General features: G+C 66.3%; 49 protein-coding genes and 1 tRNA gene (2 of these 50 running past the window's edge). 22 read left to right on the top strand and 28 right to left on the bottom strand.

From position 1 onward, the window contains the following. From lnt to hisS, 5 genes are all read right to left on the bottom strand, one after another. Positions 1–878: the 5' portion of an apolipoprotein N-acyltransferase gene (lnt, locus tag GTZ99_RS10925; RefSeq protein WP_161718787.1), read on the bottom strand. The gene continues 820 nt to the left of window position 1, outside the view; only the first 878 of its 1,698 coding nucleotides appear in the window; it begins with the start codon at positions 876–878; its stop codon lies beyond the left edge, outside the window. A gap of 114 nt (positions 879–992) precedes the next feature. Then, a complete protein-coding gene (locus GTZ99_RS10920) occupies positions 993–1,868 on the bottom strand; it encodes a DUF4167 domain-containing protein (protein WP_161718785.1) in 876 nt (291 codons plus the stop codon). Positions 1,869–2,180: 312 nt separating this feature from the next. Continuing rightward, positions 2,181–3,029, bottom strand: a complete 849-nt coding sequence (gene prmC / locus GTZ99_RS10915; RefSeq protein ID WP_161718783.1) for a peptide chain release factor N(5)-glutamine methyltransferase — start codon at positions 3,027–3,029, stop codon at positions 2,181–2,183. Then, complete coding sequence (prfA, locus tag GTZ99_RS10910) at positions 3,022–4,086, bottom strand: peptide chain release factor 1 (RefSeq protein WP_161718781.1); 1,065 nt, start codon at positions 4,084–4,086, stop codon at positions 3,022–3,024. Before prfA ends, prmC begins: the two co-directional genes overlap by 8 nt. After that, complete coding sequence (gene hisS / locus GTZ99_RS10905; RefSeq protein WP_161718779.1) at positions 4,083–5,339, bottom strand: histidine--tRNA ligase; 1,257 nt, start codon at positions 5,337–5,339, stop codon at positions 4,083–4,085. Before hisS ends, prfA begins: the two co-directional genes overlap by 4 nt. A 116-nt stretch (positions 5,340–5,455) precedes the next feature. Between hisS and GTZ99_RS10900 the strand changes: the two genes are divergently transcribed. After that, entirely contained in the window at positions 5,456–7,495 is a 2,040-nt protein-coding gene (locus GTZ99_RS10900; RefSeq protein ID WP_227711269.1) for a M61 family metallopeptidase, read from the top strand. Between the two features lie 145 nt (positions 7,496–7,640). Further along, positions 7,641–8,174, top strand: coding sequence for an inorganic diphosphatase (gene ppa, locus GTZ99_RS10895; RefSeq protein WP_161718777.1), 534 nt, complete (start codon positions 7,641–7,643; stop codon positions 8,172–8,174). Positions 8,175–8,274: 100 nt separating this feature from the next. On the opposite strand, the gene GTZ99_RS10890 is transcribed toward ppa, so the two are convergent. Together GTZ99_RS10890 and GTZ99_RS10885 are read right to left on the bottom strand one after the other, a co-directional pair. Beyond that, positions 8,275–9,621, bottom strand: a complete 1,347-nt coding sequence (locus GTZ99_RS10890; protein ID WP_161718775.1) for a TldD/PmbA family protein — start codon at positions 9,619–9,621, stop codon at positions 8,275–8,277. A 128-nt stretch (positions 9,622–9,749) separates the two neighbouring features. Then, on the bottom strand, positions 9,750–10,178 hold the full coding sequence (locus GTZ99_RS10885; RefSeq protein ID WP_227711268.1) for a hypothetical protein: 429 nt from the start codon (positions 10,176–10,178) through the stop codon (positions 9,750–9,752). A 197-nt stretch (positions 10,179–10,375) separates the two neighbouring features. On the opposite strand from GTZ99_RS10885, the gene lptB reads away from it, so the two are divergent. Together lptB and rpoN are read left to right on the top strand one after the other, a co-directional pair. Next, the gene (gene lptB, locus GTZ99_RS10880) at positions 10,376–11,188 is read left to right on the top strand and encodes an LPS export ABC transporter ATP-binding protein (protein ID WP_161718774.1); all 813 of its coding nucleotides are present in this window, start codon (positions 10,376–10,378) and stop codon (positions 11,186–11,188) included. Positions 11,189–11,212: 24 nt separating this feature from the next. Further along, positions 11,213–12,745, top strand: a complete 1,533-nt coding sequence (gene rpoN / locus GTZ99_RS10875; protein ID WP_161718773.1) for an RNA polymerase factor sigma-54 — start codon at positions 11,213–11,215, stop codon at positions 12,743–12,745. 21 nt (positions 12,746–12,766) lie between these two features. Here the strand turns inward: rpoN and GTZ99_RS10870 are convergent, their stop codons facing one another. Further along, positions 12,767–13,417: an MOSC domain-containing protein gene (locus GTZ99_RS10870; protein WP_161718771.1), complete on the bottom strand. Its 651-nt coding sequence runs from the start codon at positions 13,415–13,417 to the stop codon at positions 12,767–12,769. A gap of 161 nt (positions 13,418–13,578) precedes the next feature. Here GTZ99_RS10870 and GTZ99_RS10865 point away from each other — a divergent pair, with 161 nt between their 5' ends. Then, on the top strand, positions 13,579–14,229 hold the full coding sequence (locus GTZ99_RS10865; RefSeq protein ID WP_161718769.1) for an energy transducer TonB: 651 nt from the start codon (positions 13,579–13,581) through the stop codon (positions 14,227–14,229). A 37-nt stretch (positions 14,230–14,266) separates the two neighbouring features. On the opposite strand, the gene GTZ99_RS10860 is transcribed toward GTZ99_RS10865, so the two are convergent. Beyond that, entirely contained in the window at positions 14,267–14,875 is a 609-nt protein-coding gene (locus tag GTZ99_RS10860; RefSeq protein ID WP_161718767.1) for an HNH endonuclease, read from the bottom strand. A 128-nt stretch (positions 14,876–15,003) separates the two neighbouring features. On the opposite strand from GTZ99_RS10860, the gene gluQRS reads away from it, so the two are divergent. Genes gluQRS through GTZ99_RS10845 form a run of 3 tightly spaced genes read left to right on the top strand, consistent with a single transcriptional unit; the run spans position 15,004 to position 16,782 of the window. Beyond that, positions 15,004–15,867 carry a tRNA glutamyl-Q(34) synthetase GluQRS gene (gluQRS, locus tag GTZ99_RS10855; protein ID WP_161718765.1) on the top strand — a complete coding sequence of 288 codons (864 nt, stop codon included), beginning with the start codon at positions 15,004–15,006 and terminating at the stop codon, positions 15,865–15,867. Between the two features lie 35 nt (positions 15,868–15,902). Beyond that, a complete protein-coding gene (locus tag GTZ99_RS10850; protein WP_161718763.1) occupies positions 15,903–16,148 on the top strand; it encodes an HIG1 domain-containing protein in 246 nt (81 codons plus the stop codon). A 37-nt stretch (positions 16,149–16,185) separates the two neighbouring features. Then, on the top strand, positions 16,186–16,782 hold the full coding sequence (locus GTZ99_RS10845) for a cob(I)yrinic acid a,c-diamide adenosyltransferase (protein WP_161718761.1): 597 nt from the start codon (positions 16,186–16,188) through the stop codon (positions 16,780–16,782). On the opposite strand, the gene GTZ99_RS10840 is transcribed toward GTZ99_RS10845, so the two are convergent. Next, positions 16,779–16,973, bottom strand: coding sequence for a hypothetical protein (locus tag GTZ99_RS10840; RefSeq protein WP_161718759.1), 195 nt, complete (start codon positions 16,971–16,973; stop codon positions 16,779–16,781). The genes GTZ99_RS10845 and GTZ99_RS10840 overlap by 4 nt on opposite strands. Before the next feature lie 32 nt (positions 16,974–17,005). Continuing rightward, positions 17,006–19,645 carry a DNA mismatch repair protein MutS gene (gene mutS / locus GTZ99_RS10835; RefSeq protein ID WP_455233737.1) on the bottom strand — a complete coding sequence of 880 codons (2,640 nt, stop codon included), beginning with the start codon at positions 19,643–19,645 and terminating at the stop codon, positions 17,006–17,008. A 112-nt stretch (positions 19,646–19,757) separates the two neighbouring features. Between mutS and GTZ99_RS10830 the strand changes: the two genes are divergently transcribed. Both GTZ99_RS10830 and GTZ99_RS10825 read left to right on the top strand, forming a co-directional pair. Further along, positions 19,758–22,022 carry an NADP-dependent malic enzyme gene (locus tag GTZ99_RS10830; RefSeq protein WP_161718757.1) on the top strand — a complete coding sequence of 755 codons (2,265 nt, stop codon included), beginning with the start codon at positions 19,758–19,760 and terminating at the stop codon, positions 22,020–22,022. A gap of 26 nt (positions 22,023–22,048) precedes the next feature. Next, positions 22,049–22,969 carry a M48 family metalloprotease gene (locus GTZ99_RS10825; protein ID WP_227711267.1) on the top strand — a complete coding sequence of 307 codons (921 nt, stop codon included), beginning with the start codon at positions 22,049–22,051 and terminating at the stop codon, positions 22,967–22,969. Between the two features lie 18 nt (positions 22,970–22,987). Here the strand turns inward: GTZ99_RS10825 and GTZ99_RS10820 are convergent, their stop codons facing one another. Both GTZ99_RS10820 and trmB read right to left on the bottom strand, forming a co-directional pair. After that, a complete protein-coding gene (locus GTZ99_RS10820) occupies positions 22,988–23,752 on the bottom strand; it encodes a sulfite exporter TauE/SafE family protein (protein ID WP_161718753.1) in 765 nt (254 codons plus the stop codon). A 145-nt stretch (positions 23,753–23,897) separates the two neighbouring features. Further along, positions 23,898–24,617 carry a tRNA (guanine(46)-N(7))-methyltransferase TrmB gene (gene trmB, locus GTZ99_RS10815; protein WP_161718751.1) on the bottom strand — a complete coding sequence of 240 codons (720 nt, stop codon included), beginning with the start codon at positions 24,615–24,617 and terminating at the stop codon, positions 23,898–23,900. Between the two features lie 64 nt (positions 24,618–24,681). Here trmB and GTZ99_RS10810 point away from each other — a divergent pair, with 64 nt between their 5' ends. Together GTZ99_RS10810 and GTZ99_RS10805 are read left to right on the top strand one after the other, a co-directional pair. Then, positions 24,682–24,921, top strand: coding sequence for a ribbon-helix-helix domain-containing protein (locus GTZ99_RS10810; protein ID WP_201742490.1), 240 nt, complete (start codon positions 24,682–24,684; stop codon positions 24,919–24,921). 105 nt (positions 24,922–25,026) lie between these two features. Further along, entirely contained in the window at positions 25,027–25,329 is a 303-nt protein-coding gene (locus GTZ99_RS10805) for a hypothetical protein (protein ID WP_161718749.1), read from the top strand. A 40-nt stretch (positions 25,330–25,369) separates the two neighbouring features. On the opposite strand, the gene murA is transcribed toward GTZ99_RS10805, so the two are convergent. Next, on the bottom strand, positions 25,370–26,653 hold the full coding sequence (gene murA, locus GTZ99_RS10800; RefSeq protein ID WP_161718747.1) for a UDP-N-acetylglucosamine 1-carboxyvinyltransferase: 1,284 nt from the start codon (positions 26,651–26,653) through the stop codon (positions 25,370–25,372). A gap of 148 nt (positions 26,654–26,801) precedes the next feature. Here murA and galU point away from each other — a divergent pair, with 148 nt between their 5' ends. After that, on the top strand, positions 26,802–27,695 hold the full coding sequence (gene galU, locus GTZ99_RS10795) for a UTP--glucose-1-phosphate uridylyltransferase GalU (protein WP_161718745.1): 894 nt from the start codon (positions 26,802–26,804) through the stop codon (positions 27,693–27,695). 292 nt (positions 27,696–27,987) lie between these two features. Here galU and GTZ99_RS10790 read toward each other — a convergent pair whose 3' ends face one another. From GTZ99_RS10790 to GTZ99_RS10775, 4 genes are all read right to left on the bottom strand, one after another. Further along, positions 27,988–28,689: a M23 family metallopeptidase gene (locus GTZ99_RS10790; protein ID WP_320076672.1), complete on the bottom strand. Its 702-nt coding sequence runs from the start codon at positions 28,687–28,689 to the stop codon at positions 27,988–27,990. Between the two features lie 143 nt (positions 28,690–28,832). After that, positions 28,833–29,660 (bottom strand): ferritin-like domain-containing protein, encoded by an 828-nt coding sequence (locus GTZ99_RS10785; RefSeq protein WP_161718744.1) that lies wholly within the window; start codon positions 29,658–29,660, stop codon positions 28,833–28,835. Positions 29,661–29,704: 44 nt separating this feature from the next. Next, entirely contained in the window at positions 29,705–30,178 is a 474-nt protein-coding gene (locus GTZ99_RS10780; protein ID WP_161718743.1) for a peroxiredoxin, read from the bottom strand. Continuing rightward, positions 30,175–32,904 carry a bifunctional [glutamine synthetase] adenylyltransferase/[glutamine synthetase]-adenylyl-L-tyrosine phosphorylase gene (locus GTZ99_RS10775; protein WP_161718742.1) on the bottom strand — a complete coding sequence of 910 codons (2,730 nt, stop codon included), beginning with the start codon at positions 32,902–32,904 and terminating at the stop codon, positions 30,175–30,177. The genes GTZ99_RS10780 and GTZ99_RS10775 overlap by 4 nt, the downstream gene beginning before the upstream one ends. Before the next feature lie 82 nt (positions 32,905–32,986). Here GTZ99_RS10775 and GTZ99_RS10770 point away from each other — a divergent pair, with 82 nt between their 5' ends. Next, positions 32,987–33,982 (top strand): agmatine deiminase family protein, encoded by a 996-nt coding sequence (locus tag GTZ99_RS10770; RefSeq protein ID WP_161718741.1) that lies wholly within the window; start codon positions 32,987–32,989, stop codon positions 33,980–33,982. A 187-nt stretch (positions 33,983–34,169) separates the two neighbouring features. Here GTZ99_RS10770 and GTZ99_RS10765 read toward each other — a convergent pair whose 3' ends face one another. Together GTZ99_RS10765 and thrS are read right to left on the bottom strand one after the other, a co-directional pair. After that, entirely contained in the window at positions 34,170–34,853 is a 684-nt protein-coding gene (locus GTZ99_RS10765) for a spermidine synthase (RefSeq protein ID WP_161718740.1), read from the bottom strand. Then, entirely contained in the window at positions 34,850–36,856 is a 2,007-nt protein-coding gene (gene thrS / locus GTZ99_RS10760; protein ID WP_161718739.1) for a threonine--tRNA ligase, read from the bottom strand. Before thrS ends, GTZ99_RS10765 begins: the two co-directional genes overlap by 4 nt. 110 nt (positions 36,857–36,966) lie before the next feature. Here thrS and GTZ99_RS10755 point away from each other — a divergent pair, with 110 nt between their 5' ends. From GTZ99_RS10755 to GTZ99_RS10740, 4 genes are all read left to right on the top strand, one after another. Continuing rightward, complete coding sequence (locus tag GTZ99_RS10755; protein WP_161718737.1) at positions 36,967–37,743, top strand: alpha/beta hydrolase; 777 nt, start codon at positions 36,967–36,969, stop codon at positions 37,741–37,743. 16 nt (positions 37,744–37,759) lie between these two features. Beyond that, on the top strand, positions 37,760–38,674 hold the full coding sequence (locus GTZ99_RS10750; protein WP_161718735.1) for a tetratricopeptide repeat protein: 915 nt from the start codon (positions 37,760–37,762) through the stop codon (positions 38,672–38,674). Between the two features lie 113 nt (positions 38,675–38,787). Next, a complete protein-coding gene (locus GTZ99_RS10745) occupies positions 38,788–43,638 on the top strand; it encodes an NAD-glutamate dehydrogenase domain-containing protein (protein WP_406818592.1) in 4,851 nt (1,616 codons plus the stop codon). A 143-nt stretch (positions 43,639–43,781) separates the two neighbouring features. Then, positions 43,782–45,005 carry an NAD(P)/FAD-dependent oxidoreductase gene (locus GTZ99_RS10740; RefSeq protein ID WP_161718733.1) on the top strand — a complete coding sequence of 408 codons (1,224 nt, stop codon included), beginning with the start codon at positions 43,782–43,784 and terminating at the stop codon, positions 45,003–45,005. 45 nt (positions 45,006–45,050) lie between these two features. Here the strand turns inward: GTZ99_RS10740 and GTZ99_RS10735 are convergent, their stop codons facing one another. Beyond that, the gene (locus GTZ99_RS10735; protein ID WP_161718731.1) at positions 45,051–46,211 is read right to left on the bottom strand and encodes an iron-containing alcohol dehydrogenase; all 1,161 of its coding nucleotides are present in this window, start codon (positions 46,209–46,211) and stop codon (positions 45,051–45,053) included. Positions 46,212–46,280: 69 nt separating this feature from the next. Beyond that, complete coding sequence (gene queG / locus GTZ99_RS10730) at positions 46,281–47,354, bottom strand: tRNA epoxyqueuosine(34) reductase QueG (protein ID WP_161718730.1); 1,074 nt, start codon at positions 47,352–47,354, stop codon at positions 46,281–46,283. A 73-nt stretch (positions 47,355–47,427) separates the two neighbouring features. Between queG and GTZ99_RS10725 the strand changes: the two genes are divergently transcribed. Both GTZ99_RS10725 and GTZ99_RS10720 read left to right on the top strand, forming a co-directional pair. Next, positions 47,428–48,396 carry an ABC transporter ATP-binding protein gene (locus GTZ99_RS10725; RefSeq protein ID WP_161718728.1) on the top strand — a complete coding sequence of 323 codons (969 nt, stop codon included), beginning with the start codon at positions 47,428–47,430 and terminating at the stop codon, positions 48,394–48,396. Further along, on the top strand, positions 48,393–49,661 hold the full coding sequence (locus GTZ99_RS10720; protein ID WP_161718726.1) for an ABC transporter permease: 1,269 nt from the start codon (positions 48,393–48,395) through the stop codon (positions 49,659–49,661). Before GTZ99_RS10725 ends, GTZ99_RS10720 begins: the two co-directional genes overlap by 4 nt. Position 49,662: 1 nt before the next feature. On the opposite strand, the gene GTZ99_RS10715 is transcribed toward GTZ99_RS10720, so the two are convergent. From GTZ99_RS10715 to GTZ99_RS10690, 6 genes are all read right to left on the bottom strand, one after another. Then, positions 49,663–51,534, bottom strand: coding sequence for a hypothetical protein (locus tag GTZ99_RS10715; RefSeq protein WP_227711265.1), 1,872 nt, complete (start codon positions 51,532–51,534; stop codon positions 49,663–49,665). 5 nt (positions 51,535–51,539) lie between these two features. Beyond that, complete coding sequence (locus GTZ99_RS10710) at positions 51,540–51,944, bottom strand: GtrA family protein (RefSeq protein ID WP_161718722.1); 405 nt, start codon at positions 51,942–51,944, stop codon at positions 51,540–51,542. 20 nt (positions 51,945–51,964) lie between these two features. After that, the gene (locus GTZ99_RS10705) at positions 51,965–53,596 is read right to left on the bottom strand and encodes an NAD(P)/FAD-dependent oxidoreductase (protein ID WP_227711264.1); all 1,632 of its coding nucleotides are present in this window, start codon (positions 53,594–53,596) and stop codon (positions 51,965–51,967) included. Between the two features lie 243 nt (positions 53,597–53,839). Continuing rightward, positions 53,840–53,924 (bottom strand) — tRNA-Leu (locus tag GTZ99_RS10700). 346 nt (positions 53,925–54,270) lie between these two features. Further along, positions 54,271–54,549, bottom strand: coding sequence for an integration host factor subunit beta (locus GTZ99_RS10695; RefSeq protein WP_161718720.1), 279 nt, complete (start codon positions 54,547–54,549; stop codon positions 54,271–54,273). Positions 54,550–54,692: 143 nt separating this feature from the next. Beyond that, complete coding sequence (locus GTZ99_RS10690; RefSeq protein ID WP_161718718.1) at positions 54,693–55,049, bottom strand: GntR family transcriptional regulator; 357 nt, start codon at positions 55,047–55,049, stop codon at positions 54,693–54,695. A gap of 142 nt (positions 55,050–55,191) precedes the next feature. Between GTZ99_RS10690 and GTZ99_RS10685 the strand changes: the two genes are divergently transcribed. Continuing rightward, positions 55,192–56,970 carry a peptide MFS transporter gene (locus GTZ99_RS10685; protein WP_227711263.1) on the top strand — a complete coding sequence of 593 codons (1,779 nt, stop codon included), beginning with the start codon at positions 55,192–55,194 and terminating at the stop codon, positions 56,968–56,970. A 3-nt stretch (positions 56,971–56,973) separates the two neighbouring features. Continuing rightward, positions 56,974–57,077, top strand: partial view of an NnrU family protein gene (locus GTZ99_RS10680; RefSeq protein WP_161718714.1) — the beginning only. Its footprint extends 571 nt past the window's final position; 104 of the gene's 675 nt are visible here — the first part of the coding sequence; it begins with the start codon at positions 56,974–56,976; the stop codon falls past the right edge of the window.

Raw genomic sequence — 57,077 nt, 5'->3', positions numbered from 1 at the left:
GACAGCGCGGCCGATTGGCGGAACTGGGCGTCAAAATGGGCCGGATCGTCCAGATCCTCCTGACTGACGTTGGGCTGGATCAGCGTATAGGCCACGCGCCCCACGCGTTCGGCAGGCGTGGGCCAGACCATCCCCGCCCCCACCAGCACCAGTGGCCCGGCCACCAAAGCCCCCGCCACACGCAACGCCCGGCGCGGATCGGCGCCATCATCATTGGCGGGGCGCAGCGCCAGCGCGGCGCGGATGTCCCGCCACAGCCGCACGCCTTCGCCCAAACAGCCCGCCAACAGCACCACCAGCCCCGACAGGCCATAGGTCCCCAGCCAAGGCGCCAGCCCCGCCAGCCCCGGATGCGCAAACCCGCCCAGCAACACCGCGCCCAGCGGGTTCCAGGCAAAGCCGGTGATCACCCACGCCCGCCCCAGCTCGGCCAGGATCCACGCCCCGGCAAAGCCGGTGACGCGCGCCACCGGCCGGTCGCGGAAATACCACGCGAGCAGCGCCGCCAGCCCCGGCCACACCGCCAGATACAGCGACAAGCCCACCACCGCCGCCCCACCCAGCGCGGCGGGCATTTTCGATTGATAGGTAAAGGCGGTGGCAATCCAGTTGTTGCCCGCGCTGAAATGCCCAACGCCCCACAGCCAGCCGCAGAAAAACGCCCAGCCCGGCCCCGCCACGCGCGACACCAGCCAGCCCAGCCCCGCGATCGAGAGCAGCGTCAGCGGCCACAGGTGCCACGGTTCAAACCCCGTCGCGCCCCCCGCGCCCAGCGCGATCACCGCGCCTGCGGGCCAGATACGGTTCCACCACTTGCGCCCCCACAGGCGCAGTTTCAACTTCAGCTGTGCCCGCTGGGCGTCGGTCAATTTGGCCATGGCGACAAGCGGCTTAGCCGCCCCCGGCCCCTACGCCAAGCGGTTAGCCACCCGACCAACGCAAAAGGGGCCAGCCTTGCGGCCAGCCCCTTTGTTCTGTGCGATCCCGGCCGCTTATTCGGCGGCGGGCGTGGCGTCGGCGGCCGGCTTGCGGCGCACACGGCGCTTGGGCGCGGGGGCCTCGGCGGCCTCGTCCACCACAGGGGCGGCCTCGACCTCGGCCTCGCGGCGGGGGATCGAAATGGCGGGCGGCAAAGCGCTCTCCAGACCGGCACCCTCGGCCGGGGTATCGGCGTTCACCTCATCCTCACGCGGGGCGCGGTCATCGCGGCGGGGACGGCGGTCCTCACGGCGCGGACGCAGCCCACGGCTGCTGCGGTTCTCGCGCAGGAAAGGGTTCTCGGCCGGCTCATAGATGTTGCGCTGATCGGCCGCGTCATCCGCCTCGGCGGCTTCGGCCACAGGGGCCTCGTCACGCAAGGGGGCGTCCTCGCGGCGGGGGCGGCGCTCCTCGCGCGGCTCACGCTCGGCGCGGGGTTCACGCGGTTCGCGATGCTCGCGCTCAGCCCGAGGCTCGCGCTGTTCGCGCGGCTCACGGTCCTCACGCTCACGGCGCGTGTACACCGGGGGCTGGTCAAACGCGGGGAAATCGGCATCCATCGAAAAATCGGTGCCGTCGTTCTCTTCCTCGCGGAACGCCTCGCCATTCTCCTGCCAGCGGTCCTCGCGGCGGGCGCGGGCTTCCTCCTGACGCAGGCGCGTGTCGGCGATGACGCGGAAATAATGGTCGGCAAACTGCAGGTAATATTCCGCCTGCACGCGATCACCGTTCAAATGGGCGTCATGCGCCAGCTTGCGATACTTCTCCAGCAACTGCGGCGCATTGCCACGCGCCCGGCTGTCGATGCGGTTGGTTTGCTGGCCACCACCCTGCGGGCGGTTGTTATTGCCACGCCCGCGCCGACGGTTATTCCCACGATTGTTATTCAAGGGTGAGGCTTCCTTACCTTTGCGAAGCACCGCCGGACCCTGTGCCAGCGGGCGTTACGCCCATCCTTCAGCTTGCGACCCTTTACCGGGACCGTCGACCCAAACATGATCGCGGGCCAGCCCTTGGGGCCAGATCCGCTGTCGCTCATGTTGAAGCTGGATTGCCGTAAGGGGAATATTGCGTCCCTATGGCGTCCGTTTCATCGATTACGGCTGTTACCCGAAAAAGCCAAGCAGAAAGTTAAAAATCGCCATGTTGTTCGCAGCGCGGCATTTCGACGGGCGGTTTCAATGCCATAGATGCCGCGCACCCTAACGCGGACGCAGCATCACCGCCCGCGCCCGCCCGGCCAGATCGGCATGCACGCTGGGGGCAAAGCCTGATTCGGCGCCGATCGCGGCCACCGCCTCGCCCTGCTGGTGGCCGATTTCCACAATGGCCACCCCACCAGGCGCCAACAATCCGGGCAATTGCGGGATCAGCACGCGGTAATCGTCCAGCCCGTCGGCTCCGGCAAACAGCGCGCTGGCCGGTTCGTGGTCGCGCACCGAGCGCGCCAGATCGGCCCCCGTTTCGACATAGGGCGGATTGGACAGGATCAGGTCAAATTGCCCCAACCCATCGGCCCAGCCATCCTGTGTCCAGTCGCCATCGCGGATATCGGCCCGCGCCGCCAAATCCAGCGCGCCCGCATTGCCCTGTGCCACGCCCCGCGCCGGGGCCGAGCGTTCGATCCCCACCCCCCGCGCGTCAGGCCACAGATGCAGCATCGTCAGCAACAGACAGCCCGTTCCCGTGCCCAGATCCAGCACGCGGCCCGCGCCAGCGGCAAACACCTGTTGCGCCAGATCGATCAGCGTTTCGCTGTCCCCGCGCGGGATCAGCGTGTCAGGCGTGACGCGAAAAGGCAGGCCGTAAAAGTCCTGCTCACCGGTGATATGCGCCACGGGCGTATGGGCGGCACGGCGCTGTACCATATCGGCAAAACATGCGGGAGCGGCATCACCCATCCGGCGCAGCAACAGGTCAGACCGGCCACAGCCCAGCGCATGGGCCATCAACACCTCTGCGTCCAGCCGGGCGGTATCGCTGGTCAGCGCCAACAGGCCAGCCGCGCGGGCAATGGCCTGCGCCACCGTCTGGGGGGCCCCCTCATTCACCCAGCGCCGCCAACCGCTTGGCCTGATCCTCGGCGATCAGCGCGTCGATCAGTTCGGCCAAGCCCGGCCCTTCCAGAATTTCGGCCAGCCGGTGCAGCGTCAGGTTGATGCGGTGATCGGTCACGCGCCCCTGCGGGAAATTATAGGTGCGGATGCGTTCCGACCGGTCGCCGCTGCCCACCATGGCGCGGCGGGCCTCGGCCTCCTCGCCTTGCGCTGCCTCGCGCTGCACTTCGAACAAGCGGGCGCGCAAGACCTGCATCGCCTTTTCCTTGTTCTTGTGCTGGCTGCGCCCGTCCTGACAGGTCACCACGGTGCCGGTGGGCAGATGGGTGATGCGCACCGCCGAATCGGTGGTGTTGACGTGCTGCCCGCCCGCACCGCTGGCGCGATAGACGTCGATCTTCAGATCCTTGTCCTCGATCGCCACATCCACCTCGTCGGGCTCGGGCAGGATGGCAACGGTGGCGGCGCTGGTGTGGATGCGGCCCCCGCTTTCGGTCACGGGCACGCGCTGCACGCGGTGAACGCCCGATTCAAACTTCAGCTTGGCAAAAACGCCCTGCCCGCTGACATGGGCGACCACTTCCTTGAAGCCCCCGATCTCGCTGGCGTTGGCGCTGACCATCTCCACCCGCCAGCCCTGTTCGGCGGCATAGCGTTCGTACATGCGGAACAGGTCGGCAGCGAACAGCGCGGCCTCGTCCCCGCCGGTGCCGGCGCGGATTTCCAGCATGGCCGGGCGCATGTCGGCGGCATCGCGCGGCAACATGGCGATGGACAGCGCGCGCTCGGCGGTAGGCAGGTCGGCGCGGATGCGGGCGATCTCCTCCTCGGCCAGTTCGCGCATGTCGGGATCGTCCAGCGCGTTCAGCGCCGCCAGTTCGCCGCGCATCGCGGCCACATCGGCGGCGGCGCGCGCCACCGGCTCCAGCTCGGCATAGTCGCGCGAGGCGGTGATGAAGTCCTTGCCCTCCAGCGTACCGGACGCCAGACGCGCCTCCATCTCGGCAAAACGCGCCGAAATCTGGGCCAGACGGGCGTCGGAAATGCTCATGCCTTCAGCGGGTCAAGCAGCGCCTGTACCGCCGCCACATCGGCCCCGCGATAGTTGAACGTCACCACGCCATCACGCAGCGACATGCCCAACAACACGCTGGCCGGGATCTTGGCCGCCTTGTCAAAGCGTTTGCGAGGGGAACCGCTGGCCACCATATCGGCCGACAGACCGGCGCGGCGCAGCGTGGCGCTGGCCTTGATCGCCAGATTGATCAGCGTGTCGTCCTCCACCGCGATCACCACATCCAGCGGCGCCTCGGCCACGCCGCCGCCATCGGCCACCAGCATCGCCAGACGTTCCACGCCCGCCGCCCAGCCGACCGCCGGCGTGGGCGCGCCGCCCAGCGACTCCATCAACCCGTCATAGCGCCCGCCGCCCAGCACCGTGCCCTGCGCGCCCAGACGATCGGTCACGAATTCAAACGCGGTGTGGCGATAGTAATCCAGTCCGCGCACCAGCGCCGCATTGCGCTGCCAAGCCACCCCCGCCGCGTCCAGCCCGCTGGTGACGGCGGCGAAAAAGTCCTGCGCCTGCGCCGAGAGGAAATCGTCGATCATCGGCGCGTCGGCCACGAAGACCTTGTCGCGCGGATCTTTGGAATCCAGAATGCGCAGCGGGTTCTTTTCCAGCCGCTCCTGCGAATCCTCGGACAATTCGGCGCGAACGGCGCGGAAATATTCGATCAGCGCCGCGCGCCACGCCTCACGGCTTTCCCCATCGCCCAGCGTGTTCAGCGTCAGCGTCACGCCATCGGCAATGCCCAGCTCCTTCAGCAACTGATCGGCCATGCACAGCAATTCGACATCCACCGTGGGCTCTGCCGCGCCGATGATCTCGGCGTCGATCTGGTGGAACTGACGGTAGCGCCCCTTTTGCGGGCGTTCATAGCGGAACAGGGGGCCGTGGGTCGCCAGTTTCACCGGCGCATATTGCTGCCAGCCGTTGGTGATATAGGCCCGCGCCAGCCCCGCCGTGAATTCCGGCCGCAGAGTCAGCGATTCGCCGCCCCGGTCCTCGAACGAATACATCTCCTTGGACACCACATCGGTCGTCTCGCCCAGGCTGCGGCTGAACACCGTGGTTTTTTCAAACACCGGCATTTCCACCCGGCGGAAACGGTACAATTTGCGCACCCGTTCAAAGGTTTCGACCACACGCACAAAGGCTTCTGCGGGGGCGCCGAAAATGTCCTGCGTGCCGCGAATGGCCTGCGGCGTCTCGATACGGGCGGGTTTGCTGTCCTTGCTCATGTGCGCCCCCTACATTCGCGCGCGCCTTTGGTGAAGCCCCCCGCGCCGCGCACCCTGCCCCATATTCGCCCAAAGTGCCGATTGCGCCCGCAAAAACCCCGCGCCATGATGGAGCGATGAACAGAACACGTCTGGCGCTTGCCGTTTCCGCCCTGGGGTTGGTCGCCCTGTCCGCTGTTGCCGCCGATGCCGCCCGGCCGCCCGTGGTGATGGGCCCCGCGCCCGCCGCCGCGCCGCCGCCGCCCGCGACCGCGCCGGACAAGACCGCGCCCAAGGCGGTGCCGATCGTGCCGGGCGTGCCAGACGCTGTCGATGTGCCCTATCCGGGCGGGGTGATCGACCTGTCGATTGATGCCAGTGACATCACACGCGGGCTGTATCGCGTGACGCAAACCGTGCCGGTGGCGCCGGGCACGCGCCAGATCATCCTGCAATTGCCGCAATGGCTGCCGGGCAATCATGCCGCGCGCGGCACGGCCGATCAATTGGTCGATCTGCGCTTCATGGTCGATGGTCAGCCGGTGCGCTGGTGGCGCGATCCGGTCGAGGTGTTCGCCTTCCATGTCGAGCTGCCCGAGGGCGCCAAGGCGGTGGAGGCGCGCTTCATCCATACCTCGCCGCTGCAATCGTCCGAGGGGCGGGTAACGATGACGCCCGACATGCTGAACCTGCAATGGGACCGCATGACGCTATATCCGGCGGGCCATTACGTCCGCCAGATCCGCTTTGCCCCCAGCGTGCGTTTCCCCGAAGGCTGGCAGGTGGCGACCGCTCTGGACGGGCGCAAGGTGGATGGCGCGCGGGTGTCCTGGGCGACGGTGGATTACGAAACGCTGATCGATTCGCCGATTTTCGCCGGGCGCCACTATCGCCGCTATGATCTGGGGCATGGAGTGGCGCTGAATGTCTTTGCCGACAAGCCCGAACAGGCAGCGCTCAAGGACGAGCATCTGGCCACCTATCGCGCCTTGGCCGAGGAAGGGCTGATCGCCTTTGGCGGGCGGCATTTTGACCATTACGACTTCCTGCTGGCGCTCTCGGACAAGCTGGGCGACATCGGGCTGGAGCATCAGCGTTCCAGCGAAAACGCGATGGAGCCAACCACCTTCCAGAACTGGGCCGAGATGGGCTGGGACCGCAATGTGGTGCCCCATGAATTCGCCCATAGCTGGGACGGCAAATACCGCCGCCCGGCCAAATTGTGGACGCCCGACTACCGCCAACCCATGCAAAACAATCTGTTGTGGGTGTACGAAGGCCAGACGCAGTTCTGGGGCTATGTGCTGGCGGCCCGATCGGGCGTGCAGACCAAGGACATGGTGCTGGGCATGATGGCGACCAATGCCGGCATGTTCACCCAATGGCCGGGGCGCGAATGGCGCAGTGTCGAGGACACGACGCATGACCCCATCACCTCGGCCCGACGCCCCAAGCCCTTTGCCAGTCTGGCCCGCAACGAGGACTATTACACCGAGGGCATGCTGGTGTGGCTGGAGGCCGACCAGATCATCCGCGAAGGCACCAAGGGCGCGCGCGGCATTGATGATTTCGCGGCGGCCTTTTTCGGGGTGCGCAATGGCGATTGGGGCCAATTGCCCTATGGCTTTGACGATGTGGTGGCGGCGCTGAACGGGGTCTATGTCTATGATTGGGCGGCATTTTTGAACACCCGCCTGCAAACGCCGGGACAGCCCGCGCCGCTGGCGGGAATCGAACGCGCCGGATACCGGCTGGTGTGGAAGGACACGCCCAACCCCTTTGACAAGGGACGGATGGGGCACAGCAAGTCGCTGAGTCTGCTGCATTCCTTGGGCGTGACGCTGGATTCGGGCGGGCGCGTCACCAGCACCCGCTGGGACAGCGCGGCGTTCAATGCCGGGCTGGTGACGGGATCAAAGGTTCTGGCGGTGAACGGGGCAGTGTATGAGGCCGCCGCGATGAAGGACGCCATCACCGCCGCCAAGGGCAAGGACGGCAAGCCCGGCCCCGCCATCAGCCTGATCGTGCAGCGCGGAGACAAGGTGCAAGCCCTTGAAATCGCGTACCATGACGGGCTGCGCTACCCCTGGCTGGAACCGATGGGCAGCGGCCCGCAGCGGCTGGACGCGCTGTTGGCACCGCGCCGCTTGGGCGCTTCTACCGGGCGCAGGCATTAATCCCTATCAGTCGTAAGACCCCCTGCCTGTTGCAATGCAATAGGCGGCGGGCTACGGGCAACACCACAATGCCCTGCGGGAACGGCCTCGGGGCAATGGGGGGCAGGCATGGTGTTTGCCCACCGAACACGCAAAAGACGGTGCCATGGACATCAGCAAAATTTCTGTCGGCAATAATCCGCCCGAAAATCTGAACGTTATCATCGAAGTCCCGACCGGGGGCGAGCCGGTGAAGTACGAATTCGACAAGGATTCGGGCGCGCTGTTCGTGGATCGAATCCTGCACACGCCGATGCGCTATCCGGCCAACTATGGCTTTGTTCCGCACACGCTGTCGCCTGATGGCGATCCGCTGGACGCGCTGGTTGTGGCGCGCTCGCCGTTTATCGCGGGCTGCGTGGTGCGCGTGCGCCCCATCGCCGTGCTCAACCTCGAGGACGAACATGGCGGCGATGAAAAGCTGCTCTGCGTCCCCGACGACAAGACTTTCCCTTATTATTCTGACGTTCACGAGAAGGAAGACCTGCCCGACATCGTCGCGCAGCAGGTTGAGCACTTCTTCACCCACTACAAGGATCTAGAAGCCGAGAAGTGGGTGCGCGTCGGGACCTGGGGCAATGCGGCTGATGCCCGCCGCATCGTGCTGGAAGCGATCGAACGCTATCAGGCCGCCAAGTAAGCAGCCGCGATAACGCAAACGCGAAGGGCGGGGGAAACCCCGCCCTTTTTGTTGTCAGTGATAGCATTATGGAGGCGTTTAAACCCGCCTTATCCCGCGCTTAGTCCCCCGCGATGCTCATCCCGTCGACGCGGATGGTGGGGACATTGATCGTGCGGTGCCACTCCATGTCATTGGCCGGCGTCAGCGCGCGATACATGTCGATCAGATTGCCCGCGATGGTGAACTCGGCCACGGCCTCGGTCACTTCGCCATTGACGATGCGAAAGCCTGACGCGCCCCGGCTGTAATCGCCCGTCACGCCATTCACCCCATGGCCAATCAGCTCGGTGACGAACACGCCTTCGGTGATGTCGGCGATCAGTTCGGCGACGCTCAGGCTGCCGGGGGCCAGATGCAGGTTGCTGGGCGAAACGCCGGGCGCGCCACTGTGGCCGCGCGCGGCATGGCCGGTTGGTTCCAGCCCCAATTGCCGCGCCGCCGCGCTGTCCATCAGCCAGCCCGTCAGCCGCCCGCCCTGCACCAGATTGGAGGCCGCGCAGGGTAGGCCTTCGCCATCGAACGGACGCGAACGCAGGCCCCGCAGGCGGTGCGGATCATCGGTGATGGTGATCGCGCTGTCGAACAATTGTTCCTCCAACCGGTCCAGCAGGAAACTGGAGCGGCGGGCAATCGCGCTGCCCGACATCGCGCCGACCAGATGGCCGATCAGTGATCCACCCACACGTGGATCGAACACCACCGGCATCGCCCCGCTTTTCATCCGGCCGGGGTTCAGCCGGGCAACGGCCCGTTCGCCCGCCATGGTGCCGATCTCGGCCGCGCTGGGCAGATCGGCCATGTGGCGGGCGGTGCGCCAGCCGTAATCGCGCTGCATCGCGCCGCCTTCGCCCGCGACCACACTGGCCGAAATCGACCGGTTGGTGCCCGCATAGCCCCCGGCAAAGCCATGGCTGGTGGCCAGCGCAACCACGCCCGCCCCGGCGCTGGCGCCCGCGCCTTCGGAATTGGTGACGCCGGGGATGGCGCGGGCGGCGTCCTCGGCCGCGTCGGCCAGCGCGCGCAGGTCCTGCGGGCCAGGCTCGGTGGTTTCGGCCATGTCCAGTTCGGGCAAGGGCCCGCGCAACAGGCGATCCTCTGGCGCCAGCCCGGCATAGGGATCCTCTGGCGCGGCGGCGGCCATGGCAATCGCCCGCTCGGCCAGTTCCTGCAACGCGCCATCCGACAGGTCGCTGGACCCGATGCTGGCCGAACGCCGCCCGACAAACACCCGCAGCCCGATATGCTCGCTTTCGGACCGTTCGACATCTTCCAGCCGGCCCAGACGGACCGACACACTTTCCGACGAATCGGCGATGAACACCGCGTCGGCGGCATCCGCACCGGCCCGGCGGGCGCGTTCAACCAGCGCGACCGCGCGTTCCTGGGCCTGATTGGGCGTAAGCATGGGTGAAGGATATGTCCCTGATTAGGCAATGCGCAAAAGCCCCGGCACGCCAGTAACGCGCCGGGATTGGACACGCGCTATAGCCGCCAAGGGCAGGGCGCGAAAGCCCCGCCCCGATCAAAGCGGCATCAGCCAAACAACAGGTTCAGCAGGGCGAACAGGCCGGTGATGACAAAGGGCAGGCCAATCGCCATCGCCCACAGCATCAGGCAATCGCGGCGGAACCGGGTGGCCAGCGTGGCATGCGCCTGCGCATCATCCTGCGCCTGCCCCATATCCTGCCAGCGCCGTTCAAACCCGCGACAGGCCGGGATGATCCCCGCCACCAGAATGACCAGCGCCAGATAGGGCAGCAGCGAAGGCCCCTCTGCCCGCAAGGCCCCGATCGTCACGAAAATCTGCAAGCCGGTATAGACCAGCAGCGCATAAGCGATGTGATCGCTCATCCTGTGGCGCCAATCGATCACAGGGGCGTCCTCTGCCGCCTGCGCCTGATGGCGGGCGACGGGGTCACTGTGGAAACCGGCGCTGAAGGGATGCTCCCATACCTTGGCCATCCTGCTCTCCGCTTTTGTATTTATTTGTCGCAGTAGAACACCAACGCCTGCCCCTGACAAGTGCCATTTCGCGCGCGTCCAGCCACGGCACAGGGCGTAATGAAGGCGCAACGGCTTGCCCCACCATGCATGAAACCTGCCAATTGGCCCGATCTTGCCTTGCGGGGGGGCGATTGCGGCCTTAAAACAGGGTCGACATGACTGACACCATTGCCCCCACCGGCCCCGCCCATGGCGCCGCCTCCGCCGTTTCGCCGGCGCTCTCGCCGCTGCATCTGGACGGTTCGTTCAGCGGGTTGCAGGTGATCTCCATCGCCAAAAGCTATGCCAAGCGGGCGGTGCTGACCGACATCTCGCTGGAGGTGGCCAAGGGTGAGGTGCTGGGCCTGCTGGGGCCCAATGGCGCGGGCAAGACAACGTGCTTTTATTCGATCATGGGTCTGGCCAAGCCGGATTCGGGCCGCATCCTGCTGGACGGCATCGATATCACCCAATTGCCGATGTACCGCCGCGCCATTCTGGGGCTGGGCTATCTGCCGCAGGAAACCTCGATTTTCCGGGGCCTGACGGTGGAGCAGAACATCGCCAGCGTGCTGGAGCTGGTCGAGCCGGACCCGCTGGTGCGCGCGGCGGAACTGGAAACGCTGCTGGAGGAATTCGGCCTGACGCGGCTGCGGAGCAGCGCGGCGATGGCGCTGTCGGGGGGTGAGCGGCGGCGGTGCGAAATCGCCCGCGCGCTGGCGGCCAAACCCTCGATCATCCTGCTGGACGAACCCTTTGCCGGCATCGACCCGCTGTCCATCGCCGACATCCGCCATCTGGTCCACGACCTCAAGGAACGCGGGATCGGCGTGCTGATCACCGATCACAACGTGCGCGAAACGCTGGAAATCTGCGACCGGGCCTGCATCATCTATGGCGGGCAGGTGCTGTTTGCCGGCAGCCCCGAGGCATTGGTGGCCGACGAAAACGTGCGCCGCCTCTATCTGGGTGAAGGCTTCACGCTTTGACCATGCAGCGGGCGGGATAGGGCGATGGCGCTGGGGCCACGGCTGGATCTGCGCCAGAGCCAGTCTCTGGTGATGACGCCGCAGCTACAGCAGGCGATCAAGCTGCTGGCGCTGTCCAATCTGGAGATCGAAACGTTCATTGGCGAGGCGTTGGAGGCCAACCCCTTGCTGGAGATCGGCGCGCCCGCCGCGCCCGATGCGCCTGACGCGCCCGAAGACCTGCGCCGTACCCATCTGGAAAGCAGCCCCGTCGATCAGTTGATCGGTGAGGGGCGCGGGGGTGAGGACCGCCCGCTGGACATTGACCCCACCGCGCTGGACACGGACCGTGATACGGGCGACAGCGGCGGGGCGGGCGCGACAGATTATGCCCCCGATCTGGCCTACGACGCCGATCAGCGCCCATCGGGCAGTGGCGAGGCCGCCCCGATCGAGGAACGCGCCGCCGATGGCGAAACCTTGGCCGAGCATTTGCACGCCCAGATCGGCGCCGTCACCCGCGACCCGCGCGCCGAATTCATCGCCCGCTTCCTGATCGACCTGCTGGACGAGGCGGGATATCTGCCCACGCCCTTGCGCGAAGTGGCCGAGATGCTGGACATCCCTCTGGCCGAGGCGGAGGCCGCGCTGGCGCTGATCCAGACGCTGGAGCCGACCGGGGTGGGCGCGCGCACGCTGGCCGAATGTATCGCGTTGCAGGCGCGCGAGGCCGACCGGTATGACCCGGCCATGGCCCGGCTGATCGACAATCTGGAGCTGGTGGCGCGGGGCGAATTCCCCCGCCTGCGCCGGATGTGCGGCGTGGATGAGGAAGATCTGGCCGACATGCTGGCCGAACTACGCGGCTATGATCCCAAGCCCGGCCTGCGCTATGGCGGCGGCGGGGCGGCGCCGGTGGTGCCCGACATTCTGGTGACGGCACGGCCGCCAAAGGACGGCGATCAGGGCGGCTGGCACATCGCGCTCAATCAGGCGACGCTGCCCCGGCTGGTGATCAACCGGGGCTATTACGTCGAAATGCGGCGCGGCTGCGATGACAAGGCGGGCAAGGGCTGGTTGTCGGAAAAGCTGGCCGATGCCAACTGGTTGCTAAAGGCGCTGGACCAGCGGCAAAAGACCATCCTGAAGGTGGCGGCCGAGATCGTGCGGGCGCAGGACGGGTTTTTCCGCCACGGCGTCAGTCAGCTCAAACCGCTGACCCTGCGCACCGTGGCCGAGGCGGTGGGATTGCACGAATCGACCATCAGCCGCGTCACCAGCAACAAATATCTGCACTGTGACCGCGGCACCTATGAGCTGAAATATTTCTTCACCAGCGGCGTGGCGTCCTCCGATGGCGAAGGCGCGGTGTCCGCCGAAGCGGTCAAGGCCGCCATCAAGCAATTGATCGACGCCGAAGACCCCAAGAAGATCCTGTCCGATGACACGCTGGTCGATCTGTTAAAGGCGCGCGGGTTTGATCTGGCCCGCCGCACCGTGGCCAAATATCGCGAGGCGATCGGGCTGGGCAGCTCGGTCCAGCGCCGCCGGCAAAAGGCGTTGGCCGGCAAGCGCTGACGCGCCGGGAGCCGGCAAACGCTAACCCGCCAGTTGCGCCGCCCGGTCGCGCCACGCCTGCGCCAGCACCGGCAGATCGGCCAATTCGCGCAAGGCATCGCCCGCGCGTTTGTGCCCGCCGCCGATCACCACATGGAACAAGCGGTCGATCGGCCAAGCCGCCAGCCCGCGCACATCGCGGATCAGGGCGTCACCTGGGGCCACCTCGCCCTCCTCGATCACGCGATAGTACCAGCCGCAGCGGCCATTGCGCACAATCCGCGCCGCCATGTCGGTCACGCCAAAGCGGTGGCCCAGTTTCCAGCACGGCTGGCGGCCATGGCTGACCTCGATCAGGGCCGATCCCAAACGGAAACGGTCGCCCAGCCAGACATCGCCCTCAGTCAGGCCGGTGGTGGCGATGTTTTCGCCAAAGGCGCCGGGGGAGGCCAACAGGCCATGCCCGCCCAGTTCCGCGTCCCACACCGGGTAATGGTCGGCGGCGTAATGGTGCAATGCCTTGTCCGGGCCGCCGTGGTGTTTGGCATCGGCCTGTTCATCTCCCGCCAGCCCCAGAAAGGTCACGCGCACCGCGCCATCGACCGGCACCTTGGCAATGGCGGACTGTTCGTCAGCGGCGCGAAAACGCACGGCGCGGCCGGTCAGGATGGCGGAAATGGAATAGCTGCTCATGCGCCATTGTGCCGCCCCCACCCCCGTCTGGCAAGACCACTTGCGGCTTTGGTCGAGGGGGTATGGACGCGGGGTAAAAATGTGATACGTTGTATCATACCAACAGGGCGACGGACCAACCGGACACAGGCTGGCCCCGCCCATATATGGGAGAGTGAGCGATGACCTATGCAGCCTCCAGAGACATCCGCGCCCAGATCCGCTCCGCCGGTGTGGTCACCATCATCCATGTGGCCGTGGCCGCCGTTTTGGTGACGGGATTGGCCTATACCGGGGTGATCCGCGACCATGCCCGCACCGGCACATTTGACATCCCGCTGCCCCCGCCCCCAGTGCCGCAACCACCCGTGCCCCAGCCCACGGCCAAGCCGGTGGAGCGCACCGCCGATCCCATCCCCCAGACCGACACGATTGATCTGGGCATGCCTGATATCGGGCCGATCACGCGCATTGATCCGGTGCCCACGCCCCGCCCCGATCCCTTGCCCCTGCCCACCGCCACCCATGCCAGCGTCCCGGCAAAACCCGCAGCCCCGCGGGGCCGCCCCGGCGATTGGGCAACGGCGGATGACTACCCTTCGATGGACCTGCGCCAGAATCACGAGGGCGTGACGCGCTTTAGCCTGTCGATTGGCACAGATGGGCGGGTGACATCCTGCACCGTCACCGGCTCCAGCGGGTTTGCCGGGCTGGATGCGGCGACGTGCAATCTGGTGATGCGCCGCGCCCGCTTTACCCCCGCCATGAACGAGGACGGCCAGCCCACCATCGGCACCTACAGCAATGCGGTGCGCTGGGTGATCCCGCAGTAACCGCGCGCGCGCCCGCTGCCACGGTTGCGGGCGCGTATCACGCCTCCAGCTCGACGTCCCAATACAGCCAGTCGCGCCATGTTTCGTGCAAATGGTTGGGCGGAAAGGCGCGGCCCCGCTCCTGCAATTGCCAGCTGGTCGGGCGGATCGGCGGCACCAGCAGCGGCATATGCGCCTGTTTGGGGGTACGCCCGCCCTTTTTCAGATTGCACGGGCTGCACGCGGCCACGATGTTTTCCCAGCAGGTCGTGCCGCCCAGCCGCCGGGGCAGCACATGGTCAAACGTCAACTGATGCGGGCTGCCGCAATATTGGCAGGAGAACCGGTCGCGCAGGAACACGTTGAACCGCGTAAAGGCCGGGAATTCGGACACCCGCACATATTGCCGCAGCGCGATGACGCTGGGCAGGCGCATCCGGGCGCTTTGCGAATGGACCTCTCGGTCATAGCTGGCGATGATGTCGACGCGTTCCAGAAACACCGCCTTGATCGCGGTTTGCCACGGCCACACCGACAATGGGTAATAGGACAGCGGCGTGAAATCCGCGTTCAGCACCAATGCGGGACAATCGCTCAGATGGCGGGAGGGATCCTCCCCGGCGCTGCGGAAACGGGCCGCGCGCTCAATCAGGTCAGCCCGAAGCATGACCCCCTGTAACAGCCAGACATGACGGAATGGCGACGTTTCATGGCGCGCAGTCAACACCCCCGCCCGCCCGCCGTCAAGCGCCAAGGGGGGTTGCGCATCGGCACAATCCACAGGAAGACACCGCCATGGCCGCCGATCCTGTCCGCACCCGTTTTGCCCCCAGCCCCAATGGGCCGCTGCATCTGGGCCATGCGTGGGCGGCGATTGTCGCGCATGACCGGGCGCGCCGCGATTGCGGCCAGTTCCTGTTGCGGATCGAGGATATCGACGGCGCCCGCAGCCGGGCCGAACTGATCGAGCAGACGCTGGACAATCTGGCGTGGCTGGGGCTGACGTGGGACGGGCCGGTGGTGTTGCAGTCGGCGCGGGTGGGCGGCCATGTCGCGGCGGCAGAGCGGCTGAAGGCGATGGGGCTGCTCTATCCCTGCCAATGCACCCGCAGCGAAATTGCGGCGGCGGCCACGCGGCATGGGCCGGACGGGCTGGTCTATCCCGGCACCTGCCGAGGCCGCGCGGTGGATCCGGCGGGGGCGGCGTGGCGGCTGGACATGGGCGCGGCGATGGCGCTGGCCGGGGTTTTGACCTGGCACGACGAGATCGCCGGAGAGCAGACCGCCCGCCCCGATCTGTTTGGCGATGTGGTGCTGTTGAGGAAGGACGCGCCCTCATCCTACCATCTGTCGGCCACGCTGGACGATGCGGCGGATGGGATCACGGTTGTCACGCGCGGCGCCGACCTGTTTGCCGCCACCCATGTGCACCGCCTGTTGCAGGCGCTGCTGGGCCTGCCGGTGCCGGTCTGGCATCACCATGCCCTGTTGGTAGAGGCCGCCCCCGATGGCGGCCCGCCCCGCAAGCTGGCCAAGCGGCGCGGATCGCCCGCCCTGTCCGATCGCCGCGCTGCGCATGAGGACGGACGCGCTTTGGCCGATGCCCTAAGGGCCGGGCGCTTTCCCGATGGCGTTTGGGCGGGAACCGGCGTAACCTGATCAAAATACAAACCAGAACAGGCGGGAGAGCCGATATGTCCAAATTTGTGCTGGTGCCCATTGTCGTCATCCTGATGGGCTTTGTCGTGGTCAGCCTGGTCAAGGGTGTGGCCGCGTTCCTGCAATCCACCCGCCACGATCTGGAACAGGGCGATGGCGCCGATGGCGGGCCATCGGCCATGCAATTGCGTCAGAACGAGATGATGTTCGCCCGTATAAAGTATCAGGCGCTGGCGGTGATCGTGGTGGCTATCCTGCTGGCGGCGGGGCGTTCGGGCTGATAGAGGCGCCTGCCAAGCGCATGAAAGGGCAGGCACAATGGTCAAGCTGAACCGGATTTACACCCGCACGGGCGATAATGGCACGACCGGATTGGTCGACGGTTCGCGGGTGGCCAAACATGCCCCCCGCATGGCCGCCATCGGCGCTGTCGACGAGGCGAATTGCGCCATCGGCCTGACGGTGGTGGCCCTGCGCGCTGAAGCGGGCGGCGAGGGCGATGCCGCGATCCTGACCCGCATCCAGAACGATCTGTTCGATCTGGGCGCCGATCTGGCGACGCCCGGCGATGATTTTACGCCCGGCCCGATGGCGCTGCGCATCCTGCCCGATCAGGCGGTCTGGCTGGAGGGCTGCATCGATGCGGCAAACGCCCATGTCCCGCCGCTGACCAGCTTTGTCCTGCCCGGCGGGACCGAGGCCGCCGCCCGCGCCCATATCGCCCGCGCCGCCACCCGCCATGCCGAACGCGCCATGGTGGCCATGGCCGCCACCGATCCGGTGAACCCGGCGGCGCTGGCCTATATCAACCGGCTGTCCGATTACCTGTTTGTGCTGTCACGCGCGATCAATGCGCGGGCAGCGAAAAACGGGCTGGGTGGTGACGTGCTGTGGGTGCCCGGCGCCAATCGTTAGTGGCTGGCGGGTTCCACGCCCCAGGGTGAGGCCTGCGCCGTGCTGGCGGCCGATGCGGCGTCCTGCGCCTCGGATTTGTCCTTGGCCCCCTGCGCCGTGCAATAGGCGGTCAGCAACACCGTGCTGGCCCAGAACGCGGCCTTCCAGCGGCTGGCGAAAACGGTGGTCAGGCGGGGGCCGGGGATGAACATGGCCCCAGCCTATCGCCCCGCCGGTTAAGGAATCATCCAGAGGCCTCCGCCGTCCGCTTCAGCTCATACAACAGGTCCAGCGCCTGACGCGGGGTCAGCGCGTCGACATCCACGCCCGCCAATGCCTCACGCAGGGGATCGGCGGCGGGGGCAGGCTCGGGCGCGGCGTCAAACCCGGCGAACAGCGGCAGATCGCCCAGACCCGCCGCCAGCCCCCCGGTTTCGGCCCGCCCCTTTTCCAGCCGCGCCAGCACCGATTTGGCCCGCGCCACCACCGGCTGCGGCACACCCGCCAGCCGCGCGACGGCCAGACCAAAACTGCTTTCGGCAGGGCCTTGGGTCACCTCGTGCAGCAGCACCAGATCGCCCTTCCACTCCCGCGCGCGGACGTGGTGCAGGGTCAAGGCCTCGCAACTGTCGGCCAGACGGGCCAATTCATGGTAATGGGTGGCAAACAGACAGCGGCAGCGGTTCACCCCATGCACGCTTTCGGCCACGGCCCATGCCAGCGCCAGCCCGTCATAGGTGCTGGTGCCGCGCCCGACCTCGTCCAGAATGACAAAGCTGCGTTCGGTTGCCTGTTGCAGGATGGCGGCAGTCTCGACCATCTCGACCATGAAGGTCGAACGGCCGCGCGCCAGATTGTCCGACGCGCCCACGCGCGAAAACAGCCGGTCCACCAGCCCCACCGTGGCCGATTGCGCCGGGACATAGCCGCCCGCCTGCGCCAACAGCACGATCAGCGCGTTTTGCCGCAGGAAGGTGGACTTACCACCCATGTTCGGCCCGCCCAGCAGCCACAGCCGGTCAAACGGCGTCAACTGACAGTCGTTCGCCACAAACCGGTCGCCCCCACCCTTGCGCGCGGCTTCCTCCAGCGCGGCCTCGACCACCGGGTGGCGACCGCCAACGATGTGCAATTCGGCGCGCGGGGTGATCGTCGGGCGGCACCAGCCTCCCTCTGCGGCCCGCGTTGCCTGACCGGCTGCCACGTCAAACCGGGCCAGCGCGGCGGCGGTATCGGCAATCGCGTTGCGCGCACCAATGGCGGCGGCGATCAGCGTTTCGAAATGGGCTTCCTCGGCGGCCAGCGCGCGGCCACCGGCCTCGGCAATGCGCGAGGCTTCCTCGTGCAGGGCCAGCGCGTTAAACCGCATGGCGCCGGCCATCGTCTGACGGTGGGTAAAGCCGCTGTCGGGGGCCAGCAAGGCATCCGCCCGCCCGGCCGGCACCTCGATGAAATAGCCCAGCACGCCATTATGCTTGATCTTGAGCGCGGGGATGCCGGTCGTCTCGCGATATTGCGCCTCCAGCGCGGCGATGGCCACGCGCGCGTCCTTGGCGATGGCGCGCAGGTGGTCAAGGTCCGCGTCATAGCCCGGCGCGATAAACCCGCCCTGCCCGCGCTCGGTCGGGGGCGTTGCGACCAATGCGCGGGCGTAGAGGTCAATCAAGCCGTCATGGCCCACAAGCGATGGCACCAGATCGCGCGCCAGCCCCGGCGCGTCATCGCGGGCATAGAGCAGATCGGCCAGCCGCGCCGCGCCCGCCAGACCATCGCGGATCTGGCCCAGATCGCGCGGGGACCCACGCCCCGCCACCACCCGGCCCAGCGCGCGGCCGATATCGGGCATCGCCTTGAGCAGGGCGCGCATATCCTCACGCAACAGCGCGTCATCATGCAGCCAGCCGACCAGCGCCAGTCGCGCCTCGATTCGCCCGGCGTCCAGCAAGGGCGCCGACAGATCATCCGCCAACAGGCGCGCGCCCGCCCCGGTGACACAACGGTCCACCGCCTCGATCAGGCTGCCCTTGCGCCCGCCGCCACTGGCGTTCAGGATCTCCAGACTTTGGCGCGTGGCCTCGTCCATGGCCAGATGGGCGTCCCCGGCCCGCGCCACCGGGGGTAGCAGCAGCGGCAATTTGCCCCGCCCCACATGGTCCAGATAGGCGATCAGCCCACAGGCCGCCGCCAGCATCGGGCGCGAGAAAGCGCCAAATCCGTCCAATGTCGCCACGCCATGAATGCCGCACAGCCGGGCCTGCCCACCCTCGCTGGAAAATTCATGCGCCTCGCGCGGGGTGGCCTGTTCGGGGGCGCTCTCCCAGCCCTCGGGGGCCACCACCTCGCTGGCGTTCAGCCGGGCCAGCGCGGCGGCCATCAGCGCGGGCGGGCAGCATTCCAGTTCCATCCGCCCGGTGGAAATATCGACCGAGGCAATCCCCACCTCGCCCCGCACATCGCATACCGCGGCCAGCACATTGGCGCGGCGCGGCTCCAGCAGCGCTTCCTCGGTCAGGGTGCCGGCGGTGACGAAACGCACGATATCGCGCGTCACCAATGCCTTGGACCCGCCGCGCTTTTTCGCCTCCTCGGGCGTTTCCACCTGTTCGGCAATGGCCACGCGGCAGCCCGCCTTGATCAACCGCGCCAGATAGCCCTCGGCCGCATGGATCGGCACGCCGCACATCGGGATCGGCGCGCCGGCATGTTCGCCCCGGCTGGTCAGCGCGATGTCCAGCACCTGCGCGGCCAATTTGGCATCGTCAAAGAACAGTTCGAAGAAATCGCCCATGCGATAGAACAGCAGGCAGTCACGCGCCTTGTCCTTGAGCGCCAGATATTGCGCCATCATGGGGGTAACAGCGGGGGATGGGTTGGCTTGGGTCATCGCTTATGCGTTAGACGCAGAATCGATAGCGTGGAATGGTATGCACGCACGCTTTCCCCTATCGGATCGCGTGCAATGGGGTTAGGGCGGCCCCAAAGAAGGAGAAAGTGCGGTGTCCGAGGAAAGCAACGTCCGGTTTACCGAGCGCGAGGCGCTTTTTTACCACAACACCATCCGCCCCGGCAAAATCGAGATCATTGCCTCCAAGCCGATGGCGACCCAGCGCGACCTGTCGCTGGCCTATAGCCCGGGCGTTGCCGTGCCGGTCGAGGCGATCGCCGCCAATCCGGCCTGTGCCTATGACTATACCGCCAAGGGCAATCTGGTGGCGGTGATTTCCAATGGCACCGCGATTCTGGGTCTGGGCAATCTGGGCGCGCTGGCGTCCAAGCCGGTGATGGAAGGCAAGGCGGTGCTGTTCAAGCGCTTTGCCGATGTGGATTCGATCGACATCGAACTGAACTCCGAAGACCCCGAGGCGCTGATCGAGGCGATCGCGCTGATGGAGCCCAGCTTTGGCGGCATCAATCTGGAGGACATCAAGGCCCCCGAATGCTTCGTCATCGAGCAGGCCCTGCGCGAGCGGATGAAGATCCCCGTGATGCACGATGACCAGCACGGCACCGCGATCATTTCGGCCGCCGGCCTGATCAACGCCTGTCTGATCACCAACCGCAAGTTGGAGGACGTCAAGGTGGTGGTCAATGGCGCGGGCGCGGCGGCGCTGGCCTGCACCTCGCTGATCAAGTCGATGGGCGTGCGCAACGAGAACGTCATCGTCTGTGACCGCAGTGGCGTGATCTATCGCGGCCGCGCCGAAAGCATGGACCAGTGGAAGAGCGCCCATGCCGTCGACACCGACGCGCGCAGCCTGGAAGAGGCGCTGGTGGGTGCGGACGTGTTCCTGGGCCTGTCGGCCGCAGGCGCGCTGCCGGCTGAATTCGTCAAGAAGATGGCGCCTGAACCCATCATCTTTGCCATGGCCAATCCGGTGCCCGAAATCACCCCGCCCGAGGCCAAGGCCGCCCGTCCCGACTGCATCATCGCCACGGGCCGTTCGGACTATCCCAATCAGGTGAACAATGTTCTGGGCTTCCCCTTCATCTTCCGCGGGGCGCTGGACGTGCATGCCACCGCCATCAACGAAGAGATGAAGATCGCCGCCGCCCATGCCATCGCCGAACTGGCGCGCCAGCAGGTGCCCGAGGAAGTGGCGCTGGCCTATGGCAAGAACCATTCGTTTGGCCGCGACTACATCATCCCCGCGCCGTTCGACCCGCGCCTGATGGAAATCGTGCCCAGCGCCGTGGCCAAGGCCGCCATGGACACCGGCGTCGCGCAAAAGCCGATCGAGGATTTCGACGCCTATCGCCACCAGCTCAAGGCGCGGTTGAACCCGACCACCTCGGTGCTGACCAGCGTGTACGAGCAGGTCAAGGCCAACCCCAAGCGGGTGATCTTTGCCGAGGCCGAGAACGAGGTGATCCTGCGCGCCGCGATCCAGTTCAAGGATTTCGGCTATGGCACGCCGGTGCTGGTCGGCCGCACGCAGGCCGTGCGCGACAAGCTGGTCGAGCTGGGCGTGGGCAATCCCGACGCCTATGAGATCCACAACGCCGCCGAATCCCCGCATGTCGAGGCCATGGGCCTGATGCTGTACGAGCGTCTGCAACGCCGCGGCTATCTGGAGCGCGACATCAAGCGCATGGTCAACCAGGACCGCAACGCCTTTGCCTCGGCCCTGCTGAAGCTGGGCGTGGGCGATGCGATGGTGACGGGTATCACCCGGCCCTTCTCGCAGACGATGAAGGAAGTGCGCCACGTTCTGGACCCCAAGGAAGGGCACCTGCCGTTTGGCATCCACGTCATGGTGGGCAAGAACACCACCACCTTCCTGGCCGACACCACCTGCAACGAACGCCCCAGCGCCGAAGAACTGGCCGTGATCGCCAAGGAAACCGCCGCCGTGGCGCGCCGTCTGGGCCATGAACCGCGCGTGGCGTTCCTGTCCTATTCGACCTTTGGCAATCCGATGGGCAAGTGGCTGGAGCCGATCCGTGGCGCAATCAGCATTCTGGACGCGGAAAAACCCGGCTTTGAATATGAGGGCGAAATGGCCCCTGACGCCGCGCTGAACCCGACGGTGATGAAGAACTATCCCTTCAGCCGCCTGACGGCGCCGGCCAATGTGCTGGTGTTCCCCGGCCTGCAATCGGCCAATGTCTCGGCCAAGCTGCTGCGCGAACTGGGTGGCAACACCTCGATCGGGCCGCTGTTGATCGGCATGGAAAAGCCGGTGCAGATCGTGCCGATGACCGCGATCGCCCCGGACGTGCTGACACTGGCGGTTCTGGCGGCTTCGGGCGTGACGGGCTGATTGCAGCCATGCGCGGCCTGCGGGCAATGCTGATTTTGGGGGCGGGGATGTTGGCATCCCTGCCCCTTTCGCTGTCGGCCGCGCCCGCGCTGTCGGCGGCGCAAATCCGCACGTGGCAGGCCGATCACACCCGCGTCAGCGCCATCGCGCTGCGGCTGCTGAGCGCAAATCTGGACCGCTGCCCCGATGCCCGACACTTCGATTTCGGCTATCTCGCGCTGAATCTGGCGCCCGATGCGGCCGGGGCGGTGCGCGATCTGTGGAGCACCGCGATTGGCCTGACGCCGCAACCGCAATTGGTCGTGATAACCCCCAATGGCCCGGCCGCTGCCGCCGGATTGCAGGTGGGCGACCGTATCGCGGCGATGGACGGCGTGGCATGGGAGGCAGATCCCGCCCCGCGTGCCGCCTATTTCACCGCCGCCCGCGCCGCGCAGGCCGCCGGGCACATGACGTTGCAGGTGGACCGGGCGGGCGGGTCTGTGACCGTGACCTTGGCCGGCGCGACCACTTGCGCCGTCTCGGTCGCGCTGACCACCGCGCCGGGGTACAACGCCAGCACCTATGGCACACGGGTCGAGGTGCAGGCCGGGGTGCCCACGCTATTGACCGATCAAGACGAACTGGCCGCCGTCGTCGCGCATGAAATCGCCCATGCCCTGTTGCGCCACAGCGGCCCGGGGCAAGAAGCCGCCGTGCGCGACCCCGCCCGCCGCGCACGGATCGAGCGTGAGGCAGACGCGCTGGGTGTGCGTTTACTGTTGCGCGCGGGGTTTGACCCCATGGGCGCGGCGCGCGCCACGCCCCGGCTGGACCGCGCCAATCGCGGCCCCTTGTCACGCATGATGGGATTATACGGCAGCTATATGCCCACCGAGCAGCGCGTTGCTTTTTTGACCGAGCAGGCCGCGCAGGCCCGCGCCGAACAGGCCAACCCGGCGCCCTGAGTCCCGCTTACTGCGCGGTTACAACCACGCCTTGGCCACGCCATACAGGCTGGTCAGCGTCAGCACGATGCCCACCAGTATCAGCATCCACTTCAGCGGCAGCTTCTTGGCCGCGATGGCCCCGAACGGCGCCGCCGCCACCCCGCCCAGCAACAGGCCCAAGGTCGCCCCCGCCAGATCGGCCAGCCCCAGCTGATAGATGAACGCGGCCGACACCGACAGCGTCAGGAAAAACTCAACCGCATTGACCGTGCCCACGACTTTGCGCGGATCGACATTCTGGATCAGCAGGTTGGATGTCACCACCGGCCCCCATCCGCCACCGCCCACCGCGTCCATGAACCCGCCAAACAGGCCCAGCGGGGCAATATGCTTGGCCTCGCGCAGTTTGGGGGGGAACATGATGCCGCGCACCAGCAGATAGATGCCGATCGCCGCCAGATACAGCAGCACAAAGGGTTTGATCACCCCGGCGTCAATCGAGGTCAGCACATATGTCCCCAGCACGCCGCCCGCCACACCGGGGATCAACAGACGCAAAAACAGACGCTTGTCGATATTGCCATGCAGCATATGGCTGATGCCCGATGCCGCGGTGGTAAAGCATTCCACCACATGCACCCGCTGCGAGGCCAACGCCGGCGGCACCCCCATCATCCCCACCAACAGCGTATTGGTGATGACGCCAAAGGCCATGCCCATCGCCCCATCCACCAATTGCGCGGCAAAGCCCACGCCAATGAACGGCAGTATGGCGCTCAGGTCCAGTCCGGCGATGTGCATCTGTCTGTCTCCCCATTTTCAATATCTACCATAACAGTAGATATTGCCGCAGGCGGCAACACAGACTTTCTATCAGACCTGTCGAACAAAACTATCCGCAGCCCCCCGCAAGCCATCGGGCCAGCGGCACGAGCGGTCCCGCCCTTCAGCCCTTGCGGCGATAGCGGAAGTACCAGACCTCGTGGCCATAGACGGTGCGCGCCTTGTGCTCGTACCGGGTTTCGGGCCAGCCGTTGGGGCGGTTCTGGAATGTCTCGGCCTTGTCGCACAGCCAGTCGAACTGATGCGTGTGGCGGCGCATCACCATCAGCGCATGGCGCAAATAGATGTCGTGATCGGTGCCGAAACGGAACTCGCCGCCCGGCTTCAGCTTGGCCGCGAACATGTCGATGGGCCCGTCGTTCATCATCCGCCGCTTGGCATGGCGGGCCTTGGGCCAGGGATCGGGATGCAGCAGGTACAGCATCGTCAGCGAGCCATCGGGAATGCGGCTGAGCACCTCCAGCGCGTCGCCATGGTGGATGCGCACATTGGGGATCGGCGGGTTCTGGCCATTGTCGCCGCTGACGTGTGTCAGCGCCTGCGCCACGCCATTGAGGAACGGTTCGGCCCCGATAAAGCCATGAAACGGCAGCAGATCAGCGCGATAGGCCATATGCTCGCCCCCGCCAAAGCCGATCTCGAAATGCAGCGGGCGATCATCGCCAAACAAACGTTCGGCGGTGATCGGACCTTCGGCCGGCACGGCGATCTGCGGCAACAGATTGTCCACCAGCGCCTGTTGCCCGGCACGCAAAGGCTTGCCCTTGGCGCGGCCATACAGGCGGTTGATCGTCGTGGGATCGCCGGATTTATATGCAGTCATGGCGCGGCTCATGGATTTTTGCGCCCGCTTGGTCAAGGTGGCGCGCTCTGTTAGGGTGCGGGGGATGACCACCGACTATCATCCGCCGGTCAAACGTTCGGTCGAGATCGCCGGGCACAAGACCTCGATCAGCCTGGAGCCGCTGTTCTGGGACATGCTGCGCACGGCGGCGGCCGAAGAGGGCGTGCCGGTCAATGCGCTGGTCGCCCGAATCGATGTCGAACGGATCGCCGCCGATACCCCGCCCGGACTGGCGGGCGCGGTGCGGTTGTGGCTGGCCAGCCGGGCTTTTACCGCGCGATAGGCTCAATTTGCCGCGAATCGCGCGGTGGCGGACGCCCGTTCATCCGCGATTGGGGCGCCGCCGCACAGCCTGAGCGTCTGGTTCCCACAGCGACAGGAGAACGTCATGAGCACAATGACAAAGACTTTCGGCCTCGGCCTGACAGGCGCCGCCTTGGCCATGCTGACAATGCCCGCCATCGCCGATGCCCGACCGCACCACGCGCCCCGCTATGTCAAGGTATGCCGCCATTCCAGCGGCACGGCCGGACTGATCGGCGGCGGCGCGGCGGGGGCGGCCATTGGGGCCAAGGTGATTGGCGGCGGCATTGCCGGGCCGATCGCGGGCGCGGTGGGCGGTGCCTTTGCCGGGCGGGCGATTGACCGCGCGATCACCGCCAAAAAGCGCTGCCATTACGAGCGGCGCTGATCTGCGCGCGGGGCCGGGTAAGCACCGGCCCCGCCACGCCTCATTCGTTGCCGACGCGCTCGATCTCGGCGCCCAGCAGCGCGAATTTTTCCTCCAGCCGCTCATAGCCACGGTCAAGGTGGTACAGGCGGTGGACCTGCGTCTCGCCCTCGGCCGCCAGACCCGCGATGACCAGCGACATCGAAGCGCGCAGATCGGTCGCCATCACCTCGGCGCCGGTCATCTTCTCGACGCCATGGACGATGGCGGTGCGGCCCTTGGTTTCGATCCGCGCGCCCATGCGGTTCAGTTCGGGCACGTGCATATAGCGGTTTTCAAAGATCGTTTCGGTCAGCACGCTGGTGCCATTGGCGCGGCACAGCATCGCCATCAACTGCGCCTGCATGTCGGTGGCAAAACCGGGATAGGGCGCGGTGGACAGGGTGACCGGGCGGATCGGGCCGTCAGCGGCAACGAACAACCCGTCCTTGCGCGGCTCGACATGGACGCCCGCCTCACGCAGGGCGGCAACGGTCGCGTCCATCTCGTGGATGCGCGCGCCCTTCAACTCGACCTCGCCCCCGGTGATCGCCGCGGCGCAAGCATAGCTGCCTGCCTCGATCCGGTCAGGCATCACCTGATAGGTCGCGCCATGCAGGCGGGTGACACCGTGGATCGTCAGGTCGGACGTGCCGATCCCCTCGATCTGGGCGCCCATCGCCACCAGCAGGTTGCACAGGTCAACGATTTCGGGCTCACGCGCGGCATTGTGCAGGCGGCAGGTGCCGCTGGCCAGCACGGCGGCCATCAGCGCGTTTTCCGTCGCGCCCACCGACACCACCGGGAAGGTATAGCGCCCGCCCGGCAAGCCGCCATCGGGCGCAATCGCGCGGACATAGCCAGCGGCCAGTTCGATCGTCGCGCCGAATGCTTCGAGCGCGCGCAGGTGCAAGTCGATCGGGCGGTTGCCAATGGCGCAACCACCGGGCAGCGACACCGTCGCCTCACCAGCGCGGGCCAGCAGCGGCCCCAGCACCAGAATCGAGGCGCGCATTTTGCGCACCAGATCATAGGGCGCCACGGTCGAGGTCAGGCGGGTGGCCTGCAGCGTCATCACACGGCCGAAATCTTCGGGGCGTGCACCGGCGATCGAGGTCGACACGCCAAATTGGTTCATCAGGTGCTGAAAACCATCCACGTCCGCCAGACGCGGCAGATTGCGCAACGTCAGCGGCTCCTCGGTCAATAACGCGCATGGCAGCAGCGTCAGCGCCGAATTCTTTGCACCAGAGACCGGAACGGCGCCCGAAAGCCGCTTTCCACCGCGAATGATGATCTTATCCATCCCTCCCGTTTACGGCCCCTTTGCGCCGCCCGCAATGGCGCTCTTGGTTCTTTGCGACAGATTCACTGGGCCTATGCGGTTATACTTGCGTTGCAATGCAACCTAGGGTTTAAACGCAGTGCAACATAAGCGTGCCACAGGATGCAGCATGACGTCGAAATCAATCAAACCCGTCCGCAAAGCCGTGTTCCCCGTTGCCGGTCTGGGCACCCGTTTTCTGCCGGCGACCAAGGCGATCCCGAAGGAAATGCTGCCCATTGTTGACCGTCCGCTGATCCAATACGCGGTGGACGAAGCGCGCGAGGCAGGAATTGAGCAGCTGATCTTTGTCACCGGGCGCGGCAAGACGGCGATTGTTGAACATTTCGACACCGCGTTCGAACTGGAACACACGATGACCAGCCGCGCCAAGACGCTGGACGTGCTGGAGCCAACGCGCATTCAGCCGGGCAATCTGGTGACCGTGCGCCAACAGGTGCCGATGGGGCTGGGCCATGCGATCTGGTGCGCGCGGGCGGTGATCGGCGACGAACCTTTTGCCATCTTCCTGCCGGACGAGCTGATGATCGGCAAACCGGGCTGCATGAAGCAGATGGTCGAGGCCTATGAACAGGTCGGCGGCAATCTGATCAGCGTGCTGGAAGTCCCGCGCGAGGAGGTCTCGTCCTATGGCGTGATCGCGCCGGGGGGCAAGCCGGACGGTTTCAACGGCACGCTGACGCAGGTGACCGGGCTGGTCGAAAAGCCCAAGACCGAGGAAGCGCCCTCGAACCTGATCATCTCGGGCCGCTATATCCTGCAACCCGAAGTGATGACGGTGCTGGACAGTCAGGAAAAGGGCGCGGGCGGCGAGATCCAGCTGACCGATGCCATGGCCAAGATGATCGGCACGCAGCCGTTCCACGCCGTGACCTTTGCCGGCAAACGCTATGACTGCGGGTCAAAGGTGGGCTTTGTCGAGGCGACGCTGGCGCTGGCGCTGGCGCGCGAGGACATGGGCCAGGAAATACGCGACATGGCGCTGCGCCTGTTGAACGCCTGATTGCGGCATCAGCACTTGCACAGGGGCGCGGGACAATGTTCCGCGCCCCTTGTCATATGTGCGGCATAGGCGGCGCTGGAGCGGCCATGCACGCCGCCTTATCCCAAAAAACAAAGGGCGGCTGTCACCAGCCGCCCTTTGCGCATCCTCTCCAAGATGCCATGCCTGTGGAGCTTTATTCACGCTCTTTTCAGGCTGTGTTAATCTGTTGAATGACGCCATAGCACCAGACATACGTCTGGAAAAGCCCACTTATGCCCCCAACACAAAATTTATTGGGGGGGCGCGGGGCTTACTGACCGCTGGGATCGCTGGTGTCAGCCAGCGCCAGACGGGCCTGACCATCGCCCTGCATATAGGGGATCGGGTTGACCGCCACGCCTTCAATGCGGACTTCATAATGCAGGTGCGGGCCGGTCGAACGGCCGGTGGTGCCAACGTAACCGATCAGGTCACCCTTGCGTACCATCTGCCCGGCGGCCACGTTCAGGCGCGACAGGTGGCCATAGCGGGTCTGCATCGCGCCGCCATGTTCAATCTGGATATACAGGCCATAGCCACTGAACCAGTCAGCCCGGCCAATCACGCCATCGGCGGTGGCATAGACCGGAGTGCCAATGGCGCTCGACAGGTCGATACCCTTGTGCATGCGATAGCCGCCCAGCACCGGGTGGGTCCGCATGCCAAAATCGCTGGTCAGACGCACGCCGTCCAGCGGCACGCGCGAGGGGATCGCCACGGGACGCGCATTGGCATCAACCGGCGCGCTGCCGTCCATATTGCGCCATTGACCGAAAAGCTGGGCAAATTGCGCATCGCCCGTGTCGCGCAGACCCTGCGGCAGCACCTGGGCGGCGCGCAGCGGGGCGGCGATGTCGGCGTTGGCGCTGCTATTGGCCTGCGCTGTGTTGGGGATCAGCACCAAAGCGGCGGCAATCGCGCCGATCTTGGCCAGTAGGCCGGCCTTGGCAAAGCTGTACGAAATGGCGACCACTCCAATGCACCTTACATTTGCTGCCGACCCCTCGTCCCCTGATGGTCGGCTATGGATGACTGCCGCGATGATGGAGGAGCCCGCCACCACGGTTTTGCATTTATTGGAGATGGTCGGACCCCCCGCCGTCTCTGGACGCGGGGTTAACCGTGGTTGTTAGCGGAGGCAAGCGCGCTGTAACATTCCCGCGACAAACCGGCTGCCTCACGCGCTGAGTCGTTGAATGGTGGCTTCACGGCTCCGGAAACATACGTGGAGACAAGCTCCATCCACGCCGAATCGGGCGGAATTCCGCGCTTTTTGCAGTTGTCCGAGAAATGCAATGAACCGAAGCGGACATGGCGAATCTCGTCCGCCAGAATGCGCGACAGAATGCGCGCGCCCGTTGCATCGCCCGATGCCCGCACCCGCTCCAGCGTCGCGGGCGTAACATCCAGCCCGCGCGCCTCCAGCACCATGGGCACCACCGCTAACCTTGCCGCGACATCATGCGTGGTTGCTTCGGCCGCCTGCCACAGCCCGTCATGCGCCGGCAAATCGCCATAGGCTGCCCCCATCCCCGCCATGTGACGGGCGATGATGGCATAATGCATCGCCTCGTCGGCGGCGACGGACAGGAAATCGGTGACGAAATCCGGCCCCATTTCGGCGCCAAACCGCCCCGCCATGTCCAGCGCCAGATCGATGGCCACAAATTCGATATGGGCGATGGCATGCCACAGGGCGATGCGGGCGCGCTCGGACCCGCCGCGCCCACGTTTGGGCATATGTTTGGGCGCCAGCAATTCGGGCCGGTCAGGGCGCGCCGGGCGATCGGGCATCGCCACATCAAACCGCCACGCCAGCCGCCCCAGCCGCCAGTCACGCGCCACCGCGCGGGTGGCCATCACCTTGGCGCGCGGATCGGCGGTCAACAACGCGGCGCGGATGGCGGCGGCCAGACTGGGCCGGGGATCGGTATCCGTGTGCATGGCCGCGCCCTTACCCGCGCGGCAGCCGCCACGCAAATGCCGCGTTACAGGGCTTTTGCCGCGTCCAGCACGGCCTGCGCGTGGCCTTTGACCTTTACCTTGTTCCACACCTGCGCGATGCGGCCATCGGCCCCCACCAAATAGGTTGTCCGCACCATCCCCATATAGGTCCGGCCGTAATTCACCTTTTCGGTCCAGATGCCCAGCGCGTCGGACAATCCACCCTCTGCCGCGTCACTGGCCAAAGGCACGCTCAGCCCATGCTTGGCGGCAAATTTCTGGTGCTTGGCGATGGTGTCCTTGGACACGCCCAACAGCGCCACCCCGGCCGCCTCGAACGCATCCGACAGCGCGGTAAAGTCCAGATTTTCGGTCGTGCAGCCGGGCGTGTCATCCTTTGGGTAAAAGAACACCACCCATTTGCGGCCTGCATAATCGCTCGCCCGCACCGTGCCGCCAGTGGCCAGTTCCATCGCCACATCGGGCATCACATCGCCCACGCCAGCCTGTGCCATCATTCCACCTCCAAAGCCTGTCCGAACACCCCGGCCCATGCCTGCGCCACCACGCGGCGGGCGTCATGGACGCGCGCCATCAGATCGTCCCAATCGCCGCTGCCGCAGGCCTTGGCAAGCACGTCCCTTGGGGCAGGGCCGGGTGCCTCGGCATCGGGGGCCAGCAAGCGCCCCGCCACCAGCACGCGCGAAAGCACGTCATGCGCCCCCGTCAGCGCCCATGGCACATGGCCCGCCTCGGCCAGATCGGCCAAAGCCTCGGCCATGCCCGGCACCTGTCCCACCCCTTCGCGCAATTGCAGGCAATGGGTCAGGAATTCGATGTCCACCAATCCGCCGCGCAGCAATTTGACGTCAATCGCGCCCTTGGGCGGTTTGTGGGCGGCCATTTTATTGCGCATATCCAGAATGTCGGCGGTGATGGCGGCGCGGTCTCTGGGCGCGCCCAAGATCTGCGTCGTGATGGCGGCAAAATCGGCCCGCGCGGCGTCCGACCCAAACAATACGCGGGCGCGGATCAGCGCCATATGCTCCCACGTCCAGGCCTGTTCGCGCTGATACAGGGCAAAGCTGTCATAGCCCACCGCCAGCGGCCCCTGAGTCCCCTGTGGGCGCAGACGGGTGTCGACCTCATACAAAGCGCCCTCGGCCGTGGGGACGGACAGGGCGGCGCTGACCCGCTGCGCCAGACGGTTGAAATACATCGTCGCGCCCAAGGGCCGCCGCCCGTCCGATTCGGCGTTGAAATCGCCCGTGAACAGATAGACGATGTCCAGATCGCTGGCATGGGTCAGCATGCCGCCGCCCAGCCGCCCCAGCCCGACGATCACCAGCTCGCCACCGGGGATGCGGCCATGGGTGGCCTCGAACTCGGCGATGGTGGCGTTGGCAAGGGCGTCGATCGCGGCTTCGGCCACGCGGCACAGGCCCGCGCCCACCGCCAGCGGGTCCTTGGCCGCCTCGATCAGTTGCACCCCCATGGCAAAGCGCTTTTCGCCCACCTTGCGCCGCACGCCATCCAGCAGGCGCTGGTAATCATCGCCCACCTCGGTCGCGGACAGGTCGCGGGCCAGCACCGGCACCGCGGGCGGCAGGTCAAAGGCGCTGGCATCGATCAGCGCGTCCAGCAAATCCGCCCGCCGCGCCAAGGCATCGGCCAGCGGCGGGGCCAGCGACAACACTCGCACCAGCACCTCCAGCAGCGCGGGCCGCGCCTCCAGCAGGCGGAACAGGTTGACCACCGAGGGCAACGCGGTGATCAGCTGCTCCCAGCGGATGATGGCGCGATCAGGGTCCGGCGCGGCGGCCAATTGGCGCAACAGCGCGGGCTGTACCGCCTCCAGCGCCATCAACGCGGTTTCGCTGCGAAGCGCGCGTACCGTCCCCCCGCGCCAGCCATCAATCCGCGCGGCCAGCCCCGGCGGATCGGCAAAACCCAACCGCTCCAACTCCTCCTCCAGCGAGAAGCTGGACGGCCCCCCACCGCCCACGCTGTCAGGCACCGCGCAGGCCGCCACCAGCCGGTCATAACGGTCGCCCACCATGGCGGTGATGTCGCGCAATTGCGCCAGCAAAGCCTCGGCGCCCGGCAATCCGTCCAGCCGCGCCACCGCGTCAATCGCGGCCATATCCTTGGGCAGGCTGTGGGTTTGCAGGTCGCTGACCATTTGCAAACGGTGCTCGATGGTGCGCAGCCGGTCATAGGCCGCGCCCAGATCAGCGGCCTCCTGCGTGGTGATGATCCCGGTGTCCGCCAGCGCGTCCAGCGAGGCCCGCGTGCCCCGCAGCCGCAGCGCCGGATTGCGCCCGCCATGGATCAGCTGATGCACCTGCGCGAAAAACTCGATCTCGCGGATGCCGCCACGGGCGCGCTTGATGTCAAAACCGGGACCGATCACCTCCACCTTGCCATGGGCGGCGCGGATGCGGCGGGTCAGGCGACCGATTTCGGCAATGGCGCCAAAGTCCAGCGATTTGCGCCAGACGAAAGGGCGGATCTGGGTCAGGAACGCCTCACCCATCGGCACATCGCCAGCACATGCCCGCGCGCGGATGAACGCCGCCCGCTCCCACGCCAGCGCGCTTGATTCGTAATGGGTCAGCGCCGCCTCGACCGGAATCGCCAACGGGCTGACCTCGCTGGCGGGGCGCAGGCGCAGGTCGACGCGGAACACATAGCCCTCGGCGTCGGGCGTGCTGAGCGTGCGAACCACCGTGCGGGCATATTGCGCCGCCGCCTCGCCCGGATCATCGCGCGGGCGGCGGGGCATGGTGTCGGGGTCGAACAACAGGATGGGATCAATGTCGCTGGAATAGTTCAATTCCCGCGCCCCATGTTTCCCCAGCCCCAGCGCGAAAAAGCCCGCCGGGACCGCGTCGGGCACGCGCGATGTGATGGCATGGGCCATCGCCGCGTCCAGCGCCCGGTCGGCCAGATCGGACAGTTCCTCCACCACCCGCGCCAAAGGGAAAGCCCCCGCCAGATCGCCAATCCCCAGCGCCAGCGCCAGCGCCAGCCGCTCGCGCCGCAGCGCCGCGCCGATATCGGGCGCGCCCGCGCCAGCGCGGCGGCTCCAGCCAATCGCGCCTTCGCCATCGCCCGCGGCCAGCAACGCCACCAGTTCGGGCAAACGCCCCATCGCGCGCGACAGAAACGGCGATCCCGCCTCTGCCCGCGTCAGCGCGCCCTGCCAGTCCGCCTTGGGCCAATCGGCTGTTATCTGCGCCATCATCATTCCTCTCGTCTGTGCCCCATTCTTGGCCCCGCCCCGCCCTTCCCGCAAGCCGCGTTTGCCGCTATGGCCCCGCCCCATGAGCACGCCCAACTGGACTTTCCCGCCCGAATGGACTCCGCAGGACTGGCTGTGGATCGGTTTTCCCCATGATGCCGATGAATGGCCCGGCTTCCTTGAGGCCGCGCAAGTGCAGATGGCGCAATTTGCCAGCGCCGTTGCCGACAGCGGCCAACACGTGCGCCTGATTACCCGCAGCCCGGCCAATGCGGAACGCGCCCGCGCCCTGTGCAGCAGCGCGGTGACCATCGAAACCCGCGTCTATGGTGACGTATGGTTGCGCGATACCGGGCCGGTGGTGCTGGTGGACGGGGCGGGCAACCGGCTGGGTCAGCGCTTTGGCTTTAACGGCTGGGGCGGCAAATATCTGATGGAGGGCGACCAGACCATCGGCGCGGACATCGCCCGAGACGCCGGGATGAATGTCCGCACCGCCGACTGGATTCTGGAAGGCGGCGCGATCGAGGTGGACGGCACCGGCCTGATCGGCGTGACCGAGCAGGTGTTGCTGAACCCCAACCGCAATCCGCACCTGACTCGCGCCGACATGGAGGCGCGCCTGTGCGCCGACCTTGGCCAGAGCCGCGTGCTGTGGCTGGGCGATGGATTGATCAATGACCACACCGATGGCCATATCGACAATCTGGCCCGCTTTGTCGCACCCAATACCATGGCGGTGCCAGTGGCAACCGGCGCGGATGATCCCAACGCGGCGATCTATGCCGATGCGGCGGCCCGTGCCCGCGCGGCGGGTGTGGTGGTGCGCGAGGTGCCCTCACCCGGACGGGTGGAACGTGACGGGCGGATCGAACCGGCCAGCTATATGAACTTCATCATCACCACCCATCTGGTGGTGGTACCGATCTATGGCACGCCCCATGACGCCGAAGGTGTCGCGGCCATCGCCGAGCTGTTCCCCGACCGGCAAACCATCGGCATCATGGCCGATGCCATTCTGGCGGGCGGCGGCTCGTTCCACTGCTCCAGCCAGCAAATGCCCAAAGCGGTGATCTGACCAGCGGGGCGTTAATCTTTCCGCGAGGTTTCGGGCGCAGGCTGATCTTCATGAGAAAAGCCCGCGCCATCGCCCTGCACCTGACCGCCGATCACGCCGTCGAGGCCGCCCGTGCCACCATCGTCTGGGGCTGTGCCATCGCGCTGGCGCTGGCCGGATGGCTGCACTGATCCCTTAGGGCCGCGCCTTAGGCCCCGCCCAGCGCGGGGGTGGCGAACCAGATCACATGCTTGGGCCCCTTGCCATTGCTGCGGGCAGCCACTTTCACCTCATCCACGGCGAATTTCGCCTTTTGCAGGCGGCGGGTAAAGGCCGGATCAGCCCCGGCCGACCAGATCGCCAGCACCCCGCCGGGCGTCAGCGCATCACGCGCGTCCAGCAATCCGCCCCGGCCATAGATCGCGTCATTGCCTTCGCGCACCAGACCATCGGGGCCGTTGTCCACGTCCAGCAGAATCGCGTCATACAGGTTATGCGCCTGACGGATGGCATCGCCCACATCGCCCATCACCAGATGCACGCGCGGATCCTCCAGACAGCCCGCCATCAGATCGGCCATCGGCCCACGCGCCCAGGCGATGATTTCGGGCACCAGTTCCACCACCGTCACCCGCGCATTGGCGGGCAGGATCGCCAGCGCCGCGCGCAGCGTAAAGCCCATGCCATAGCCGCCAATCAGGATGTGCGGCACGCGCCCATCCTGCAACCGGGCGATGGACTGCTCCGCCAGCGCCACCTCTGACCCCCATTTGCGGGTGGACATCAGCTCGTTATGGCCCAGCGTGATCATGAAATCGCGGTCATGCTTGTACAGCCGCAATTCCTCGCCACCGGGCACTTGGGCGCTGCCCAGATGTTCGCGCTGGATCATCGCAGGTCAGGCGCGGTGGCCTCGCCCTTCAGCATTTCGATCGCCTCGGACAGGGGCATGAACTTCTGTTGCTGCTCGCCCAGCGTGCGGACGGCCACGGTGCCTTCCTCGGCCTCGCGCTTGCCCACCACCAGCAGATAGGGAACCTTGGCCAAGGAATGCTCGCGCACCTTGTAGTTGATCTTCTCGTTGCGCAGATCGGATTCGACGCGGATGCCGGCGGCGCGCAATTGGGCCACGGCCTCATGCGCGTAATCGTCGGCGTCCGACACGATGGTGGCGACCACCGCTTGGCAAGGGGCCAGCCACGTGGGCAGGCGGCCGGCGAAATGCTCGATCAAGATGCCGATGAAGCGTTCATAGGAACCAAAGATCGCGCGGTGCAGCATGACCGGGCGGTGCTTGTTGCCGTCTTCGCCGACATAGCTGGCGTCCAGACGTTCGGGCAGCATGCGGTCGGACTGGATCGTGCCCACCTGCCACGTGCGGCCAATCGCGTCGGTCAGGTGCCATTCCAGCTTGGGCGCATAGAACGCGCCTTCGCCGGGCATTTCCTCCCAGCCATATTCGGGCGTGGCAAGCCCCGCGCGCACCACCGCGTCGCGCAGTTCGGCCTCGGCCTTGTCCCACAATTCGTCACTGCCGATGCGGTTGTCCGGGCGCAGCGCCAGCTTGATCGCATAGGTAAAGCCGAAATGCTTGTACACGCGGTCGGCCATTTCGCAGAAGGCCTTCACCTCGTCGACGATCTGGTCCTCGCGGCAGAAGATGTGGCCATCGTCCTGCGTGAACTGACGCACGCGCATCAGCCCGTGCAGCGCGCCATGCGGCTCGTTGCGGTGGCAGCAGCCGTTCTCGACAATGCGCAGCGGCAGGTCGCGGTACGACTTGATCCCCTGCTTGAAGATCAGGATATGCGCCGGGCAGTTCATCGGCTTCAAGGCCATCCAGTCGGCCTCGCCGCTGATGACCGGACCTTCATCCTCGGTATTGGGGGTTTCGTCGGGGATGACGAACATGTTCTCGCGATACTTGCCCCAGTGGCCGGACTGCTCCCACTGGCGCGCGTCCATGATCTGCGGAGTCTTCACCTCCTTGCAGTCGGCGGCCTGCACCGCGCGGCGCATATAGTCCTCCAACTGGCGATAGATGGTATAGCCGTTGGGGTGCCAGAACACGCTGCCATGCGCCTCGTGCTGCAGGTGGAACAGGTCCATCTCCGCGCCCAGTTTGCGGTGGTCGCGCTTGGCGGCCTCCTCCAAACGCGTCATATGCGCGTCCAGCTGCTTCTTGTTCAGCCAGCCGGTGCCATAGATGCGGCTGAGCATCGCGTTCTTTTGATCGCCGCGCCAGTATGCGCCCGACACGCGCGTCAGCTTGAAGGCGGCGGCGTCCAGCTTTCCGGTGGAGGGCAGATGCGGCCCACGGCACATGTCCAGCCAGTCATCGCCCGACCAATAGACGGTCAGCGGCTCGTCCCCCGGCAGTTCGGCGGCCCATTCCGCCTTGAAGCTTTCGCCCTGCTGCTTCCAGCGGGAGATCAACTGCTCGCGGCTCCATTCCTCACGGCGCAGCGGCTTGTTGGCGGCGATGATCTTGCGCATCTCCGCCTCGATCACGGGCAGGTCGTCATCGGTAAAGGGGCGCGGCTTGCCATCGATCACGGCGGGCGCGAAATCGTAATAGAAGCCATCGTCGGTCGAGGGGCCAAAGGTGATCTGCGTGCCGGGGAACAGCGCCTGCACCGCCTCGGCCAGAACGTGGGCGAAATCGTGGCGGGCCAGATCCAGCGCCTCGGCCTCGTCCTTGTTCGTCACCAGCGCCAGCGCGCAATCGCCTGTGAAAGTTCGGGTCAGATCCACCAGCTCGCCATCAATGCGCGCGGCAATCGCGGCCTTGGCAAGGCCGGGGCCAATGCTGGCGGCCACATCGGCGGGGGTGGAGCCGGGCGCCATTTCGCGCACCGAACCATCGGGCAGGGTGATCTTGAACATATCAGACATGGAAAAAGCCCTTAGCCGCGCATCGCCTTGCGCTCAACCTTGTAAAACACGCCGGACAAGGGGCGCATCGCACTTGCCCCCGTGGCGCAAATCGTCTCAAGATTCGGTGTATGACTGACACGATCCCCGCGCCCGATGGCTTTTTCCCCCATGCACCTGCCGATGGTGCGCCCATCCGCGCCATCGCCTGGCGCCACACGCCCGCGCCTGATGGGGCGGCCACCATCGTCTTTCTGCCCGGCTATATGTCCGACATGGCCGGGGGCAAGGCCTGCGCGGTGTTCGATTGGGCGCGGGCCAGCGGGCGGGGATGCCTGTTGCTGGATTACAGCGGTTGCGGGCAGTCGGATGGTGACTTTGCCGACGGCACCTTGTCGCGCTGGGCCGATGAGGTCTGCGCGCTGATCGCCGCAAAGGCCAGCGGCCCGGTGGTGCTGGTGGGCTCCAGCATGGGTGGGTGGCTGATGTTGCTGGTGGCTCTACGTTTGGGCGATCAGGCGCAGGCATTGGTAGGCATCGCCCCCGCGCCCGATTTTACCCAATGGGGCTTTGACGCGCAGGCTCAGGCGCTGTTGGCCAGCGGAGCAACGCATTACCGCGACAACGCCTATGGCTATGACCCCACGCCCACCCACGCCGGGTTCTGGGCCGATGGGCAGGCCAATCGCCTGTTGGGACAGACGATCCCGCTCGACTGCCCGGTGCGCCTGCTGCACGGTCAGGATGATGACGTTGTGCCCACCGATATCTCGATGCGGCTGATGGCGGCGCTGCGTTCGGATGACGTTCAGGTGAGCCTGATCAAAGGGGGCGACCACCGCCTGAGCCGCCCGGGCGACATCGCGCTGTTGCTGCACACGCTGCACGCGCTGATGCCCGCCGCCTGATACGAAAGCCTGCCCCATGTCCTTTGCCCTGATGCTGTTGCCGGTGCTGTTGCAATATGGCCCCTCGATCGGGGACGCGGCGCCCGTGCGCCTGCCCCAGATCGACCGCCCCACCGGCCCCAACCGGCGCGGGCCGCTGATCATTCAGGACAGCGGCACGGTGCAGCCCACAACGCCCCAGCCGCCCAGCCCGCTGAAGATCTGTCTGGACGCGGCGGCGCAAGACCCTGACGCGGGCGAACGCGCCGCCCGCGCATGGGTGGAACGCGCCAAATCGCAGGAGGCCAGCGTCAAGGCGCAGGCGCAATTGTGCCTTGGCACCGCCTTGGCCGCGCAGGAAGAGTTCGAGGCCGCCCGCACAGCCTTTGTCGCGGGGCTGGACATGGCGGGCGCCGATGACCGGATGATGCGCGCGCAACTGGGGGCGATGGCGGGCAATGCGGCGCTGGCCGCGGGCGATGCGGTGGGCGCGCTGATGCTGCTGGACACCGCGCGCGCGCAGGCGATGGCTACCGGCCGAAGCGAGCTGACCGGCGGTATCGCCATTGACCGCGCCCGCGCGCTGGTCGCGTTGAAGCGCCTGCCCGATGCGGCCATGGCGCTGACCGACGCGCGCACCATCGCGCCCAATGAGGCGCAGGGCTGGCTGTTGTCGGCCACGCTGTCGCGCCGCATGGACAAATTGGCCGATGCCCAGGCCCAGATCCAGACCGCCGCCACGCTGGCCCCGCGCGATCCCGATGTCGGGCTGGAGGCGGGCGTCATCGCCATGCTGTCCGGCCGCGAGGCGGCGGCCCGCAAAAGCTGGGAATCGGTGATCGCGTCAGCCCCTGCCAGCGACGCGGCCAAGCGCGCGGCGGCCTATCTGGCGCAACTGCCCGCCACCCAGCCAACGGTTACCACCGCGTCCCCGGCGCCTACGGGCAAATAGACGGCGAAACGGGGGCTTTTCGGCAGGAAAAGGTAACAACATCGCGGTAGAAGGGCGATCAAGAACAAGGACCGGCGCGGCCGTTTCTGACCCGCCGGCATCAGGGATCAGCGATGCCGATGAAACATTTTGCGCCCCAGCCCGACGCGTCCGCCACCCCTCTTGCGCCAGAATTGGACCCGCTGATGCTGGCCCGCCTGACGCAATGCCTGACCGCCGCGATCCTGCCGGGGGATGCCGATCCGGCGCAGGGCGATCCCCTGCCCCATGATATCGAGGCCGCCGCCCGCTTTATCCTGACCACCGCGCTGCGCCGTGAAAGAGCGCAAACCGCGCTGGCGGTGGAAAATGTCACCCCCGCCCCGCCCGATCCCGACGCGCCGCCCGCCAGCCCGGCCCGGCGCTATATGCGCATTGCCCTGATTAACGAGGACATGCCCTTTCTGGTCGATTCGATCGCCACCACCGTGGCCGCCCACGGGCTGACGATCGACCGGCTGATCCACCCGGTCGTGGCGGTCGAACGCGATCCGGCGGGCGCGCTGCTGGCTTTGCCAGAGGCGGGAACGGCCGGGGCGCTGGCCGAATCGATGGTCTATCTGGAAACCAGCCGGGCTGACGCGCGCACCATCGCCGGACTGCAGGCGGCATTGGCGATCACGCTGGGCGATGTGCGCGCGGCGGTGGCCGATTGGCCCGCGATGCGCGCCGCCATGGCCGAGGATGCCGCCACGCTGGACCGGCTGGACCGGGGCGAGGGCGCGGCGCTGTTGCGCTGGCTGAACGATGGCATGGTGACGCAATTGGGCCATGTCCTGCGCCGTCGCGATGGCACGCAAACCAGCGCGCATGGCATCTGCCGCAACAGCACGTGGGAATTGCTGTCGGCGGCCAGTTTCGCACGGGTGTTTGCGTGGTTTGACAGCTTTGCCGCGCAGGGCGGGGCCGGGCGGCTGCCGCTGATGGTCAAGTCCAACCGCTTTGCCCATGTCCACCGCCGCGTGCCGCTGGACCTGTTCATCGTGCCGGTAATCGAGGGCGGGCAGGTGGTGGCGATCAGCGTCCATGCCGGCGTATGGACCAGCGCCGCGCTGGCCACGCCCCCGGCGCAGGTGCCCCTGATGCGGCGGCAATTGGCCGCCCTGCATGACAAGTTCCACTTTGCCGCGCACAGCCACACCGGCAAGGCGCTGGCCCATGCGCTGACCCGGTTGCCGCATGATCAGCTGATCGGTTTTGCCGATGGCGATCTGGAACGCGTGGCGCTGGCCATGATCAGCCTGATCGACCGCCCCCGCCCGCGTCTGGCGATCGTCGCCGCGCCGATGGAGCGGCATTTGCACGCCTTTGTCTGGTTGCCGCGCGATGCGCTCTCGACGCGGTTGCGGCTGGATGTGGCGCAGATGCTGTCCGATGCGGCGGGCGCGCGGGTGCTGGACTGGGGCTTGGAGGTCGAGGGGTCAAACCTGGCCCAGCTGCGTTTCGTGCTGGCCATGGACGAGGATGACGCCCCCTTGCGCCTGCCGGACGAGGCGGCGCTGGACGCGGGTTTGCGCGCGATGCTGCGCGGCTGGGGTGACGCGGTCGAGGCCGAGATCGCCCGCACCGAGGAACCCTCGCGCGCGGCCACCATCGCCGCCCGCTTTGCCGAGGCCTTCCCCCCCGCCTATCGCAGCCTGTACGGCCCGGCAGAGGCTGCCACCGACATTGCCCGCCTGCGGCGTCTGGCGACCGTGCATGATGATCCCCTGCCCCATCGCGGTGTGCGCCTCTACCGCCTGCCCGGCGATGCCGAAGGGCAGATGCGGCTCAAACTCTATCAACGCCATGGCGATCTGGTGCTCTCCGACATCGTCCCGGCGCTGGAGAATTTCGGCTTTCGCGTGATCGACAATATCCCCACCGCATTGGAGGAACGCCCCGGCGGCCATGCCGATCCGACCGATCCGCTGGGATCGATCCATGATTTCCTGATCGCCCTGCCGGCAGGGCAGGCGATGGCCACCGTGTCTGGCCACACCCCCATCATCGAGGACGCCCTGTCCGCCATGCTGAACGGCGATGGCGAGGATGATCCCTTCAACCGGCTGATCGTGGGCGTCGGGCTGTCCGCGCGTGAGGCGAACTGGCTGCGGGCATGGTATCGCTATTTGCGGCAAACCGGGATGACCTATGGCATCCAGACGGCGGTGGACGCGCTGATGGGCGCGCCCTTTGTCACCATGGCGCTGGTCGATCTGTTCCGCGCCCGCCATCAGCCCCATGTCGGCTCCGACCGTCTGGCGGTCGAGGCCGAGGCCGAGGCGCTGATCCGCGATGGGCTGGCACAGGTCAGCGGCATCAATGATGACCGTTTGCTGCGCGCTTTCCGCGCCTGCGTGCTGGCGATATTGCGCACCAACGCCTTTACCCCGGCCGCGCGCGAGGCATTGGCGTTCAAGTTTGATTCGGCCGCCGTCCCCGGCCTGCCGCGCCCGGTGCCATGGCGCGAAATCTTTGTTTATGCCGCAAGGGTCGAAGGCATCCACCTGCGCTCTGGCCCTGTGGCGCGCGGCGGTTTGCGCTGGTCGGACCGGCGCGATGATTACCGCACCGAAATCCTGGGCCTGATGAAGGCGCAGCGGGTGAAGAACGCCGTCATCGTCCCCACCGGGGCCAAGGGCGGGTTCTATCCCAAGCAATTGCCCGATTCCACGCGCAACCGCGATGCTTGGGCGGCAGAGGGGCGCGCAGCCTATCAGATCTTTATCCGCGCCCTGCTCTCCGTCACCGACAATATCGTCAAAACCCGCGTCACCCACCCCACCGATATGGTGATCCGCGATGGCGAGGACCCCTATTTCGTCGTCGCGGCGGACAAGGGCACGGCGACATTTTCCGACACGGCCAACGCGCTGGCAGAGGCGCATGGCTTCTGGCTGGACGATGCCTTTGCCAGTGGCGGGTCAAAGGGATACGACCACAAGGCGATGGGCATCACCGCGCGCGGCGCATGGATCAGCGTCCAGCGTCACTTCAGCGAGATGGGCGTGGACGTCCAGACCGACCCCGTGCGCGTGGTGGGCGTGGGCGACATGTCGGGCGATGTGTTTGGCAATGGCATGTTGCTGTCGCAATCGATCCGCCTGATCGCGGCGTTTGACCACCGCCACATCTTTCTGGACCCGACCCCCGATGCCGCGGCCGCATGGGCCGAACGCGGCCGCCTGTTCGCCCTGCCGCGCAGCAGTTGGGACGATTATGACAAGGGGCTGATTTCACCCGGTGGCGGGGTCTTTGCCCGCAGCCTGAAGGCGATCCCCCTGTCGCCCGAAATCCGCGAAGCCTTGGGGCTGGAGGCCGAGGCAATGGAGCCGGACGCCTTGATCCGCGCCATCCTGACCGCGCCTGTGGATTTGCTGTGGTTTGGCGGCATCGGCACCTATGTCCGCGCCGCGCATGAGGCAAACGGCGATGTGGGCGATCCGGCCAACGATGCCCTGCGGGTCGAGGGCCGCCATGTCCGCGCCCGCGTCATCGGCGAGGGCGCCAATCTGGGTTGCACGCAGGCCGCGCGCATCGAATATGCGCTGCACGGCGGGCCAGAGGGCGATGGCGGCCATGGCGGTCGCGGCAACACCGACTTTATCGACAATTCGGCCGGCGTCGATTGTTCGGACAACGAGGTGAACATCAAGATCGCGCTGGCCAGCGCCATGCGCGCCGACCGCCTGATCGAGGACGAGCGCGTCACCCTGTTGCGCGAGATGACCGATGCGGTGGCCGATCTGGTGCTGGAGGACAACCGGCTGCAAGCCTTGGGCCTGTCGATTGCCGAAAGCGGCGGCGCGGCGGCGGTGCCTTCGTGCCTGCGGCTGATCGACCTGCTGGAGGAACAGGGCGCGCTGGACCGCCGGACAGAAGGGCTGGCCGACAATGACGCGCTGATGCGCCGCATGGGGCTGGGGCGCGGGCTGACGCGGCCCGAACTGGCGGTGCTGCTCTCCAGCGTCAAACTGGCGTTGCAGGACGCGCTGGAACAGTCCACCGTGGTCGATGATCCCGCGCTGGAGGGCGAATTGCTGGCGGCTTTCCCGCCGCAAATGCGCGAACGCTTTGCCACGGACATCACCACCCACCGCCTGCGGCGCGAGATTCTGGCCACCCGCATCGCCAACCGGCTGGTCAACCGCATCGGCTTTGTCCACCCCTTCGAACTGGCCGAGGTCGAAGGCGTGGATCTGGCCGCGGTGGGCGCGGCCTTTCTGGCGGCAGAGCGGTTGTTTGACATGGCGCCGATCTGGCGCGCGATCGAAACCGCGCCCATGCCCGAACCGGCCCGCATCCGCCTGTTTGACCGCGCGGCCCATGCGTTGCGCGGGGCGATGGCCGATCTGTTGCGCGCTGGCGCCGGGCGGGGATCGGCGGCGGATCTGGCCGATGCGCTGGCTCCGGCGATACGCCAGTTAGGACAGACACTCGACAGCCTGCTGACCGACGCGGGGCGGGCGGCTTCGGCCCGGCTGCGCGGCGATCTGGCCGATCTGGGCGCGCCAGAGCGGGAAAGCGCGATGGTCGCGGCGCTGTTCGATCTGGACGGAGCGGTGGGCATCGCCCGCCTGTCGCGCGACAGCGGCCTGCCCGCACTGACACTGGCGCAGGGGTTCACCACGCTGGGGGCGCAACTGGGGCTGGACTGGGCGCAGGCAGAGGCCGCCCGATTGGCCCCCACCGATGCGTGGGAGCGCCAATTGGTCGCGGGTCTGGTGCGCGATTTTGGCCAGATGCGGCTGGATTTTCTGGCGCGGGTCTGTTGCCGCTCGGCAGCGGAGGCGCCCGCCGCGCTGGGGGCATGGCTGGCCGATCGTCAGGCCGATATCGCCCGGCTGAACCGCCTGATCGCGCGGGCTGGGCTGGCGCCTGTCACCACGCCCGCCATTCTGGCCCAGATCGCCGCACAGGCGCGCAACGTGCTGGCACGCTAGCATAACGTGCTGGCACGCTAGGACAACGTGCTGGCACGCTAGCGCCCCACCGCTGCATCCCCGCCACAGGTGCCCGATCAACACCTGTACCTGTCGGTTCTGTCCATTGACGAGGGCACCGTTTTTGGCGATTTCCCCCGCCCATGGACAAAACAGACATCATCATCGTGGGCGGGGGGCATGCGGGCGCACAATGTGCGATCGCGTTGCGTCAGAATGGTTTCACCGGCAGCATCGCCATCATCGGCCGCGAAAGCGAACCGCCGTATGAACGGCCTCCGCTGTCCAAGGAATATTTCGCCCGCGAAAAGACATTCGACCGCCTGTACATCCGCCCGCCCCAGTTCTGGGACGAAAAGGAGGTGCAGATGCTGTTGGGCCGCGAGGTGACATCGGTCGACCCTGTGGCCCATGTCGTGACCCTGTCGGACGGGACCAGCCGGGAATATGGCCATCTGGTATGGGCCACCGGGGGCGATCCGCGCCGCCTGTCCTGTGTGGGGGCGGACCTGTCGGGCATCCACGCGGTGCGCACCCGCGCCGATTGCGACCAATTGATGGGTGAGGTTGACGGCGGCGTAAAGAACATCGCCGTCATCGGCGGCGGCTATATCGGGCTGGAGGCGGCCGCCGTGCTGACCAAGCTGGGCTGCCATGTCACCCTGCTGGAGGCCGCGCCGCGCGTGCTGGCCCGTGTGGCCGGGCCGGAACTCTCGGCCTTCTATGAGGGCGAACACCGCGCCCATGGCGTGGACCTGCGCACCGGCGTGACGGTCGATTCGCTGGTCGGGGATGGCCGCGTCACGGGCGTCAAACTGGGCGATGGCAGCATTGTTCCGGCAGACGCGGTGATCGTGGGCATCGGCATCGTGCCCGCTGTTGGCCCGCTGATCGCGGCAGGCGCGGCAGGCGCCAATGGCATCGATATCGACGAATATTGCCGCACCAGCCTGCCCGATGTCTTTGCCATCGGAGACTGCGCGTCTTTCGCCTGCGACTATGCCGGGGGCACGGTGATGCGGGTGGAATCGGTGCAGAATGCCAATGATCAGGCCACCTGCGTCGCCAAGGCGCTATGCGGCACATCGGCCCCTTACAAGGCCTTCCCGTGGTTCTGGTCGAACCAGTATGACCTGAAACTGCAAACCGCCGGCATCTCGCTGGGGTACGATCAGACCGTGCTGCGCGGCGACATGGCCTCGCGCTCGTTCAGCATCGTCTACCTGCAAGGCGGCCGGGTGATCGCGCTGGACTGTGTCAACATGGTCAAGGACTATGTCCAGGGGCGCAAGCTGGTCGAGGCGGGCGCCACCCCCGACATCGCCGCTTTGGCCGATGCCAGCGTGCCGTTGAAGGAACTGATGTAACGCCTGCGCGGGCGGGGGCTGTTGCGGCCCCCGCCCGCCAGAGCATCACGCGCCAAACGCCTGTTCGTACAGCATGGCGATCTCGTCCAGACTGGGCACGCGCGGGTTGTTCCCCGGTGAGCCCGAGGCCAGCGCCTGCGCCGCCATCACCGGGATCAGATCGCGGTATTGCCCGGCATCAATGCCATAGGCGGCGGGGCTGGGCACATCCAGATCATCGTTCAGCGCGGTCAGTTCCTCGATCAGCCGGGCAACGGCCAATTGGTCGCCCTCGCCCTCAGACACCAAACCCATCGCCCGCGCGCAATCGCCATAGCGCGCCATGGCCGCCGGCGCCGACCACGCCGTCACCGCAGGCAACAGCATCGCGTTCGACAACCCATGCGCCACATGGAAAAACGCCCCAATCGGGCGGCTCATCCCGTGCACCAGCGCGACCGAGGCATTGGAGAACGCGATCCCCGCGTGATGCGCACCCACCATCAAGGCTTCGCGCGCCGCGCGGTCCTGCCCATCGGCACAGGCGCGGCGGATGTTGGGCGCGATCAGCCGCATCGCCGACAGCGCCATCGCGTCAGAGAACGGATTGGCCCGCGCGCTGACATAGGCCTCGATCGCATGGGTCAGCGAATCGATGGCGGTGTCGGCGGTCAACCGGCGCGGCTTGCCCATGGTCAGTTCATAGTCGACGATGGCAATCTGCGGCAGGAAAGCCAGCCCCGCGCACAGCATCTTTTCCTGTGATGCCTCATCGGTGATGATGGTGAAACGGGTGGCCTCTGACCCGGTGCCCGCCGTGGTGGGGATGGCGATGATCGGCAGGCCGGGGACGTCATTGGCCGCCGGCACCTTCATCGCCGAGACCGGCATGTCATGCACCGCCAGCACCGCAATCGCCTTGGCCGTGTCGATCGGGCTGCCGCCGCCAAGGCCGATGACGCAATCGCATTGCCCGGCACCCAAAGCGGTCAGTGCCGCCTGCACCACCGCCACCGTCGGGTCGGGCACGGTGTCGGCATAGACCACACTGGCCATGCCCGCCGATGACAGCACGTCAACCACGCGTTGTGCCATCCCAGAGGCCACCATATAGCTATCAGTGACAACAAAAGCGCGCGACAATCCGGCCTGTGCCATCGCGGCGGGCAATTGCGCCAAGGAGCCGCCTCCGACATGGATCGTGCGCGGCAGGTGCAAGGTGGTCATGGCGGGGCGGTCCTCTCGATCTATGGTTTTGTGGGGTTGTGCGCGGGTTTTACCCCCCGCGCCACTGGCTCAAACCGCAGGCGCGGGCAGGCGGGGGAGCGCCCATTGCGCCGCATCAGCCACCGCCGGATCGGGGTCTGTGGTCAGCGCCGCCACCAGGGCATACAGCGTGCCATCGCCCGAATTTCCGGCCGCATACAAACAGTTGCGGACAAACCTGTCCCGCCCGATCCGCTTGATCGGAGAGCCCGAGAACAGCCGCCGGAACCCGGCATCATCCAGCGCCAGCAATTCGGCCAGACGCGGCGCGGTCAATTCCGCACGCGGCAGAAAAGCGCGGTTTTTCGCCGCCAGATCGGCAAATTTGTTCCACGGGCACACGCTCAGGCAATCGTCGCAGCCATAGATGCGGTTGCCCAATGCGGCGCGGAACTCGTGGGGGATTGGCCCCTTGTGCTCGATCGTCAGATAGGACACGCAGCGCCGCGCATCCAGTTGATATGGCGCGGGAAAAGCATTGGTCGGGCAGGCATCCTGACAGGCCCGGCACGAGCCGCAACGGTCCCGCCCCGGCGCGTCCGGTTCCAACGGCAGGGTGGTGTAAATGGCCCCCAGAAACAACCAGCTACCGTGTTGGCGGCTGACCATGTTGGTATGCTTGCCCTGCCAGCCAAGGCCAGCCGCGGCGCCCAGCGGCTTTTCCATCACCGGGGCGGTGTCGACAAATACCTTCAACGCCACCTCGCCCAGACCGGATTTGGCGCCCTGCTCCACCATCCAGCGGGCCAGCGCTTTCAGCGCCTTTTTCACCACATCGTGATAATCGGCCCCTTGCGCATAGATGGAAATCCGCCCGCGATCAGCCACTTGCGCCAGCGCCAACGGATCGTCTGCCGGGGCGTAACTCATCCCCAGGGCGATCACGCTGCCCGCCTCTGGCCACAAGCCCTGCGGCGAACGGCGGTGGTGCAACCGATCCGCCATCCAGCCCATGTCGCCATGGAACCCCCGTTCCAGCCAGCCTTCCAGCCGGGCGGCGCGCAAGCTGTCCTCGTCCGCCCCGCTCACCCCCACCGCGGCAAAGCCCAAGGCATGGGCCTGCGCGACAAGTTGCGCTTTGAATGTGTTCAGATTTGTGGTCATTGAGCGGTTCAGACGGGTTTCCGGTGGGGCGACATCGCGCGATGCCTGACGCCCCGGTTTAGGAGTAAGAGCGATGGCTCGCAACGACAGCCGCGATTGGGCGATCGAGGCGCAGGGGCTGGTCAAGCGGTTTGACGGCGTGACGGCGGTGGACGGGGTGGACCTGCGCGTGCCACAGGGCGCGATCTATGGCATCCTTGGCCCCAATGGCGCGGGCAAGACCACGACCTTGCGCATGCTGTTGGGCATCATCGATCCCGATGCGGGCATGCGCCGCGTGCTGGGCAGTGAGCGGCCCCATGACATGGCCCATGCCATCGGCTATCTGCCTGAAGAACGCGGACTTTATCCCTCAATGAAGGCGTTTGAGGCGATCGGATTTCTGGGCGCGCTGCGCGGGCTGCCACAGGCCGAAGGCCGCCGCCGGGGCCGCATCCTGATGGAAAAACACGGGCTGGGCCATCTGGCCGACCGGCAAATCCGCCAAATGTCCAAGGGGCAGGCGCAACAGGTGCAATTGCTGGGCACGCTGGTCCATGCGCCACAACTGGTGGTGTTTGACGAGCCCTTTTCCGGGCTGGACGCGATCAATCAGGGCCGGTTGGAAACCATGATCCGCGAGCTTGCGGCGGGCGGCACCACGGTGATCTTTTCCACCCATGTCATCGCCCACGCCGAACGCATGTGTGACGAGGTGGCGATCATCGCCGGGGGCCGGGTGCCTTTTGCCGGGCCGGTGGATGTGGCGCGCGACCGTATCGCCCCACAGGTGCGGCTGGAAACGGCCCGCGTAGAGGGCGCGTGGCGCGCCGCCATTCCCGCCGAGGCGCGCTGTGATCTGCGCTCGGACGGCGGGGCGTTCTGGTATTTCTCGTTACCCGACAGCGGGATCGAACCCTTGCTGCGCGCCCTGATCGAGGGCGAGGCGGGCATCCTGTCGCTGTCGATCGAACGGGGCGGATTGCATGACGCCTTTGTCGCCATCGCGGGCGAGGCGGTCGCGCAGGCCATGAACACCACCCAGCCGGAGGACGCCCAATGAGCGCGCCCAACCCCACGCAACGCACCGGCCGCCTCTCGACGCTGGCGGCCGCCTTTGTCATCGCGCGGCGCGATTTTGTCGCCATCCTGTGGAGCCGCAGCTTTATCTTTTTCCTGCTGGGGCCGCTGTTTCCGCTGATTGTCGGCGGGCTGGCGGGCGGCGTGGGCAGCGAAATCCGCCACTCGGCCGAACGGCCGCAATTGGGCATGGTGTTGGCGGGCGATGACATCGATGCGCTGCTGACCGCGCAAAAGGCGCTGGCCCCGCATCTGGACAGCCTGCCCGAACTGGTGGTGGTGCGCCGGTTGAAGCCGGGCGAAAGTGCCGATCCGGCCGCCGCCCTGCATGACACGGGGACCAATGGCGGCAATCTGGCCGCGATCCTGTCGGGCAGCGCGGCGCATCCGGTGCTGACCGGGCCAAAGGGGCGGATCATCGATTGGCAAGGCAGCGTCTCGATCCTGTCCGCGCGGGCCACAGGACATGGGCCCGACGCCTTCCCACAGGTCGCGCTGGCCCCCACCGCCACCAGCACCGCCGATCAGGCCACCGGGCGGCTGGTCACGGCCCAAGGCGCGCAAACGCTGCTGTTCCTGTTGATCATGCTGTTGGCGGGCATGGTCCTGTCCAATCTGGTCGAGGAAAAGGGCAACAAGATCATCGAGGTACTGGCCGCCGCCATCCCCATGGACGCGGTGTTTCTGGGTAAGCTGTTCGCGATGCTGGCGGTGTCTTTGGTCGGGATTTCGGTCTGGGCGGCAACGATTGGCGGGGTGCATCTGATCGGCGGTGGTCAGACGCTGCAATCCCTGCCCACGCCTGCGGTAGGCTGGCCGCTGTTTGTGGCGCTGGGCATCGTCTATTTCTCGATGGGCTATCTCTTGCTGGGCAGCGTGTTCCTCACGGTCGGCTCGATGGCCTCCACCGTGCGCGAGGTGCAGACGCTCTCGATGCCGGTGACGATGATGCAGCTGCTGGTGTTCTTCTTTGCCACCTATGCCATGGCGCATCAGGGGACGCCGACCGAATATGCGGCGATCGCCTTTCCCTTTTCCTCGCCGTTCACGATGCTGGCGCGGGCGGCCATCCATGGCGAAATCTGGCCCCATCTGGCCGCGCTGGGCTGGCAGGTGCTGTGTGTCGCGGTGTTTGTGCGGGGCGGCGCGCATATCTTCCGCCGCCGGGTGATGCAGTCCGGGCCACAGGGCGCGCGCGGGCAAAAGCGGCGGCTGTGGTCGATCCTGCGCGGCAGGCAGGCGGGCTGAATCAGCCCACCACCCGCCACAGGCGCAGCCCGCTGTTGTCGGTCAGGGGTACGGGTTGCAGCCAGCCCGGCACCTGCCCCCTTATCAATTGCGCGGCAAAGCCCTTGGGCGCGACCTTGCGATAGACGGTGGGTTCACCAACCCGCGGGCACATCGCGACATAGGTCATGCCATTGGCTTTGGCGATAGCGCGGGCCTGATCGGCGCTGCCGGTAAAGGCGGCGATCACCGCGTTCATGCCCCGCGCGCCGCGATGGTGGCCGGTGGCCAGCACGCTGTGATGCGAGGCATAGATCAGGTCGGGACTGATATCGAGCGGTGCCAGAATCGCGGCCGTCGGCAAGGCGTTCAGCGCCGCCCCCGCCGCTGGAATGCGGCAGGACGAGACGTGGAAATTGACCGTCACGCCATTGCCTTGCGCCAAGTCGCCACTGGCTCCAGGCGCCACCGCCGATGCCATCGCAGATGCCGGATCCGGTCCATCGCGGCCATTGGGCGCAAAATTGCCCAGGCCCAACCCGATATTGATGCTCTCATCCACCTCTGGATCGACATAGGGCAGTGCGATGGCATAAAGCGTCAGCGGCAAGGACGGCATCAGCGCCAACACGATCGCGGGCGCATAGGCCCAGCGCCGCTGGCCCAGCCGGTCCAGCCAGCCGCCGATCAGCCAGCACAGCGGCACAGCGGCCAAAGCCCCCGCCACCGCGCCCGCCCGCGTCACCATGATGGCAATCGCCAAGGCTCCGCCCAGCAACAATGTGTATTCCTGCCACCACACGCGCTCTTCGCCCGACTGGACAGCGATCAGCCGCACACTGGCCCACAGGCCCAGCCCGCCCGGCACCAGCAATTGCAGCGCGGTAGGCCAATCCTGCCGCCAAATGGGCAGGCCTTCGGCGACATTTTCGTACCACAGTTGACGCACCATCGGGGACAGTTCGTTGAACGACCCGCCCACACATTGCGGCGCCGCGCCCAGATAGATGCCCAGCGCCCCGGCGCCCGCCAGCGCAAAGCCGCCCAGCACCCAGCCGCTGCGGATGACGTTCAGGCGGGTCATCACCCCGGTCACCATCGCCCCCCACGCCATCGCCGCCAAATGCACCGGGGCAATCGTATCGCAATGGGTGATCAAATCCCCCGGCCCGCGCAGCAGCGCCAGCCCCAGCACCGATGTCACCGTCAGACCGGCGGCCAGATGCGCCAGATAGAACCGTTCCTCACCCCCGCGCAGCCAGCGCCACGCGCCAATCGCGGCGAACACGGCGGTCAGAGGCAATTGCTCCAGGCTGATCGCCAGCCCCGCGCCCAGCGCCACGCCCGACAGCCAGCCGCCAAGGCGCGCATGGCGTGTCATCAGCCCGTGGACCGCCAGCAATGCGGCGACAACCTGCCAGCCATGGTGGTCAATGCGCATCGGGCGGATCTGCGTCGAGACCGGCACCGATATGGCCAGCAACAGACATCCGATCAGCACCCGCTGCACGCCGATCCTTTCGGCGATCACCCGCCCTGTCAGCAACAGCGCGGCGGCCAGCGTCAGCACCGGCACGATCAACAGCGCACCCAGCTCCGCCCCCGCCTGTCCGGCAAAGGGGCGCAATATCACGATGATCGCGGCAATCGGCAGATCAACCAGCCGCGTCCAATGCATCGCCACGCCGCCATGGGCCGGATCGATGCGGTGTTGGTGCAGGTCATACCAGCCTTGGCCACCCAGCCAGTCGCGCACTTGCACCAGCCGCAGCGTGTCATCAGGATCGGGAAAATACAGGTTGGTGATCGCCACCAGACTGGTGGCCCACTGCATCGCCACGATCAGCAGCAGCGCCAGTCCCACCGCGCGCAACATTGGCATGAGGGCGCGCATCGCCTTCAGCTCAGCGCGGGGGCGCGGAACACCACATGGTGGCGCAGTGCCCAAGTCGCGACAAAGCTGGTGCCAATCGCGGCGAGTTTTGCCATGCGCGGATCAAACCCGGCCATCGCGGCCAGCCCGACCATGCCGGTGGTGATCCCCAGCCCAACCAGCGCCGAGGCCACGAACAACAGCTTTTGCCGGTGGCGCTGTGCGCCCTGCATGGCCACCTGATCGGCATAGACCGCGCGCGATGTCACCAGCCAATGCACGATGATCCCCACGCCATAGCCCAGCGCCGAAGCTCCAGCCGCCGCCAGCCCCAGCCGCAACAGCCCCAGAAAGCAGCCCATGTCCGCCCCCAGCGCCACCACACTGGCGCCCAGATAGCGCAGGCCCGGATGATCGATCAGCGCGCGCATCGCGTGGCTCCCCGACAGGCTCAGGCCGCGGCCCGGTCAGCGGTTTGGGCGGTTTCGGTTTCAGCCGGCAGTCGCGTCGGCACATCGCGCAGCGAATTGAGCGCGGCGGCCTGATCGGGCGTGACGGCGCGCTGTGCGGCGGCTTCGCGCGCGGCCAGCACCTTCTCGTCGCCCTCGTCACCGGCTTCGTGATATTCGGCGTCCTCGTTGACGCACCACGTGTCGTACAGACGCTCGCCCGCCTTGATGTTTTCCACCGTCAGCATGGCGGTCATCATCGCGTGATCCTGATTGTTGTAGCGGTGCATGCCGTTGCGCCCCACCAGATGCAGCGTGGGGAAGCGCGCCTCCAGATCCACCCGCATCGCCGCGACATTGGCGGCATAGGTCTCGTCATAGACCGGATAGGCCTTTTCCTGACGCACCACCGCGCCGCCGATCACCTCGTGGGGCTGAATCAGGCCCAGCGTAACCATCTCGCGCGTGGCCAGATGGATCAGGTCATCGTCGGGCTGCGACCACAAGCCATCGCCTTCGAAACAGAAATATTCCAGCCCAACGCAGGCCACATCGGCATCCGGCACCATTTCGGGCGACCAGCTGCGGAAGTTCTGGATGCGGCCCACCTGCACCTTGGAATCGTGGATATAGATCCAGTTGTCGGGGAACAGGTCGCCCTTGCGGATCTTCAGCGCCACGGTCAGGAAGTCGCGATATTTCAGCTCCGTCGCCTGCGGCAGGCTGTCGGGCAGCGGATGGATCCGGCTGGCCAGTTCACGCATCGGCGCGCTGGAGATGACATGGCGGGCGGTGATCACCGTCTCGCCCTGGGCATGGGTGGCAGTCATGCGCCAATTGCCCTGCGCGTCCTGCGCCAATTGCTTCAAAGCATGGCCCATCAGCACGTCACCCTTGCCGGTGGCGATGATCTTGTCGCGGGCGGCTTCCCACATCATGCCGGGGCCAAGGCGCGGATAGCGGAAGCTTTCCAGCAGCGTCTTGGTCGCCATGCCGTCATTGGGCCGCTTGTTCAGCCCCAGCGAGCGCTTGAGTCCATCGACCACCGCGCCCCACAGCGACAGGCCCTTGATCCGCTGCGCGGCCCAATCGGCGCTCATCTCGTTGCAGGGCATGCCCCATACCTTCTCGGTATAGGTCTTGAAAAAGATCGAATAGAGCTTCTTGCCGAACTGGTTGGAGGTCCAGTCCTCAAAGCTGCGCACGTCCTTGATCGGGAACAGCCGCGACCAGACATAGCTGACCATGCAGGTGGTCGAGCGCCAGATCCCCAGATTGCGCAGCGCCTCGAAGGCGCGCAGCGGATAGGAGTAGAACTTCGATTCGTAGTAGATCCGGCTCATGCGCGGGCGCTGGATGAAGTCATCGGGCAGGATCTCGTTCCACAGGTCCACCACCTGCTGCGACTTGCTGAAAAAGCGGTGGCCGCCGATGTCGAAGCGATAGCCCTCGTGCTCGACCGTGCGGCTGATGCCGCCGACATAGCGCTCATCCTTCTCGATGATCGCCACCCGCAGGCCCGCCTTGGTCAGCAAATAACCCGAAGTCAGGCCTGCCGGGCCGGCCCCGATGATTGCCACATCCACCATGCCGTCGCCCTGCGTACCCACAACCATTTCGCCCCGCTGTCCCATGGTCAGTCCCTACGTGATTGGCCCCGATGGCCGTCCTATTGGGAGGTGAAGGAAAATGGATAAGCAATGGTTAACGCCATAGGTGTTTTCCCCGACCCGCCGGAGGTGCCCCGATGTTGCGCAACCCGCGCAAAGCCGCAGACGCAGGGCGTTTGCGCGGGCCAATCATGCACGCGCGCACGTTTCGGCCACGTGGCGCGGACCTTAAGCGGAATCGCGTATTCGGCAGGGAGAAAAGGCCCATGGTGCGGATGGCGGGACTCGAACCCGCACGAGCAAAGCTCAAGGGATTTTAAGTCCCCGGCGTCTACCATTCCGCCACATCCGCATGGGCCGCGCCGCGATGACAGATCATGCCCGATGCGGCAAGGGGGCAGATCACCTCGCCACGCGCGCATGGGCGGCAGCGACCACATGGCGCAGGGCAAAACGCAAAGCCCCGCCGCACGCAGGGCGCACAGCGGGGAATCATGGCCGCAACCGCAACGCAAAGGCGCGGCGACAGGAAAATGGGACAAGGGATCGGCGAGCGATGCGCCGCCGGCCGGCGGGCGACCAACGGGTGGAAGACCGCCAAGACGTAATCGACGGCCCACGGGTGAACGGCGTTTCGCACCAGCAGCAGCGCGACCGGCGGTCAGCCGGCCCACGCCATTGCCCTGGGCCTGTGCCGGTCAGACGTTCAGGCGGGCGCGGATTTCCTTGCCGGGCTTGAAAAAGGGCACGCGTTTGCCCGGAACATCGACCGATTCGCCCGTGCGGGGATTGCGCCCCTTGCGCGCGTCACGCTCACGCGTTGAAAATGCACCGAATCCGCGCAATTCAACACGGCCACCATCGGTCAGACGCTGGGCGATCTCGTCAAAGAACACATCGACGATCGCTTCCACGTCATCAGCGCGCAATTCAGGGTTGGCCTTGGCCAAAGCTTGCAACAATTCGGATCGAATCATACTGACACCCCCAATGGGACACGGCATGTCGCACCGATCCCGGCATCCATTATCCCACTATCCCGAAAATATTCTATCGGTGATTCCGCCAAGTTGGCAGAATTCAAGGCTTTGCGCAATGGTGGCCAGAAATGCCGGGCCGATTATTGCACCGCCACGCCCGCCGCGCCCAGCAGTTCCTCGGTCGTGATGCCCAAGCGGCAAATCCGTTCCGAGATTTCAGGCCATTCCTCGGCCAGAAAACGGCGTTTTTCCGCCATTTTCAACTTGGCAGCGGCACCGGGCAGGACCATCATCCCCACACCGCGCTGCACCTCGACCAAACCATCGGTCTGGAATTGCTGGTAAGCCTTGGCCACGGTCAGCGGATTCGCCCCCTGTTCGGCCGCCAGCGAGCGTACCGATGGCAACAGCGCCCCTTCGGCATAGGTGCCATCAATGATCGACGCGCTGATCAGATCACGCAGGCGCAGGTAAACGGGGCGGGACGGGGTCGACATGCTGCCTTAGTGCCATAATACAGCGCTGCACGCAAGGCGGCGGCCGCTGCGACAAACGCCAGCCCCGCCTGCTGACAGCAATGTTCACAAAGCCCCAAATGCCCTCTGCCATTCGCGCAAAATGCCGTTATGGTGCGCGCCCATGACTGAAACCGACGCGACACCCGCCACCGGCCAAAAGGGCTGGTTTGGCCATCCCCCCGCCCTTGCCCGCCTGTTCACCATCGAGATGTGGGAACGCTTTGGCTATTACGGCATGCGCGCCCTGTTGATGCTGTATCTGACCAAGCATTTCGTGCTGGGCGATCATGCCTCGGCCGGATTGTATGGCGGATATACGGCGCTGGTTTATCTGACGCCGCTGGTGGGCGGGTTGATCGCCGACCAATATCTGGGAGCAAAGCGGTCGGTGCGCTTTGGCGCCTTGCTGATGGCGGCGGGCTATATCGCGCTGGCCTTTGGCGGCGCGCCGTCCAAGGCTTGGGCCGAATATGACGGGGTACGCCACGAGATCATCGTCGAAAACTTCCGCGATGGCCCGACCAGCGCCGCCAACGAGGCGCGCTATGTGCTGGATAATGGGCAAAAGCTGACGATCAAGGGGCAGGCCGATGGCAGCATCGACCTGATCTCTGCCGATGGCGCGGTGGCGCGCAGCCTGCCTCAGGGCGCGCTGAAGGAAGGCAGCGACAAGGACCCGCTGCATCTGGCGATCCTGCTGACCGCGCTGGCGACGATCGCGGTGGGCAACGGCTTTTTCAAACCGAACATCTCGACTATGGTGGGCGCGCTGTATGCGCCGGGCGATTCGCGGCGCGATGCAGGTTTCACCATCTTTTACATGGGCATCAATCTGGGCTCGATCCTGGGGCAGTTCCTGTGCGCGCTGCTGGCCGATCACATCGGCTGGTGGGGCGGGTTTGGCATTGCAGGCATCGGGATGCTGGTCTCGTTTGCGTTGGTGACCTTCCATGGCGGGCGGCTGAACGGGCTGGGCGATACGCCTTTGGGCCAGACGCGCGACCGTGGCGTGGTGATCTATGTGCTGGCGCTGCTGGCGATTCCGGCGCTCTATTGGCTGTTCTCCAACCTGATGAGCGCCCCGCGCCCCACGCCCGGCGCAGGCATCATCGGCATGATCATGGCCCTGCCTGTGCTGACCAAGGTGCTGAACCTGACCTTCCTGATCGCCATTCCGGGCATTTTGGTCTGGGCGTGGCGCGCCGGATCGCGGCAGGAATTCGAAATGATGCTGGCCGCGATGGTGTTGGTGGTGTTCAACGTGCTGTTCTGGACTCTGTTTGAACAGGCGGGTTCCTCGCTCTCGCTGTTTGCCGACCGCAATACGGATCGCAGCGTGTTCGGCCTGTTCGAGATGTCGGCCCCGCAGACGCAGAATTTCAACCCGATCTCGGTGGTGATTCTGGCCCCGATCCTCAGCGCGCTGTGGGGCGCATTGGCGGCGCGCGGGCGTGAGCCTTCGATCCCGGTGAAATTCGGCATTGCGCTGATTGGCGTGGGCGCGGGTTTCCTGATTCTGGTGCTGGGCGCGCAATTTGCCGATGACCAGTTCCGCGTTGGCCTGTTCTGGCTGGCGGCGCTGTATGTGGTGCATTCGGCGGCCGAACTGTGCATCTCGCCGGTGGGGCTTTCGATGATCACCAAACTGTCGATCGCGCGGATCACCGGGCTGATGATGGGCGTGTGGTTCCTCTCGATTTCGCTGGCGCAATCGCTGGCCGGGCTGCTGGCGCAATCGGCCAGCGTCGAAACCGTGGGCGGCGAGGTGACCAATCCCAAGCTGAGCCTGGAGACCTATCTGGCGATCTATGAAAAGTTCGGGCTGATCACGATTGGCGTGGGCGTGCTGTTGCTGATCGGCGCGCGCTGGTTGCGCCGCTGGATGCATGGGGTGAACTGACCCATGCTGTGGCTGATCATCGCGGCGCTGGCCTTTGTGGGCGGGCATTTCGTGCTGTCGCACCCTTTGCGTGCCTGCGCGGTGGGGCTGTTAGGGGAAAAGGGCTT

The organism is Novosphingobium ovatum, assembly GCF_009909235.1.
Classification (GTDB): Bacteria; Pseudomonadota; Alphaproteobacteria; order Sphingomonadales; family Sphingomonadaceae; genus Novosphingobium; species Novosphingobium ovatum.
The sequence above is the reverse complement of the archived record's forward strand: the minus strand, read 5'-3'. Positions and strand labels throughout refer to the sequence as shown.

Bases quoted from the DNA above. Each gene is read 5' to 3' on its own strand.
- prfA (WP_161718781.1), bottom strand. From the start codon at position 4,086: ATGAGCATTTCCGACGCCCGTCTGGCCCAGATTTCGGCGCGTTTTGCC.
- hisS (WP_161718779.1), bottom strand. From the start codon at position 5,339: ATGAGCAAGGACAGCAAACCCGCCCGTATCGAGACGCCGCAGGCCATT.
- GTZ99_RS10900 (WP_227711269.1), top strand. From the start codon at position 5,456: ATGAACAGAACACGTCTGGCGCTTGCCGTTTCCGCCCTGGGGTTGGTC.
- ppa (WP_161718777.1), top strand. From the start codon at position 7,641: ATGGACATCAGCAAAATTTCTGTCGGCAATAATCCGCCCGAAAATCTG.
- GTZ99_RS10890 (WP_161718775.1), bottom strand. From the start codon at position 9,621: ATGCTTACGCCCAATCAGGCCCAGGAACGCGCGGTCGCGCTGGTTGAA.
- GTZ99_RS10885 (WP_227711268.1), bottom strand. From the start codon at position 10,178: ATGGCCAAGGTATGGGAGCATCCCTTCAGCGCCGGTTTCCACAGTGAC.
- lptB (WP_161718774.1), top strand. From the start codon at position 10,376: ATGACTGACACCATTGCCCCCACCGGCCCCGCCCATGGCGCCGCCTCC.
- rpoN (WP_161718773.1), top strand. From the start codon at position 11,213: ATGGCGCTGGGGCCACGGCTGGATCTGCGCCAGAGCCAGTCTCTGGTG.
- GTZ99_RS10870 (WP_161718771.1), bottom strand. From the start codon at position 13,417: ATGAGCAGCTATTCCATTTCCGCCATCCTGACCGGCCGCGCCGTGCGT.
- GTZ99_RS10865 (WP_161718769.1), top strand. From the start codon at position 13,579: ATGACCTATGCAGCCTCCAGAGACATCCGCGCCCAGATCCGCTCCGCC.
- GTZ99_RS10860 (WP_161718767.1), bottom strand. From the start codon at position 14,875: ATGCTTCGGGCTGACCTGATTGAGCGCGCGGCCCGTTTCCGCAGCGCC.
- gluQRS (WP_161718765.1), top strand. From the start codon at position 15,004: ATGGCCGCCGATCCTGTCCGCACCCGTTTTGCCCCCAGCCCCAATGGG.
- GTZ99_RS10850 (WP_161718763.1), top strand. From the start codon at position 15,903: ATGTCCAAATTTGTGCTGGTGCCCATTGTCGTCATCCTGATGGGCTTT.
- GTZ99_RS10845 (WP_161718761.1), top strand. From the start codon at position 16,186: ATGGTCAAGCTGAACCGGATTTACACCCGCACGGGCGATAATGGCACG.
- GTZ99_RS10840 (WP_161718759.1), bottom strand. From the start codon at position 16,973: ATGTTCATCCCCGGCCCCCGCCTGACCACCGTTTTCGCCAGCCGCTGG.
- mutS (WP_455233737.1), bottom strand. From the start codon at position 19,645: ATGACCCAAGCCAACCCATCCCCCGCTGTTACCCCCATGATGGCGCAA.
- GTZ99_RS10825 (WP_227711267.1), top strand. From the start codon at position 22,049: ATGCTGATTTTGGGGGCGGGGATGTTGGCATCCCTGCCCCTTTCGCTG.
- GTZ99_RS10820 (WP_161718753.1), bottom strand. From the start codon at position 23,752: ATGCACATCGCCGGACTGGACCTGAGCGCCATACTGCCGTTCATTGGC.
- trmB (WP_161718751.1), bottom strand. From the start codon at position 24,617: ATGACTGCATATAAATCCGGCGATCCCACGACGATCAACCGCCTGTAT.
- GTZ99_RS10810 (WP_201742490.1), top strand. From the start codon at position 24,682: ATGACCACCGACTATCATCCGCCGGTCAAACGTTCGGTCGAGATCGCC.
- GTZ99_RS10805 (WP_161718749.1), top strand. From the start codon at position 25,027: ATGAGCACAATGACAAAGACTTTCGGCCTCGGCCTGACAGGCGCCGCC.
- murA (WP_161718747.1), bottom strand. From the start codon at position 26,653: ATGGATAAGATCATCATTCGCGGTGGAAAGCGGCTTTCGGGCGCCGTT.
- galU (WP_161718745.1), top strand. From the start codon at position 26,802: ATGACGTCGAAATCAATCAAACCCGTCCGCAAAGCCGTGTTCCCCGTT.
- GTZ99_RS10785 (WP_161718744.1), bottom strand. From the start codon at position 29,660: ATGCACACGGATACCGATCCCCGGCCCAGTCTGGCCGCCGCCATCCGC.
- GTZ99_RS10780 (WP_161718743.1), bottom strand. From the start codon at position 30,178: ATGATGGCACAGGCTGGCGTGGGCGATGTGATGCCCGATGTGGCGATG.
- GTZ99_RS10775 (WP_161718742.1), bottom strand. From the start codon at position 32,904: ATGGCGCAGATAACAGCCGATTGGCCCAAGGCGGACTGGCAGGGCGCG.
- GTZ99_RS10770 (WP_161718741.1), top strand. From the start codon at position 32,987: ATGAGCACGCCCAACTGGACTTTCCCGCCCGAATGGACTCCGCAGGAC.
- GTZ99_RS10765 (WP_161718740.1), bottom strand. From the start codon at position 34,853: ATGATCCAGCGCGAACATCTGGGCAGCGCCCAAGTGCCCGGTGGCGAG.
- thrS (WP_161718739.1), bottom strand. From the start codon at position 36,856: ATGTCTGATATGTTCAAGATCACCCTGCCCGATGGTTCGGTGCGCGAA.
- GTZ99_RS10755 (WP_161718737.1), top strand. From the start codon at position 36,967: ATGACTGACACGATCCCCGCGCCCGATGGCTTTTTCCCCCATGCACCT.
- GTZ99_RS10750 (WP_161718735.1), top strand. From the start codon at position 37,760: ATGTCCTTTGCCCTGATGCTGTTGCCGGTGCTGTTGCAATATGGCCCC.
- GTZ99_RS10745 (WP_406818592.1), top strand. From the start codon at position 38,788: ATGCCGATGAAACATTTTGCGCCCCAGCCCGACGCGTCCGCCACCCCT.
- GTZ99_RS10740 (WP_161718733.1), top strand. From the start codon at position 43,782: ATGGACAAAACAGACATCATCATCGTGGGCGGGGGGCATGCGGGCGCA.
- GTZ99_RS10735 (WP_161718731.1), bottom strand. From the start codon at position 46,211: ATGACCACCTTGCACCTGCCGCGCACGATCCATGTCGGAGGCGGCTCC.
- queG (WP_161718730.1), bottom strand. From the start codon at position 47,354: ATGACCACAAATCTGAACACATTCAAAGCGCAACTTGTCGCGCAGGCC.
- GTZ99_RS10725 (WP_161718728.1), top strand. From the start codon at position 47,428: ATGGCTCGCAACGACAGCCGCGATTGGGCGATCGAGGCGCAGGGGCTG.
- GTZ99_RS10720 (WP_161718726.1), top strand. From the start codon at position 48,393: ATGAGCGCGCCCAACCCCACGCAACGCACCGGCCGCCTCTCGACGCTG.
- GTZ99_RS10715 (WP_227711265.1), bottom strand. From the start codon at position 51,534: ATGCGCGCCCTCATGCCAATGTTGCGCGCGGTGGGACTGGCGCTGCTG.
- GTZ99_RS10710 (WP_161718722.1), bottom strand. From the start codon at position 51,944: ATGCGCGCGCTGATCGATCATCCGGGCCTGCGCTATCTGGGCGCCAGT.
- GTZ99_RS10705 (WP_227711264.1), bottom strand. From the start codon at position 53,596: ATGGGACAGCGGGGCGAAATGGTTGTGGGTACGCAGGGCGACGGCATG.
- GTZ99_RS10695 (WP_161718720.1), bottom strand. From the start codon at position 54,549: ATGATTCGATCCGAATTGTTGCAAGCTTTGGCCAAGGCCAACCCTGAA.
- GTZ99_RS10690 (WP_161718718.1), bottom strand. From the start codon at position 55,049: ATGTCGACCCCGTCCCGCCCCGTTTACCTGCGCCTGCGTGATCTGATC.
- GTZ99_RS10685 (WP_227711263.1), top strand. From the start codon at position 55,192: ATGACTGAAACCGACGCGACACCCGCCACCGGCCAAAAGGGCTGGTTT.